A 56330-nucleotide genomic window follows, 5' to 3' on the forward strand; every position below is an offset into this window, starting at 1 on the left:
CGGGCGGGTCCGTCGTCCCGGTGTGTGGCTGACGCGTCGTGACGGCGGTGCGGGCCACGTCCCGGACCCGCGGAACCCGGCGGCCGTGGTCGCCGGCGGGCCCGCCGCGACCGGCGCTCAGGCGTCCCACGCCCCCGCCGTCGCCGCGTCCCGCACGTAGCCGCCGAAGTCACGCGGCGGGCGGCCCAGCACCTGCCGGACGCCGTCCGACAGGTGGGCGTTCCGCCCGTCGAGCAGGGACGCGAACAGGCCGACGAGGAACGCGGCCTCCTCGTCCGGCACCCCGAAGGCCGCCAGGTTCGCGCCGTACTCCGCCGGTGACACCGCCCGGTAGGTCAGCGCCCGGCCCGTCTCCTTCGCGATCTCCGCCACCGCCTCCCCGAAGGTCAGCAGCCGCGGCCCCGAGACCTCCAGCACCTGCCCGGCGTACCGGTCGCCGGAGGTCAGCGCCGCCACCACCACGTCCGCGACGTCCCGCGCGTCGACGAACGGCTCTTGGACCTCACCCGCGGGAAACACCAGCTCCCCCCGTTCGCGCAGCTCCGCCACCAGCGGACCCTCGCTGAAGTTCTGCGCGAACCACGCGGACCGCACGACCGTCCAGTCCGCGCCCGCGTCGCGCAGCGCCTCCTCCGTGGGCCGCGCCTGCTCCTCACCCCGCGCCGACAGCAGCGCCAGCCGCCGCACACCGAGCCCCGCCGCCTCCCGCGCCAGCGCACCGACCGCCTCCGCGGCGTCGGGCGCGCCGACGTCCGAGGGGTGGGCCAGAAAGGCCGCGTCCGCGCCGCGCAGGGCGTCCGCCCAGGTCGACCGGTCCTGCCAGTCGAAGCCGCTCGCCCGGGACGCCGGCCGCACCGCCGCCCCGGCCGCCCGCGCCGCGTGCGCCAGCCGCCGTCCGACACGCCCCGAGGCGCCCGTCACCACCACCGTCATGTCCCGCTCCGTGTCCGTCATGGCTCCAGTCGACTGCCGGGCCGCGTGCGGGCCCATGGCCGAGCGGCTCGCCCCCATGCGCGTGCGTCTACGCTGACGCCATGGACGCACTCGCCGGCCTCCTGGAGGGCCCCCGCGCCCGTGGCGCGTTCATGATCCGCGCCTGCTTCGACCCGCCGTGGGCCGTGCGCGTCGAGGACGAGGCACCACTGACGGTGATGCTGATGGTCCGCGGCGACGCGTGGATCGTGCCGGAGACGGGGGAGCGGGTGCGGCTGCGGGCCGGCGACCTCGCCGTCGCGCGCGGCCCGGACCCGTACACCTGCGCCGACGACCCGGGCACACCGCCGCAGGCGCTGATCCTGCCGGGCGGCGAGTGCAGCCATCCGGACGGACGTCCGCTGAACGGCTCGATGGACCTGGGCGTGCGCACCTGGGGCGACCGGACCGAAGGCGCCGCGGTGCTGCTGATCGGCACCTACCTCGTGCGGGGCGAGATCGGCGGCCGGCTGCTGGACGCGCTGCCGCCGCTGCTGTCCCTCACCTCCGACGTGTGGGACTGCCCGCTGACGCCGCTGCTCATGGCGGAGGTCACGCGGGACGAGCCGGGGCAGGAGGTCGTCCTGGACCGGCTGCTGGACCTGCTGGTCATCGCCGCGCTGCGGGCCTGGTTCGCCCGCCCGCAGGCCGAGGCACCCGCCTGGTACCGCGCGCTCGGCGACCCGGTCGTCGGCCGGGCGCTGCGGCTGATCCAGGCCGACCCCGCGCACCCCTGGACGGTGGCGTCCCTCGCCGCCAAGGCCGGGGTCTCCCGCGCCGCCCTCGCCCGCCGCTTCACCGAGCTGGTCGGCGAACCCCCGATGGCCCACCTCACCGCCTGGCGTCTCGCCCTCGCCGCCGACCGGCTGCGCGACACCGACGACACCCTCGGCGCCATCGCCCGCCAGGTCGGCTACGGCAGCGCGTTCGCCCTGTCCACCGCCTTCAAGCGGGTGTACGGCGTCAGCCCGCAGGAGCACCGGACAGGGAGGGCGTAGCGGCGTAGCCTTGCCCGCGTGTACGCGGAGCGGGCGTCCCGGCTGGCCGGAGCGGTGGTGTGGACCAGCACCCCGTCCGGGTCCGGCACGGGACGCGTACTGCCCGACGGCTGCATGGACCTGCTGTGGAAGGAGGGCCGGCTGCTGGTCGCCGGCCCGGACACCCGCGCGTACGTCACCGAGGGCGCCCCCGCCCGCTGGGCGGGCATCCGCTTCCCTCCCGGCACCGCGCCCGCCCTGCTCGGCGTGCCCGCGCGGGAGCTGCGCGACCGGCGCGTCGACCTCGCCGACCTCTGGCCCGCCGCGGAGGTCCGGCGCGTCACGGCGCGCGTGAACGCGGCCGCCGACCCGGTGAGCGGCCTGGAGGAGGTGGCCCTGTCCCGGGCGGCGGACACCGAACCCCCCGACCCGCTGCTCCGCCGGATCGTGGCCGCCCTCGACGCGGGCCGCCCGGTCGCCGCCACCGCCGACGAACTCGGCGTCACCGCACGCCAGTTGCACCGCCGCTCGCTGGCCGCGTTCGGCTACGGGCCCAAGACGCTGGCCCGGGTGCTACGACTGCAGCGCGCGCTCACGCTGGCCCGCGGCGGCCTGCCCCTCGCGGAGACGGCCGCCCGGGCCGGGTTCGCGGACCAGGCGCATCTCACCCGGGAGGTCGGGGAGTTGGCCGGGGCCACGCCCGGGGAGCTACTCAGGCCGTAGCGGAGCGAACAGGTCGACGCCGTTGCCGTCCGGGTCGTTCAGCACGGCGTACCGCTGGCCCCAGAAGGCGTCCCAGGGCTTGAGTTCGCCGTGGCACCCGGCACCGGTCAGCTCCTCGTACAGGGCGTCCACCTCCTCGGGCGAGTCGCACAGCAGGGCGAGCGAGGACCGGGTCCCTCCGGCAGGCGGCTGCCACCCGGCGTGGAACGAACGGACCGTCTCCTCGGTGTCGAGCAGCAGCCGGATCCCGCCGGGCAGCTCGGCCTCGGCGTGCGGCTGCTCCTCGGCGCCCTCGGGGAAGGCGAAACCGAGGCGGCGGTAGAAGGTCACGGAGGCGGCCATGTCGGAGACGACAAGGCCGATGGCGTTGAATCGTGCGGTCATGCGGCCACCGTAGGCAGGGCGTGCGACGGACGTCTTGAAGGAATCGGACACGCGCCTCGCGGTGGCGCTCGCTCAGCCGAACGACACCGGCCCCCGGGGCGAGTCCACCGTGCAGGACCAGCCCACCGGCCCGGCGGTCAGCGGCAGCGCGGTGCCGAGCGCGGACAGCAGCGGACGGAGGGCCGACGGGTCGGGGGCGCTCGCGGTCAGCTCCACCAGCGCGGTGACCGGCAGGTCCGCCGAGGGGTGGGGGGTGTCGCCCCAGTCGATGAGGAAGGGCACGAGCCCCGAAGGGTCGGAACCGCCGTCGGTCAGACGCCACCGGAGCAGTGTCCCGTCGGGCCGGCGGCGGCTCATCGGACGCACCGGGCCGGTGTCGTGGCCGTGGGCCCGGGCCGCCGCCACCGCCGCGTCCAGGTCGGGCGGGCGGATCGCCCAGGTCACGATCCGCGGCGCGGTCAGCTCGTCGACACCGAACGGGCGCGGCTCGTCGGGCTCGGACTGCTCCGGGTCGGGGCCGATGATCTCCAGGTAGCCGGTGCCGCCCAGCGACACCAGGTGGTTGCGGGTACCGCGGCCCACGTGCACACCGCCGGGGGCGGGGGCGACGCCGGTGCGCCGGGTGAAGTCGGCGACGGTCGCGGCGAGGTCGGGGGTCGCCAGGACGAGGTGGTCCAGCAGGGCGGGAAGGGCGTTCACCGCGCCGAGCGTATGCGGTCCGGGCCCGTACGGGACACGCCCGTGCGGCAGGATGGCCGCATGACACGTGCCGCGCGCGTCCTGCCGCTGTTGCTGCCGGCCCTGCTGCTGCTCGCCGGCTGCGGTACCGAGAAGGCGGCCTCCGACCCGGCCGCCGGTGCCTCTCCCGCCGCCGACCACGGCGAACTCGACGCCCGGGCGAGGGCGCTGGGCGTGGCGCCCGAACTCGTCCACGTCACCGAGGCCCCCGGTTTCACCCTGGCCCAGCAGTCCGTCGGCGTGCTGGGCGACGACGGATTCTCCGCCACCTACGTCTCACGGAAAACGGGCGCCCAGCTCCGCCTGTCCGTCGACCGGGGTTCGATCACCGCGGACACCTGCCCCGCCCAGCCGGTCGGCGACATGGCCGGGGAGCGCACCGCATGCGTCCGCGACGGCGACGCCTGGTACCGCACCGGCGCCGGACGTCACGAGTACGCCCTGCCGGAGGACGGGTACGTGGTGCGGGTCTCCGGGGAGACGGACGCCGTACCGCGCGACGTCCTGCGCGCCGCGGCCGGGGCCGTCCACCGGCCCGACGCCGCCGAGGCCGCCGCCCTCCTGCCCTCCGTCGCCCCCGAGCGCACCGCGCCCGTGGAGCGCGGGGACCTGCCGCCGATCGGCGACGGGGCGCCCGACAACGACGCCGGAGCGGGCGGCTGACGGCCCGGCCCGGCCGCGGAAAGCGCTTCCCGCTCCCGGTGCGTGCCGCGACCCGGCGTGAAGCGGGGGAATGCGGCCGATCCCGTCGTCCCCCGAACGGGCGACTGGGACCGTTGTGCGGCGGAATACCGCCGAGCTTCGTGTTGCTCTGTTCTTACCGGTGCACGAGCGCGCTGAAGGGCTGGTGGGCGTATGACGGCAGGCCAGGAATCCCCCGTGGTCAGCACGCCGCACGGCGCGGTACGCGGCAGATGGGAACACGGCGTCGCGGTGTTCCGGGGCATCCCCTACGCGGCACCACCGTTCGGCCCCCGACGGTTCCGCCCGCCCGTTCCGCCCACCCCCTGGGACGGGGTGCGCGACGCGGGCTCCTTCGGGCCGACGGCGCCGAAACCGCCGTACTCCGAAGCCTTCGCCCAGTACCTCGCCGACCCCGTCGTGCCCGGCGACGACTGTCTCAACCTGAACGTGTGGACCCCCGAGCCCGGGCCGGGCGCACGGTTGCCGGTGCTGGTGTGGCTGCACGGCGGTGCCCTCACCAGAGGCTCGTCCGCCGTGCCCGTGTACGACGGCCGCACCTTCGCCCGCGACGGCGTCGTCTTCGTCTCGGTCAACTACCGCCTGGGGGTCGAGGGCTACGGTCTGTTCCCGGACGCCCCCGCCAACGCCGGCCTGCGCGACCAGCTCGCCGCCCTCCAATGGGTGCGCGCCTCGATCGCGGCCTTCGGCGGCGATCCGGACCGCGTGACACTGGGCGGCCAGTCGGCCGGGGCCATCAGCACCGGCGCCCTGATCGCCGCCCCGCAGGCCCAGGGCCTGGTCCGGCGGGCGGTACTGCAGAGCGGCGCGCCCGAGGCGTCCGACCGGGACAAGGTGCGCCGGATGGTGCGCCGCATCGCGACCCGGCTGAAGATCCCCGCCACCGCCGAGGCGTTCGCCGAAGCCGACCGAGACCTGCTGCTGCGCGCCCAGGGCGAGGCCGGCCGGCTCAGCAGCCCGGTGCTCGGCGGCCCCGCCTTCGGGATCGTCGTCGACGACGACCTCGTACCCCGCGACCCGCTGGAGGCGCTCACCGAGGGTGGCGCCGCCCCTGGTGTCGAACTGCTCATGGGCTGGACCCGCGACGAGTACCGGCTGTGGCTGGTGCCGGGCGGGCTGCTGGAGCGCGTCGACCGGCTCGGCCCGGTCGCCCTGGCCGCCGCCAGGGCCCGCTGCCACTGCGGCCACGAGGTGGTCCGCGGTTACCGCGACCTGCACCCCGAGGCCGGTACCGCGGAGACCGTCGGGCAGCTGGTCACCGACCACCTGCTCCGCATCCCGCTGCACCGCCTCGCCGACGGCCGTACGGCGCCCTCGTACGTGTACGAGTTCACCTGGCCGTCACTGCTGCCCGGCCTCGGCTCCTGTCACGCGCTGGAGCTGGGCTTCGTGTTCGACACGGGGGATGTGCCGGAGTCCCGCAAGCTCGCCGGAGAGGGAGCCCCTCAGGAGCTGGCCGACACGATGCACTCGGCCTGGGTGCGGTTCGCCACCGAGGGCGACCCGGGCTGGCGGCGCTGGGACCCCTCGCACCCGATCCGCGTCTTCGACGCCGCCCCGCCGCTGACCACGTACGGCCTGCGCGACCGCGAGCTGGCCCTGTGGACGGCCGACACCGCCGTCACCGCGCCAGGCGCAGGAAGGCGGTCCAGGCTTCGGGGGTGACGGTGAGGTGGGGGGTGGCGGGGGTCTTGGAGTCGCGGACGTGGATGGTGGCGGGCTGGAATGCGACTTCGAGGCAGGCGCCGCCTTCACTGCCGCTATAGCTGGACTTGAACCATTCGAGCGCGGTGCCGGTCATGCTTCTCCCAGAAGACGGTCCAACAGGTCCCTCGTGTCCTCGGTGTTGAGGGCCTGCGTCCGCAGCATCGCATACTTCTGTGTCAGGATCCCCACCCCGTCGGGGTCGGCGATCAGTTGGCTCCCCCGGTGCGTCTCGGTGTACGCGAGTCGCTGGTGTTCGGGCGTCTCCAGCAAAATGAACGGACCGTCGAGGCCCGCGTGCGAGGTGCGGCCCAGAGGCAGGATCTGCAATGCGATCCCGGGCATCTCGGCGTACTCGCGTAGGTGCTGCACCTGTTCGGCATAGACGCCTCGTCCGCCGAGGTGGTCCCGTAGGGCCGCCTCCCAGATCACGAAGCTGGCCGTCGGAGGCACCCTCCGGTGCAGTAACTCCCGCCGTTCGATGCGGGCGGCCACCAGTTGCTCGATCTCGTCCTCGTCGTAGACCGGTACGCGACTGCGAAACACCGCTCGGGCATACGCCTCGGTCTGGAGCAGGCCCGGGACGACCAGCCCCTCGTACCACGAGATCGCGATGGCTTCCCGCTCCCGGTCCAGGTACTCCTCCGCCCACAGCGGTACCAGATCCACCTCCGGCATGTATTTCAGGGCAGCACTCAACGCGCCTTTCGTGTCGAGGAGTTCGTCGAGCTGTTCGGCGAGATCGGGCTTCAGTGGGCGTCTGCCCTGCTCGATCGAAGCGATCTGCTGCTCGCCGACGACGAACCGTTCGCCCAGCGACCTCTGTGTGTACCCGGCCGCCTCTCGGTGCAGCGCGAGCAGCGCACCCACCATCTTCATCGCCGAGGCGTTCCGTCGTGCCCGTCGTGACCGTGTCGTCGTGCCCATGCGGTCGAACTCCCCACCCGCGCGCGTACCTTCACCATCGCGGACCCGTACGAACCAGCTGTACGGGCGCACGTACTGTCTCATGATGGCCACGCAGCGTGACACTCGTCACGTGAACGACGAAACTCAACCCCCGTCCCCGCGCGAGCGGTTCTACCGGCGTGAACGCCAATCCGTGCCGGCTGCCCGCGCGTTCGCACGCCAGGCGCTCGGCGACTGGGGCATGCGGGAACGGGCGTACGACATCGTGCTCTGCGTCAGCGAACTCGTGACCAACGCCCTCGTGCACGGCGTGCCGCCCGGCCGTGGCTTCCTGCTGCGGCTGCTGCCGTACGGCGACGGCGTGCGGGTGGAGGTGCACGACAGCGGGCACGGAGTCCCCGCCGTACCGCAGGGCGAGGGCCCGGAGCCGGGTGAGGGCGGGCGCGGGCTGCTGCTCGTGTCGGAGCTGGCGGACAAATGGGGCGTGGGGGAGCGGGACCCGGGGAAGATCGTGTGGTGCGAGTTCGCTGGTCAGCCGCATTCTTGATACCGGGCGAGTCACCCGAATGGCGGGGTAAACCGGCCGGGGTCGTACCGCCGTTCTACAGTCATTCCCGGTTACGCCAGAAAGGTGACTATTGGGGGGATGGAGCGAGCATGCCTGAAACAGGGACCGTGCAGTCCACGCCGATGTCCGCCCGAACGAAAGCCCTGGCCGCCACAGCCCTGCTGATAGCCGTTGCCACCGCGACATGCGCCGGTGGCAACGGTGGCGGGGTTCCTCCGACAGACGATCCCTCCGGTTCGCCGGCAGAGTCCCCTTCTGCCGCCGAGGGCACGACCGCGCCCCTCCCTCGCACGCTGACCGGCCAACGGCTGGAGTGGAGGAAGTGCCCCGCGCCCACCCCTCTCCAGGCCGCCGACGCGGACGCCCCGGCACCACTGCCCGACGGCACCCCCTGGGAGTGCGCCACCCTCGAGGTCCCGCTCGACTACGGCCGTCCCGACGGCGAGACCATCGACCTGGCCGTGATCCGCGCGAAGGCCAAGCCGGAGGAGGGGCAGCCGCGCATCGGCTCGCTCGTGTTCAACTTCGGCGGCCCCGGCGGCTCCGGTGTCGCCTACCTCCCCCTGCTCACCTCGGTCGACCGGGACTACCAGGCCCTGCACTCCCGCTACGACCTGGTGAGCTTCGATCCGCGAGGGGTCGGCGCCAGCGCACCCGTGCGCTGCCTGGACGACAAGGCCAAGGACGAGGCGGCGGAGAGGATCGACGACAGTCCCGACGACGACGCGGAGCTGAGGGCCCTCATCGCGCACTCGGAGAAGGACACGGCGGCCTGCGAGAAGAACTCGGGCCAAGTCCTCTCCCACGTCGGTACCACCAACGCCGCCCGCGACATGGATCTGCTGCGCCAGGTCCTCGGCGACGACAAGCTGAACTACTTCGGCCTCTCCTACGGCTCGGAACTCGGCGGTGTCTACGCCCACCTGTTCCCCGAGCGCGTGGGCCGCGCCGTCTTCGACGCCGTCTCCGACCCCACCCAGGACGCGGCGCAGGAACACCTCACCCAGACCGAGGGTTTCCAGCTCGCCCTCGACCACTACCTCGAGGACTGCGCGGCGAAGCCGGACTGCCCGGCCGGCCGCACCGTCCAGGAGGGTCGCCGGACGATCACCGACCTCCTGGGCGAACTCGACGGACGCCCGCTGCCCACCGAGGACGGCCGCAAGCTGACCCAGGGACTCGCCCTGGGTGGCATCCTTCTCGCGCTCTACTCCGAGGACCTCTGGCCGCTTCTCACGGACGCCCTGACGGAGGTTCAGCGGCAGAAGACCGGAGACCTCCTGCTCGCTCTCGCCGACGAGCTCAGCGAACGTGACTCCGAGGGTCGCTACACCACTCTGTGGGACGCCCTCGGCGCCATCACCTGCGCGGACGACAAGGACCGCTACACCGTCGACGACGTGAGGGCGGCGATGCCCGCGTTCCGCGAGGCCTCGCCCGTCTTCGGGGAATCCTTCGCCTGGTCCCTGTTGTCGTGCACCGGCTGGCCCGTCGAGGGAGAGGGCAGGGATCCCCAGGTCCAGGCCGCGGGCTCCGCCCCGATCCTCCTCGTCGGCACCACCGGCGACCCCGCGACCCCGTACGCGGGCACTCTGCGGATGGCCGACGAGCTCGGCGAGGGCGTCGGCGTCGTGCTCACCCACGAGGGCGAGGGACACGGCGCGTACGGCACCGACGCCTGCGTGGCCACGGCGGCGAACCGCTACCTCCTCGACGGCGTGCTCCCCGAGGACGGCACGGTCTGCCCGTGACGGCGGGCCCCTTCCTCGTCGAAGGGGGCGACGGGCCTCATGCCCCCGTGGCCGGTCCGGACAGGGCCCGGGCGATCCCGGTGATCGCCTCCGGCCCCACCCTGCAGCACCCTCCGATGAGCCGGGCCCCCGCCTCCCGCCAGGCCCTCACCCGCTCGGTGTCGAAGGTGGAGCGGCCGGTCCAGGCGCGGGCCCCGGCGTCCCAGGACTCTCCGCTGTTGGGGTAGACGACGACCGGCTTGCCCGTCACCCGTGCCGCGACGCCGATCGCGCGGTCCGCGTCCTCGGGGGCGCAGCAGTTCACGCCGACGGCGACGATCTCGTCCGCGTCGGCGGCCAGGGCGAAAGCCTCCTCCAGCGGCTGGCCGGCCCGGGTGCGGTCGCCCGCGACGGTGTACGACAGCCAGGCCGGTACGCCGAGTCCGCGCACCGACCGCAGCAGTGCCGTGGCCTCGTCGGTGTCGGGGACCGTCTCCAGGGCGAGGGCGTCGGGCCGGGCGGCGGCGAGGACCTCCAGACGGGGGCGGTGGAAGCGTTCCAGCTCGGCGACGGTGAGCCCGTAGCGGCCCCGGTACTCGGAGCCGTCGGCGAGCATCGCGCCATAGGGGCCCGCCGACGCCGCCACCCACAGCGGGCGGGTCGTCCCGGTCCGGCGGGCGGCTTCCCGGGCCAGCTCCACGCTCGACGCCATCAGCCGGGCCGCGTCGGCGCGCCCGGTGCCGTGCCGGGCGAAGCCCTCGAAGGTGGCCTGGTAGCTCGCGGTGATCGCCACGTCCGCGCCGGCCTCGTAGTAGGCGAGGTGCGCCTCGGTGACCGCCTCGGGCCGCTCGGCGAGCAGCCGCGCGGACCACAGCTCGTCGCTCAGGTCGTGTCCGGCGGCCTCCAGCTGGTTGGACATGCCGCCGTCGAGTACGAGGGGCCCGGCCGTGAGGGCCTCGGCCAGGGAAGTGGGGGTGTGCGGGGTGTGCGTGATGTCGCCGGCCATGGCAACGACGCTAGCCGAACGGATCGGCGAGTTCCGGTCCGGTCGACGGCCCCGGGGACCTCGGCCGGTGCCGGACCCGTTGACCTCGTCCTGTCCCACCCTTACGCCGACCTGATGGACCCGGCCAACTGGGCCAAGTCGCCGACCCCGGTCTTCACGAGCAACGACACCACCCGGCAGTACGGCCCGGGGCACAACTCCTTCACCGTCGCCGAGGACGGCCGCACCGACGTCCTCGTCTACCACGCCCGCCAGTACAGGGAGATCGTCGGCGACCCGCTGAACGATCCCAACCGCCACACCCGCGTCCAGAAGCTGGGCTGGAAGGCGGACGGCACCCCGGACTTCGGCGTCCCGGTCGCCGACACGCCTCAGGGGCGGACGGCTTGAGCCTCCCGGGGCGCCCTGGGCGCCCCGGGACACCCCGCCGACGTGCGAGAACAGTTCGGCCGGGACCGAAGCGACCGGACCGTAGCGTGCGGGACATGAGCGACACGAACACCACCGCCACCGTCACGCCCGTCGAAGCCGTCACCGGCATGGTCGACCACGTCCTCGCCCTGGCCGCCACCTGGACCGCCTGGAACGGGGAGCCCGCTCACGTCGACGGCCGCGTCTACACCCCGCACAAGGCGATCCGGCGGGTGGCCGACCACATGGTCGACCACCTCGCGGAGCTGGAGGCCCGGCTGGCCGGGGAGCGGACCCAGCCCGACCACTGGCACGCCTCCGCGGTCACGACGGAGGCGGACCGCGCCCCCTTCACCCAGGAGGACCTCGACGAGGCCCGCAGCCGCCTCACCCGGCTCGCCCGGATCTGGGCCAACCGGCTAGACGCGCTCACCGACGAGCAGCTCGACCACTCGCCCGGCGAGGGCTGGAGCTTCCGCGAACTCGCCCTGCACGTCCAGGAGTCCACGTACTACGCCGACGCGGTGGGGGATCTCTCGTGACCGCCTTCGCCGACCTCCACCGGTCCGGGGAGCCGTTGCTGCTCCCCTGTGCGTGGGACCACGCCTCCGCACTCGCCCTCGCCGACCGTGGCTTCGAGGCGATCGGCACGACGAGCCTGGGGGTCGCCGCCGCCGCGGGGCTGCCCGACGGCGCTTCGGCGACCCGCGCGGAGACGCTCCGGCTGGCGCTCACCCTGGGCTCGGAGCCCTTCCTGCTCTCCGTCGACGCGGAGGACGGCTTCAGCGACGATCCGGACGAAGTGGCGGAGCTGGCGCTGCAGTTGGCGGTCGTCGGAGCCGTGGGCATCAACCTGGAGGACGGCCTCGGGCCCGTCGGCCGGCACGCCGCGAAGATCGCCGCGGTCAAGTCCGCGGCACCCGGCCTCTTCGTCAACGCCCGCACCGACACGTACTGGCTGGGCGACGGAGAGGGCACACCGGGCCGCCTCGACGCCTACCGGCAGGCGGGCGCCGACGGCCTGTTCGTCCCCGGCCTCACCGATCCCGGGACGATCAAGGCCGTCGCCGAGCGCTTCGACGTCCCCCTCAACGTCCTGTACACCCCGGGCGGTCCCTCCCTGCGGCACCTCGCCGACCTGGGCGTACGGCGGGTCAGCCTCGGTTCGCTGCTGTACCGCAGGGCGCTGGGCGCGGCCCTGGAGACGGTGGCCGACATCCGGTCCGGCAGGTCCCCGCGCGGCACGGCACCGACGTACGACGAGGTCCGGGCGCTGAGCGGCGACGGCGGGCCGGGTGACCGGCAGCCGTGGGGCGCGGATCAGCCGTCGCTCTCCCGGGGCCAGTGCTCCAGCGCCGTGTGCAGGGCGTCGACCGCCTTGTCCCAGGACGCCTGGACGTCCCGCGGCGCGCCGAAGCCGCCGGTGGCCTCCAGGGCGCAGTAGCCGTGGAAGGTGCTGCGCAGCAGGCGCACCGCGTCGGTGAGGTCGGGCTCGTCGAGGCCGTAGGCGCGGAGCATGCCGTAGGTGATCTCGGCGGTGCGCCGCAGGGCGGGGGAGTCGGCGACGAAGGACTGGTCGATACGGATCTGGGTGGCGGCGTACCGGCCCGGGTGGCGCAGCGCGTACTCCCGGTAGGCACCCGCGAAGGCCGCCAGCGCGTCCTTTCCGGCCCGCCCCGCGACCGCCTCCGCGATCTCGTCGATCATCTCCGCACCGGCGAGCAGGGCGACGCGCGTGCGCAGCTCCTGGAGGTTCTTGACGTGCGTGTACAGACTCGCGTCCTTCACGCCGAAGTGCCGGGCCACGGCGGACAGCGTCACGTTCTCGAAGCCGGCCTCGTCGGCGAGATCGGCGGCGGCCGCGACGACGCGGTCGGCGCTGAGTCCGGCACGGGGCATGGCGGGACCTCCGGGAACCTAGGGCTTCTAGGGAGCAGCCTATACGGAGTCCTTCATGCGCCCGTGTGCGTGTGAGCGGCCCGAAGGGCCGGGGCCGCCGGGCACCGGGGCGGGCCGGTGTCGGTGTGGGGGCCCGCACAGGCACCCCGCTCGCAGAACCCACGTACAGCCAAGCCTGTGAGGGACGGTGCGACCGGTCGTGTCCGGGTCGGTCGCGACTCACCCGGTGGTCGTTCAACGTTCATCTTCTGCCTCGATTCTCCTCACAGCCGCGCACGGCGGCGGTATCCAGGAGGGGCTTCATGGGACACGGGCACGGGCACACACACGGCCACCACCACCACGGACACACCCACACGCACGAGCACGAGGCCGCGCCGCCCCTGCCCGCCGCCTTCGACACCACCGTCCCCGACGAGGCCCTCACCCCCGAACAGCAGTCGCGCCGCGGCCTGCTGCGCCGGGCCGGCCTCCTCGGCGCGGGACTCGCCGCCGGGACCGTCCTCGCGCAGACCGCCGCCGCGCCCGCGCAGGCCGCTGCCGACAGCCGCCGCAAGAAGGGCTTCCTCTGGCTCGCCGGCGACCACCACATCCACACCCAGTACAGCAGCGACGGCAAGTACCGGGTCATCGACCAGGTCCGCCAGGGCGCCCGGCACGGCATGGACTGGCTGGTCATCACCGACCACGGCAGCGGCACGCACGCCAGGATCGGCGTGGAGAAGGTCAACCCGGACATCCAGCAGGCCCGTTCCGCCCACAAGGACACCCTCGTCTTCCAGGGCCTGGAGTGGAACATCCCGGCCGCCGAGCACGGCACCGTCTTCGTCCACCCCGGCAAGAACGAGGTCTCCGTACTCAAGCAGTTCGAGACCGGCTACGACGGTGCCGTCAAGGCCGCCACCGGCTCCTCGCCCGCCAACGAGGCGCTCGCCATCGCGGGCCTCGCCTTCCTGTCCGAGCAGGTCGAGCGGCGCAAGGTCAAGGACGCCCTGATGCTCGCCAACCACCCGGCGCGCAAGGGCATCGACTCCCCGCACGAGATCCGCGCATGGCGCGACGCGACATCCGCCGGCCACCGCATCGCCGTCGGCATGGAGGGCGCCCCCGGTCACCAGGCCGGCGGCCTGCCCAAGCCGCTCGGTCCCGGCGGCGCCCGCGGCATCTACAACAACAGCCCCGGCAGCGACTCCTTCGCCGGCTACCCGCTGGAGAGCTACCGCACCTGGGGCGGCTTCGACTGGATGACCGCCACCGTCGGCGGCCTGTGGGACAGCCTCCTCGCCGAGGGCAAGCCCTGGTGGATCACCGCCAACTCCGACTCCCACCAGGTCTACGGCGACACCGCCGCCCGCGGCGGCGGCGACTTCAACACCAACGGCCGTTACGACGACCCGGTCTACGGCGGTTCGATCGACATCACCGAGAACGACTACTGGCCCGGCTACTACAGCCGGACCCACGTCGGCGCCGAGGACTTCTCCTACGCCGCCGTCATGGACGGCATCCGCGCCGGCCGAGTCTGGGTCGACCACGGCCAGCTCATCAGCGGCCTCGACGTCCGCGTCTCGGGCGGCAGCCGCTGGGCCACCCTCGGCGGAGCCCTCCAGGTCAAGAAGGGCACCCGCGTCACCCTCACCGTGGACGTGGCGCTCGCGGGCGGCCCCAACTGGGCCGGCTTCCAGCCCACCCTGGCCCGCGTCGACGTCATCCAGGGCGACGTCACCGGCGAGGTGAAGGACAAGGACACCTTCACCGCCCCGAGCGCCAGGGTCGTCAAGTCCTACGAGGTGAACAAGAACGCCGGCACGGTCACCCTCACCTACGACCTCGGCCGCGTCGACCGCCCGGTCTACCTCCGCCTGCGCGGCACCGACGGCAACCGGACCGCCGTGGGCGCGATGGGCGCGTCGGTCGACCCGGCGGGCCCGGCCATCGACGTCGTCGGTGACGCCGACCCGTGGCGCGACCTGTGGTTCTACTCCAACCCGGTCTGGGTCCTGCCGTCGTGACCCCACCGCCGTACGTCATCGGCATCGACACCACCGTGACGAAGCTGCGCGAGGCCGACCACCTGCTCCAGGACCTCGCGGCCGGACTCGCGCTCCCCGAGGACGCGTTCGGCTGCACCCACCTGGTGCGGGACGGCGGCCGGCCGCGCGTGGCGCTGTCCCTCGGCGCGGGCTCGGCGGCGGTGCTGGCCACCGCGCGGAGCGCGCTCGCGGCCCAGGGACACGCGGTGACGGACGGCGTGTGGGACCAGCACGGACGGGCGGTGCTCTACCCGGGCGTCACCGAACTCACCGGCACCCTCACGGTCGCGGAGCTGCTGGACCGCTCCGCGATCGCGCGGGTCCGCGTCCTCGGCACGCCCGGTGAGCCCGACCCCGCGACCCGGCTCGTCACCCGGGAGTTCGTCCGCCCCCGGTGGGAGGACGGCGAACTGGTCCTCGCCGCCATGCCCGCCGCCGGCGGCACGCTCGTCCCGTTCGAGGACCCGGCCCCGACGCCCTGCTGCGCGGACCACTGACCGCGCGGAAAACACGTACCGCTCCCTCCCCGCGTCGCCCTAGTCTTGCCCGGCACCGGGCACGCGGCGAGGGGGCACAACCGGATGACGCACGAGGCACACCGCCCGAGGACCGAGCGGGACGCCGGCCCGGGCCCGCGCCCCCTGTGGCGGCAACGGGACTTCGGCGTCTTCTGGACCGCGCAGACCCTCTCCGTCCTCGGCGACTCCTTCGCCCTGATCGCGCTGCCCCTGCTGGTCCTGGAGGCCACCGGCTCGATCGCCCGCATGGGGCTGCTGACGGCGGTGGGCGGCGCGGCCGCGGTCCTGGCGGCGGTGTTCGCCGGTGCCGTGGTGGACCGTGTCGACCGCCGCAGGCTGCTCATCGGCTGCGACCTCGTACGGATGGTGCTCTACGGGGTGATCCCCGTGGTGTGGCTGCTGGGCCCGCAGATCTGGCTGCTGTACGCCGTCCTGCCGCTGTGCGAGGCCGTCGGCATGCTCTTCGCCGTCGGCTACGTCACCGTCGTACGCGGACTGGTCGGCACCGAGCAGCTCACCGAGGCCAACGGACGGCTCAACGCGACCGCCGCCGCGGCCGGGATCCTCGGGCCGCTGTGCGCCGGCCTGGTGGCCGCCTGGTCGGGCCCGGCCACCGCCGTCGGCGTGGACGCGGCCAGCTTCGGCGTCTCCGCCGCCTGCATGGTCTTCGTACGCTTCCGGCCCCGTGCCGCGGACGACACGCCGGGCGGGCGGCCCGGACTGTGGCAGGACCTGCGGGCCGGGGTGTCCTTCCTGTACGGGCACCCGGTGCTGCGCACGCTCACCGTCCTGCTCTGCGGGTTCAGCTTCCTCACCCTCGGCCTGAACGACCTGGTCATCTACCACCTCAAGCACGACCTCGGCCACGACGACGGCACGGTCGGCACCGTCATGGCGGTCGGCGCGCTGGGCACGATCACCGGCGCGCTGTTCGTGGCCCGCGTGCGGCGCCGGCTCGGCTTCGGCCGGACCTGGACCGGCTCGGTCGCGGTGTGCGGACTGGCGTTCGCCGGCCTGGGCTGGGCCCGGGACGTCCCCGTGGTCGCCGCCCTGAGCGCCGCGTTCCTGGCCTGCGCCGGCATGGCCGGCACCTGTTCGATGTCCCTGCGGCAGGAGGTGACCCCGGAACCTCTGCTGGGCCGGGTCACCTCCGCCTACTGGACGCTCCAGTACTCGGCGGCCCCCATCGGCGCGGCCGTCCTCACCTGGGCGGCGGAGCGGCACGGCACCACACCGGTCGCCCTGGTGGCCGGCGCCGCCTGCGTCCTGATCGCGGTCGTCGCGCTGTTCACCCCCGTCCGCCGGTCCGGCCACACCTGAACCGGACGGCTCACCCGCACCCGCAGCCGTCCCGCACGACGGCCAGCGCCGACCAGGCCGCCCCGTCCTCCGCTCGCTCGAACACGCGCGGCGCGCCGCTCCCGCCGGGCGCGTGCACGACGTACGACTGCGCGAGGTACGACAGCTCCTCCCACTCCTCGTACGTGTGCGCCCGGGCCAGCACGAGCCCGCAGCCGGCACAGGCGATCCACGGGACGAGCCGCAGCTCCCGCGACACGGGATCCGGCAGCACCGACCACGCCGGCACCGGCGGCTCGGCGCCGTCCTCGTACACCCGCAGCCGCGCGGGTCGGGCGGGGTCCGGCCGGCAGGCCACGATCCCCGTCCCCAGCCGGTCCCACACCCCCCACTGCCCGGCCATCACCGCCAGCTCGGCCCGGGCCGCGTCGTCGACCGCCAACTCCTGCTCCAGAAGCCGCCCGACCAGCACCTCCAGCCCGGCCTCCTGCTCCCCGATGTCCCAGCACCCCTGCACCTCGTCGGCGTCGTCGGCCCCCGGCAGCAGTCCGGCGAGCCGGGCCCACACGGCACCCTCGGCGGCGTACGCCTGCGCGCGCCGGTCGTTCACCCGCCCAGCACCTCCCGCACGAACGCGTTGGCGAAGGTGCCCCGCGGATCCAGTTCCTCCACCAGCGCCCGGAAATCGGCCAGACGCGGATAGCGCTCGCCCAGCACCGCCGCAGGCGTCGTGAACACCTTCCCCCAGTGCGGGCGCGCCCCGAAGCCGTCCAGCACCTCCTCCACCCGCCGCACCACCGGCAGCACCGCCGACGTGTCCTCGACCCAGGTGAAGTGCACCGCCACGGTGTCCCGCCCGTACGCCGGGCTCAGCCACTGCTCGTCGGCGGCGACCGTGCGCACCTCACAGGTCTGCAGCACCGGCGCGACCGCCTCCCGGACCGCGTCGAGCGCGTGGAGCGCGTCGAGGCCGTGCTCGCGCGGCATCAGGTACTCCGACTGGAGCTCGGCCCCACTGCTGGGCACGAACTCGGCACGGAAGTGCGGCAGCCGCTCGTGCCAGGGCCCCGGCACTCCGAACTGCTCCGTGCAGTTGACCGCGGGCATGCCCGGCACCGGATGCATCTTCTCGGTGGCCGGCGCGGCCCAGGGGAAGTCGGGCAGCGGCCGGTCGGTGCGCCGCTTGAGCCACACCTGCCTGAAGCCCGGCGCCCGCCAGTCGGTGAACAGGCTCACGCTGTACGCCGCCGCCATCACCGTCCCGAACGTCGCGGCGTCCAGTCCGGCCCACGGCAGCTCGGTGAAGACATGCTGCTCGACCTCGTAGCCCGGCTCCAGGTCGAGGGTGAGCGCGGTCACCACGCCGAGCGCGCCGAGGGAGGTCACGGCACCGCCGAACCGCTCGTCGCCGCGCGCCACGGTCACCGTCGAGCCGTCCGCCGTGATCAGCTCCACCTCGCGCACCACCGACGCCAGCGACCCGTTGCCCACCCCGGAGCCGTGCGTGCCGGTCGCCACCGACCCGGCCACCGAGATGTGCGGCAACGACGCCATGTTGGGCAGCGCGAGCCCCCGCGCGTGCACCAGCCGGGCCAGCTCCGCGTACCGGACGCCGCCGCCCACCCGCACCGTACGGGCCGCGGTGTCGACGTCGATCTCGGGCGGCAGCGCGGCCAGCGACAGCAGCACGCCCTCGGCACCCGGCTCGGCGATCTCGTTGAAGGAGTGCCCGCTGCCCAGTACCCGCACCCGCGCGCTGTCCGCCACCAGCGCCCGCAACGCGTCCAGTGAGTGCGGCCTGAGCAGTTCCTTGGCCGAGTAGGTGATGTTGCCGGCCCAATTGGTCACGGTGATGTCGGTCATACCGCAGCCCCTCCCTGAGATCCGGGAGGACCAGGAGTCCTCCGCCGGAAACCTACCTGGCGCGCCGGGAGGGGCCCCGGCAGCCGGGACGCACGGGCGGGGGCATACCGTGAGAAGTCGAACGCCTGAGCCGGGAGGAGACACGGGATGGGCAGCCGTACCGCGCTGGTCGAGGATCTGATGGAGCGCTTTCCGCATGTACCGCGGGAAGCCGTCTTCAAGGAAGACCTGCTCCGCGGCGGGGTGGCCTTCGACCCGTCGGCCCTCAGCGACAACGAGGGAGGCGAGGTCAAGCCGAAGTCGTACTTCATCTTCTCCTTCGACCACGGCACCCTGCCCGAGCTCGGCGAGGCCGCGCTGCGCCGACCGCCCGAGGAGATCATCCTCACCGGCGGCCCGTACGACCTGCGCCGCACCGTCGTCTCGGTCCGCGTGAACCCCGCCTCGCCCTACCGGGTCGCCGCCGACGAGCACGGCCAGCTCGGCCTCTACCTGGACGGCAAGCGGATCTCGGACGTCGGCGTGCCGCCCATGCCCGAGTACTACCGGCACACCCTCTCCAACGGAAAGTCGGTCATGGAGGTGGCCCCCACCATCCAGTGGGGCTACCTCATCTACCTGACCGTCTTCCGGGTCTGCCAGTACTTCGGCGCCAAGGAGGAGTGCCAGTACTGCGACATCAACCACAACTGGCGCCAGCACAAGGCCGCCGGCCGGCCGTACACGGGCGTCAAGGACGTCGAGGAGGTGCTGGAGGCCCTGGAGATCATCGACCGGTACGACACGGCGAAGGCATCCACCGCCTACACCCTCACCGGCGGCGCCATCACCAAGACGGTCTCCGGCCGCGACGAGGCCGACTTCTACGGCCACTACGCCAAGGCCATCGAGGAGCGCTTCCCCGGCCGCTGGATCGGCAAGGTCGTCGCCCAGGCGCTGCCCAAGCCGGACGTCCAGCGCTTCAAGGACTACGGCGTGCAGATCTACCACCCCAACTTCGAGGTGTGGGACGAGTACCTGTTCAAGATGTACTGCCCCGGCAAGGAGCGGTACGTCGGCCGTGACGAGTGGCACAGGCGGATCCTGGACTCGGCGGACGTCTTCGGCGCGCGCAACGTCATCCCGAACTTCGTCGCGGGCGTGGAGATGGCCGAGCCCTTCGGCTTCAAGACCGTCGACGAGGCCATCGCCTCCACCACCGAGGGCCTGCGCTTCTTCATGTCCCACGGCATCACGCCCCGGTTCACCACCTGGTGCCCCGAGCCCACCACCCCGCTCGGCAAGGCCAACCCGCAGGGCGCTCCGCTGGAGTACCACATCCGGCTGCTCCAGGCGTACCGGCAGACCATGGAGGACTTCGGCCTCTCCTCGCCCCCCGGCTACGGCCCGCCCGGCGCCGGCAACGCGGTCTTCTCCGTCAGCTCCTTCATGGACAGCCTGCCGGCGGACGAGCCCGTCGAGGTGTGAACGGAACCGGCCCGGCCCCCGTATGTCCTGTCCGGGGGCCGGGCCGTTCCGGGTCCGGCCGACGCCCGCACACGCGTCCGCCGGCCGTCGAACACGGCGCTTGTCAGCCGTGCCGAAGACGTGAAAGGCTCGGCGCCTGCCGCGAGGCCCTCCCCCAACTGCGCGATCAGTGACCTGAGTTGACCTCGCCCGTGGATGCAGGAGACCGATGCCCGACCTGCCGAGCCCCCAGGACGCCGCCGGGGCCGCGCTGCTGGCCGAGTGCTGGGACGCGGTGCTCTGCTACGCCGACCTGTGCACGGCCGGGCCGTCCGCCGCCACCCGGCTGGCCACCGAGGCGTTCGGTCACGGCATGCGCGAGGCCCGCGCCGGGGCCGCGCCCACGGCCCGGCGAGCCGGAGGCCGACCCGCCCGGCTGCCCCGCATCCCCCTGCTGCTGACCGCCGTACGCGCCACGGCGGCGGCCTGGGAGCAGGGCGGACAGGGGCACGAACTCGACCCCGGGCTGCGGCTGTGGCTCACGTCGAACGCAGCGGCCCGCCACACCGGACCGCCGGCGCGCCGCCCCCTCGCCCTGCGCGGCCTGCGGGACATGCGGGCACCGGACGCGGAACTGCTGTGGCTGGCCGACGTGGAGGCACTGCCGCTGCCCGTCGTCGCCCGCAGGATCGGCCTCGACCCGGCCGGCGCGCCCCACGAACTCGCCCGTGTCCGCGATCAGTTCCGGGACCGCTGCCGGCAGGGCCACCTCGACGCATCGCAGGAGGCGCGGTGCCGCGCCTACGCCCGTCTGCTGGACGCGGTCACACGGACGCCCGCCGCCGACGTCCCCGACGACCTCTCGCACCACCTCGCCGGCTGCGCCGACTGCGCGGAGGCCGCCGCCTGCCTGCGCACACACGGCGGAGCACTGCCCGCGGCCCTCGCGGACGCCGTCCTCGGCTGGGGCGGCCCCGCCTACCTCGAACGCCGCAGCCGGGCCGCCGATGCGCGACGCGGCGCCGGACGCCCGGCACCGGCCGACGACGACGGCGGCGAGACGCGCGCGACGCAGGAGGGCACGCGTCGGGCCCGCCTCGCAGGCGGTGGCCTCCTCCTCACGGCCGCCCTGGTGTCCGCGGTGGCGCTCACCGCCTCCCTGATGCCCTTCGGCGGCACCCCCGAGGACACCACGCCGGCCGGCCGGACCGCCGCGGGCCGGCCGGTGGCCGACCCCGGTCCGTCGCAGCCCTCCCCGGCCGCGGGCCCCGCCTCCGGCACCCGGGAGCCGTCCGCCGGCACCCCGAAGGCCGTAACGCCGGGGGCGGCAACGGAAGGACGCCCCGCGAAGACGACGAGCCCACGGCCGGCGCACCCGCGGACGGCGAACCCCGACCCGGAACCCCAGGGCAGCCCCTCGTCGTCCACCACCGGCGCCGGAAACCCGCCGGACCCGGGCACGACCGCGCCCGCGACCTGCCGCGTGCGCTACGACGTCGTCAACCAGTGGCCCGACGGCTTCCAGGCCACCGTCACCGTCACCCCCGGCCGCCCCCTCGACTCCTGGCGCGTCGCCTGGACCTTCCCCGACGGACAGCGGGTCCGCCAGATGTGGGACGCGACCGCCTCCCAGAACGGCGCCCACGTCACCGCCACCGCCGCCGACCACAATGCCGCCGTCCCCGCCGACGGCCACCTCGCCTTCGGTTTCCTCGCCTCCTGGCGCGGCGAGAACTCCCCGCCGTCCGACTTCACCCTGAACGGGCGGGAGTGCGCCAGGGCCTGACGGCCTCTTTCCCGGCTCGCCGGAAAAACCGATGGCGCCCGGGGCGCGCAGCGCTCTAAGGTGAGCTCGCAGAGCGCGGCGGCCGTTGGCTGCCGCCGCAGGAACGAGTGAGGACGAGGAGGTGTCGACCGATGGCTGTCATGGCGATGGGCCCTGCCCGCATCCAGTTCACCGAGTCCACCTCCGTGGCCGCCGGCTGACCCCAACCTTCCTGCCGGGGCCACCCCTTGAAGGGGCACCCTTGACTTCCACCTCCGTTTTCTCCGCGCTGGCTCCCTACGGCTGGGACGACGCCTGGGCCGACGCGTTCACCCCGTACGACGCCGAAGGGCTGCTGCCCGGACGCGTGGTCCGGGTCGACCGCGGTCAGTGCGACGTGGTCACCGCCGACGGGATCCTGCGGGCCGACACCGCGTTCGTCACCCCGCACGACCCCCTGCGCGTGGTGTGCACCGGCGACTGGGTCGCCGTCGAACCCGGCGGCAACCCCCGCTACGTACGGACGTATCTGCCGCGCCGTACCGCCTTCGTGCGCTCCACCTCCTCCAAGCGGTCCGAGGGGCAGATCCTCGCGGCCAACGTCGACCACGCCATCGTCGCCGTGTCGCTCGCCGTCGAACTGGACCTGGCCAGGATCGAACGGTTCCTCGCGCTCGCCTGGGAGTCCGGGGCGCAGCCCGTGGTCGTGCTCACCAAGGCCGACCTCGTCACCGACCCGGCGACGCTGTCGTACCTCGTCCAGGACGTCGAGACGGCCGCGCCGGGCGTGCCGGTGCTGCCCGTCAGCGCCGCGTACGGGGACGGGCTGGACGTCCTGGCCGCCGTCGTCTCCGGCGGTACGGCGGTGCTGCTCGGGCAGTCCGGCGCGGGCAAGTCGACCCTGGCCAACGCCCTGGTCGGCGAGGACGTCATGGACGTCCAGGCGGCCCGGGACGTCGACGGCAAGGGGCGTCACACCACGACCACCCGCAATCTGCTCGCGCTGCCCGGCGGGGGAGTGCTCATCGACACGCCAGGGCTGCGCGGCGTCGGGCTCTGGGACGCGGGCAGCGGGGTCGGACAGGTGTTCTCCGAGATCGAGGAACTGGCGGAGGACTGCCGCTTCCACGACTGCGCCCACGAGTCCGAGCCCGGCTGCGCGGTGCGCGCCGCCATCGACTCGGGCGACCTGCCGGAGCGGCGGCTGGAGAGCTACCGCAAGCTGATGCGGGAGAACCAGCGCATCGTCGCCAAGACCGACGCGCGTCTGCGCTCCGAGATCCGCCGGGAGTGGAAGCGCAGGGGCGCGGAGGGCAAGGCGGCGATGGAGGCGAAGCGGGGACGCCTGCGCTAGTCGCCCGCCGCGAGGAACCTGGCCAACGTCCAGATGGCGAGGAGGTCGAGCGTCATCACACTGATCGACCAGAGCGGGTAGTGGGGGAGGAACATGAACTGGGTGATCAGGCTGACCGCGCCCAGTGCCATACCGGCCCCCCGGCCCCAGCTCTGGCCGATCAGCACTCCCAAGCCGGCGGCGACGAGCCCGATGCCGAGGACGATGTGGATCCAGCCCCAGGCCGTCAGACTGAACTCGTAGGTGTAGTCGGGTGAGCTGAAGATGGTCTCGCGGGTGACACCGACGACGCCGAGGAGAATGCTGAGCGTACCGCTCAACTCCAGCGCCCAGCCGGCGAAAAGGGCAGGGCCCCCGCCCAGTGGCTGCGCGCTGCTGTGGGGGCGTTGCCGGACTCCGCCTGGTGTCTGCGCCACGTCATGGCCCTTCCGCAGGGTGTGGTCATCGCCGAACACCGCCTTGTCGGGGCGGTCGCGTTGCATCGACGCTCCCAGCGTCGCTCCGACGTCCGCCCCCGGCCACCGCAGCGGTCTGTCCGGGTGAATGGGCGCCGCGCAACGTGTGTCACCCGGTCGGCAGCACGGCCATGGCCGTGTCGACGATGGTGCCCGGGGGCGGGTGCGGCGTCCAACTCGGCTCCTGGCTCGTCACTTTGGAGCGGTTCAGGGTGGCGAGCTGCGAGTCGAGGAGCGTGTGCGGCATGAAGTGGCCGCGGCGTCGGCCGAGCCGGCCGGCCAGGACGTCGCGGTCGGCGCACTCACCTCTGCCACTGTTCCAGAGCCCCACCCGACTCGCGACCCGACCGACTCGCACGACGCGTCCGGTCACACCCGGCCGCGGACGACGGCGACGGAACTGTGCGCATGGTGCAGCAGCGCCTGGCTCACCGACCCCAGCAGCAGCCCGGTGAACCCCCCGCGGCCCCGGGCTCCGACGACCACGAGTTGTGCGTTCCTGCTCCTGTCGATCAGCACCTCCCGGACGTCGCCACTCAGGACCTCGCGCCTGACCGTGACGTCCGGGTGCGTCTCCGCGTGCCCGGCGAGCGCCTGGGCCAGCAGCCGCTCCGCGCTCTCGACGCCGGTACCGGCCGGGGCGTGATCCGGCAGCCATGCGTGCACGGCGGCGATCTCGGCCCCGCGCAGCGCCGCCTCGGCGAAGGCGAACCCGACCGCTGCCTCACCCGCGGGCGAGCCGTCGACGCACAGCACGACCGGACCGGATTCCGCCGACTCCTCGCGGGCCACCAGCACCGGGCACCGACTGTGGGCCGTCAGGGACGCCGCCGTCGATCCCAGCAGCATGCCGAGGACGCCTCCCGCCCCGCGTGCCCCCAGGACCAGCAGGTCCGCCGCCCCCGACTCCGCCTCCAGCACCGCCACCGTGTCGCCGGGCACCATGGCCTCGGCGACCGTCACCTCCGGGGCCACGCTCCGCGCACGGTCCGCGGCCTCGCTGAGCCGGTGAGTGAGCGGTGTGGTGTCCAGCGGCGTGTACATGGGTCTGACCGGCCAGTTGAGGGCGTACACCACACGCAGGTCCGCGCGCCGCCGCCGGGCCTCCCTGGCGGCCGTCTCCACCGCGGCGAGACTCGACGGCGAGCCGTCCGTTCCCACGACCACCAGGTTGCCCATCACTCCTCCATGGCTCGGATCCACCCGTGACGTCAGTACCGCTGTGCCTTGGCGAGACGGGGAGTGAGCTGTGCGTCCGCAGGCTGTCGGCTGAACGCGATGGGTTGTTCCTTCTCGCCCGGCTCGAGGTCCTCGGCGCCGACGAACCTCGTCTCGACGACCTTTCCGGACGAGTCCTCGAAATCGACCTGCACGGCGTACGAGGCCGATTCGTCGGTCTTGTTGGTGATCGTGACCAGCACGGCGAGCAACCCGCTGGTCTCGTTCCTCGGCAGGCCCGTCATGCCGACGTCGGACACCGCGTTGCCGCGTCCCTCGACGTCCTTGAGCACCTTCTCCGCGGCGGCACCGGCGCGGGCGGCCTCGGCCTCGACGGACGCCTCGAACTCGGAGGCGCGGGCGGATGCCGAGGAGGCCGCCGCCGAGGCTGAAGCCCGGGCGGAGGCGATCGCCGAAGCCGCCTGTGAGGCAAGCAGCGAGGGCGGCTGTCCGGAGAACGATGCCTCATCGGGGCTGGTGGGTGTCGGTGTCGGCGTGGGGCCGGCGCCGTCGTCGCCGCACCCGGTGAGCACGACGGCGGCCAGGGCACAGGCGAGTGCCGCCACGACGGCCCGTCGGCCGCGACCGGATTGCTCTCGCAGCATGGCTGTCACCCTTCGTACCCGGCCGGAACGATCCCGTTCATCGTCGGCGCCGCGCGGGTGGTGCGCGATTCGGCGTGGGCCGTTCGGCGACACGGCCGACGCGGCCCGGCGCCCGCAGCGCTGCGAGGGGCGCGGGCCGGGCCTGTCCATGGGCCACCGGCCACCGGCTGTGCCGGTCACGGTCCCGACCACCGGTCACCGTCCGTCGGGCCGACCGGGAGGCCGGGTCACCGGCGTCCGGTTCGGTCACCGTCCGATGGCCGGCGGTCCGGCCGGGGGCTGCGGGGCACTGACGTCCGGTCTCGGTCACCGGCCGTCGGCCAGGCCGGGGTTTCCCGGCCACCGGCCTCCGGGTTCCGGTCGGAGGGCGGGGTGCCGGTGGCGGCCGCCGGGGCCGGCTGGTGGGCGGTCGGTGGTCCGGCGTGGCCGACGTCATGTCCGAATTCCGCCAGCCCGGGTGGCCGGTGCGGCGCAGACTGGGCGGTGTGATGGACGAGGACAGCAGGTACGAGGCCGTACGGAGCCGGGACGCGCGGTTCGACGGGGCGTTCTTCTTCGCCGTCGCGACGACCGGCATCTACTGCCGGCCCAGTTGCCCGGCGGTCACACCGAAACGCCGCAACGTGCGCTTCTTCACGACGGCCGCCGCCGCGCAGGGCTCGGGCTTCCGGGCCTGCCGGCGGTGCCGTCCGGACGCCGTGCCCGGATCCGCGGACTGGAACGTCCGCGCGGACGTCGTCGGCCGGGCCATGCGGCTGATCGGCGACGGCGTCGTCGACCGCGAGGGCGTCGCCGGGCTCGCCACCCGGCTCGGCTACAGCGCCAGGCAGGTGCAGCGCCAGCTGACCGCCGAGCTGGGTGCCGGACCGGTGGCCCTGGCCCGGGCCCAGCGGGCGCACACCGCACGCGTCCTGCTGCAGACCACCGGCCTGCCGGTCACCGAGATCGCGTTCGCGTCGGGGTTCGCCAGCGTGCGCCAGTTCAACGACACGATCCGGGCCGTGTACGCGGCCACCCCCAGCGCGCTGCGTGCCGCGGCCCCCGCGGGCGGCCGGCCCTCCCGGCGGACGCCGACCCCGTCCGCCGGGATCCCGCTCAGGCTCGCCCACCGGGGCCCCTACCAGGCCGGGCCCGTCTTCGACCTGCTGGAACAGGAGGCCGTGACAGGCGTCGAGGAGGTCGGCGGTCCTCCGGGCCGCCGCACCTACCGGCGCACCCTCCGCCTCCCCTACGGCACCGGGATCGTCGCCGTCGACGAGCGGCCCGGCGCACCGAGGGCGGGCACCGCAGGGGGCTGGCTCGACGCCCGGCTGCACCTCACCGACCTGCGCGACCTGACCACCTCCGTGCAGCGGCTGCGACGCCTGTTCGACCTGGACGCCGACCCGTACGCCGTCGACGACCGGCTCGGCGCCGACCCCCGGCTCGCCCCCCTGGTCGCCGCCCGCCCCGGACTGCGCTCGCCCGGCACCGCCGACCCCGAGGAACTGGCCGTGCGGGCGCTGGTGGGACGTGAGGAGGCCGAGCGGCTGGTCCAGCGGTACGGCAAGGCACTGGACGCGCCCTGCGGCAGCCTCACTCACCTCTTCCCCGAACCGGCCGTCCTCGCCGAGGCCGAGCCCGACGGCCCCCTGGGCGCGCTCACCGCCGCACTCGCCGACGGCGCCGTACGCCTGGACCCCGGGGCCGACCGCGACGAGGCGCAGCGGGCGCTGCTCGCCCTGCCCGGCCTGGACGCCCGTACCGCCGCCGTCGTGCGCACCCGCGCCCTCGGCGACCCGGACGTGGCCCCGCCCGGCGCGGACCTGCCCGACACCTGGCGCCCCTGGCGCTCCTACGCACTGCAGCACCTGCGCACCGCAGGGGAGTTGGAGAACCGATGACCACCACGACCTACTGGACCGAGATCGACAGCCCCGTCGGCCGGCTCCTCCTCACCGCCGACCCGTCCGGGACGCTGACCTCCCTCTCCGTCCCCGGGCAGAAGGGCGGCCGGACCGTCCAGGACGGCTGGCGGGCCGACACCGGCCCGTTCCGCGAGGCCGCGGGGCAGCTCGCCGCCTACTTCGCCGGGGAGTTGAAGGAGTTCCGGCTGCCGATGCGCGCCGAGGGCACCGCGTTCCGGGAGCGGGTGTGGGACGCGCTGGACTCCGTGCCCTACGGGGCGACCACGACGTACGGGGAGATCGCCGCCCGCGTCGGAGCCTCCCGGGCCGCGGTACGGGCCGTCGGCGGCGCGATCGGCGCCAACCCGCTGCTGATCGTCCGCCCGTGCCACCGGGTCATCGGCGCGAGCGGCTCCCTCACCGGGTACGCGGGCGGCCTGGCGCGCAAGACCGCGCTGCTGGCGCTGGAGGGCGTGGTGAGCGGCGCCTAGTCGTCCGGTCCAGCAGCGGAACGGGCCGCCCTCCACAGGAGAGCGGCCCGTCACGGTGCCTTCAGCGAAGGCGGTGGGTCCCGATCAGAACAGGATGCTGTAGGTGTTCCAGCCGCCGCTGCCGATCTTCACCCGGGACTTGAACGGAGCCGTGGCGCTGCCGGTGCCGTAGTACACGTACAGGGCGCCGGTCTTGTCGCGCGCGACCAGGTCCGTGATCCCGTCGATGTCGATGTCACCCACGGACACGAGGTTGTTGTAGGTGTTCCAGCCGCCACCGATGCGGGAGCGGGACGTGAACGGGGCCTTGTAGTTGCCGGTGCCCTTGTAGAGCCACAGCACGCCCGAGCTGTCCTTGGCGACGATGTCGTCCTTGCCGTCGCCGGTCAGGTCGCCCTTGCCGGCGAGGTGGGTGTAGACGTTCCACCCGCTGCCGACCTTGTAGCGCTGGGTCAGCTTGCCGTTGCCGTAGCCGAGGTACAGCCACAGCACGCCGGAACCGTCCCGGGCGATCAGGTCGTCGGCGCCGGCGCCGCCCAGGTTGCCGGCCGAGAGCAGGCGGTTGTAGATGTTCCAGCCCTTGCCGACGGTCACCTGGTAGTCGGTGCCCCACGAGGTGTAGGACAGCGTGCTGCCGGTGACGTCCCAGATGCCGTCCGAGCTGCCGTCGGAGTCGTTGTCCGCCTGCGTGATGAAGCGGGTGTCCTGCCAGCCGGAGCCGGACCAGATGCGCGGGTCCAGGCCGCCGTAGCCGCTGGGCACGTAGCCCCACAGCTCGCCGTTGGCGTCCTTGCCGTACAGCGCGTTGACCGGGGCGTCGCCGGGCTCGGCGTAGGTGTCGAACTTCGAGGCGCCCGACGGCTTCGCGTCGACAGGGACCTGCGATGCGGATCGTCCGGGCTCGTCGGCGGCGACGGCGGCGGACGTGCCGGTCGCCACCAGGGCGGCGGTGAGCGCCGCAGCCGTGACACGCGCCAGCGTGCGACGCGTGTTCAGGCCGGAGCTTTTGGCCACGTGGGTCCTCCAGTTGGTCATGGGATCGGATCGCAGGCCGCGTCACGGGCCGGCAAGATCCAGGGATACTCCGTGATCCTTACACGTGTCTTTTACATGTCAACCAGATTTCTTTACGGCATACGAAGCGGTACCGAAGTGGAACGCAAGTGCAACGCGGGGCGTACAACCATTTCCGTGGTGCGCGTGACGGTGGGTCAGCAACGGCCGCTAGCCCGCGAACACCGCGCCCAGCCACGCGCCGGTGATGAGCAGGCACGTGAACAGTTCCGTCAGCACGCCGGAGCCCCCCGAACGCATCGCGGTCCTCAGGGCCGTCATCGCCTCGCCGTGCCGGCCGAGCCGCAGCCGCTCGGCCAGGTAGATGCCGCCCATGAAACCGGGGACCGCCCCGACCACCGGGACCAGGACGAAACCGAGGACGGCTCCGACGCCCGCATAGGCCGCGAGACGGCGGCCGGCCTCGTCCCAGCGGACGCGCCGGACGGGCAGCGCCCAGCGCACCGCCTGGGAGAGGAGCAGTACGGCCGTGGCCCCGACGAATACGCCCCACGCGAGCGGCTGCGGATCCTTCAGCGCCCACCACAGCACCCCGGCCCACACCAGCCACGACCCGGGCACGCCGGGCAGCAGCACGCCGCACAGGCCGAGCAGGATGACCAGGCCGACCAGCAGGAGGTCCCACGCTCCCATCCGTCCAGGGTGCCCGAGAGGCAGACAGGGCGCAGAGCGGAAGGTGCATCACCGGCCGGCCCGCCGGGCGGCCTGAACGCCTCGGACGGCCCTACTGCCGGCGGGCCACCCAGCCCCGCTCGTACGCGTGCCAGCCCAGCTGCAGCCGGGTCGTCACCCCGGTCAGCTCCATCAGGCGCTTCACCCGGCGCTGCACGGTCCTCAGGCCCAGGTCGAGCTGCTTGGCGACGCTCGCGTCGGTCAGGCCCGCCAGGAGCAGGGAGATTATCTCCAGGTCGGTGACGTCGGGGCCGTCGGGCTCCTGTTCGGCCACCCCGGAGGTGCCGAGCCGCAGCGGCAGCGCGTCCCGCCACACCGACTCGAACAGGCCCGACAGCAGCTCCAGCAGGCCACTGGCGTGCACGACCAGCGCGGCGGGCTCCGCGGAGTGCGCGGTCAGCGGCACCAGGGCGAGCGAGCGGTCCGCGACCACCAGCTTGGTGGGCACCTGGTCCACCACCCGTACCTGCTCGTCCCGGCCGAGCGCGGCGGTCAGTTCGGTGATGCCGGTCGGCAGGTCCAGCACCGACCGCTCGACCACCACCCGGTAGCGGACCCCGCGCCCGGTCGCCTGCTCCTCCGCGTCGTTCTCCATGCCCGTGACGGCGACCGGATTGCCGGTGACCAGCGCGCACACCTCCTCGCTCGCCCCCAGCTGGAGCTGGAAGAACCGCTGGGCCACCGCCGCCGCGCCGATCACCACCTCGACCAGGTCGTGCACGGCGGGCTCGGCCACCGCCGCCCGGTACTCCTCGGCGAGCAGCGCCGTGGCCAGTTCGGCCTTCTCCAGCTCGTGCCGCTGCCGGGTGAGCAGCGCGCCCAGGGCCACCCCCGGCGGCGCGGCCACCCAGCGGCCGGGCCGGGCCGAGGACTGGGCCGCGAGTCCGTTCTGCTCCAGCCGGCGCAGGGCCCGCTCGGTGTCCTGCTCGCCGAGCGCCAGCCGCCGTGCGAGATCGGGCACGTCGGCGGCGCCCACGGACACCAACGCCCGGTAAGCCGACTCGTGCGTCTCCTCCAGCCCCAGCACTCCCAGCATCAGGTGCCGCCCCTCCCTAGACCGACCTGTGGACCAGACCTCGGATCCAGGCCGTGGCGGAAAACGGCCACGGCGCAAACCCGCCTCGGCACATCATCGCCGTACCGCCGGTCACTCTGCCAAGGTGGCGTCACCGTCGCCGGGCGGTCCTCCCGTGGGGGGTGGGGCCGCCCGGCGGCCTCCATCGCACCGTCGTTCGACTTCTCACCCGGCAGGCCGTCCGGGTGCGCAGCGGTCCGCCGGATTTTCCGGTTGCCCCGTTTTCCCGCGGCCCGTGCGGTGGACAATTAGGGGCATGAGCCAGCAGGGGGGAAGGCCCACCGGTCATGAGGACGACTGGTGGGGGCAGCTGTACGACGATTCCACCGACGACACGGGCCCCACGACCGCGCCGGATTCCCTTGACGACCGGTTCGCCTCGGCGGCGGGGGCGGTGGAAGGCCCGCCGGATGCGGCGGCCGGGCCCCTGGACGAACGCCCACCTGCCGACCCGTCACCCTGGTGGACGCCGACGGAGGCGGGAACCTCAGGGCCACGGGCCGGGGGCACGGCGGTCGCGCCGGGGGCGGGCGGCGGTGGTGCGGGGGTCGCGCCGGGTGTCCCCGGGGCGGGCGGCGGTGGTGCGGCGGCCGGGCCGGGAGCGCCGGGGGCGGGTAGCGGTGGTGCGGAGGTCGCGCCGGGGGCGGGCGGCGGTGGTGCGGCGGCGGACTCCGGGGTGCATGCGGCGCGTACCGGTGGTGCGCCGGTGGAGCCCGGCGTTCCCGGTCCCCGCGACGCCGGCCGCACAGGGTCCTCTCCGCCCCGCGGCGGCGGCACGGGCACCCCCGCGATCCACGCCGGCCCGCCGTTGCCACGGGCGCCCTGGGAGCCACCGCCCGGAACACCGACCGGCCCGGTGACCTTCCCGCCCGGCCCGAGGCACCCGGGAGCGGCCGAGCCGCCGCGCGACAGCGGGGCCCGGGGCACCGGCCCCCGGACACCCGCGGAACGCCGGATACCGGACGAGACGCCCCCGTCCCCGCCCCCCTGGCCACCCCCGCCTCCGCTGCCCCCGCAGCCCCCGGCGTCATCGGCCCGGAAGGCCACCGGCGGACCCCCGAGCGCGGCCGACATGCCGCTTCCGCCGGGCTTCGGAGACACCCCGGTCACCCCCATGGCCCCCGCGGCGGGGCCGGACACCTCCGGCAGCCCGGCGCCGCCCGTCGGGGCCCCGCTGGACGCCGGTTCCGCCCCGGCGCCCACGTCGACGCCGCGGATCAGCGACGTCCCCCCGGACCCTCCGGCCACCGAGACCCCGCGCGACTACGTCGGCTCCGGGCCGCCCACCTACGACTCCGAGCCCACCGCGCTGCCGGCCGCCGATCCCGACGGGCTGGACGATCTGGTGGCGGACACCGTCCTGGACGGCGCCCGGTACGGGTCCTGCACACTGCGGGCCGTCTCCGTGCGCGGGGACTCCGCGCGCTACCGCGGGGACCCGCGCCGCGACGCCCTGCTCACCGCCCGCTTCGGCGCGGGGGAGCAGGCGCTGATCCTGGTGGCGATGGCGACCGGCGCCCGGGGAACGCCCGGGGCGCACCGGGCCGCCGCGGAGGTCTGCGAGTGGATCGGGCGGGCCGTGGGCCGCAGCCAGGCCCGGCTCGTGGAGGACCTGCGGGCCGCCCGGCGCGGCGACCTGAAGTCCGGCCTGCACCGCCTGACCGACCGCAGCCTCGGCAGGCTCCGGGCCGACGCCGTCGAGCAGGGCCTCGACCCGGACGAGCACACGGCGACCCTGCGCTGTCTGCTGCTGCCCGCCGACCCCCGGTGCCGTACGCGCGTGTTCTTCGGCGTCGGCGCGGGCGGGCTGTTACGGCTCCGCGACGGCGCCTGGCAGGACATCGAACCGCGGGCCGGCGACGTCGCGGGCGAGCCCGTCGTCGGCTTCGGCTCGGCGCCCTCCGAGACGCCCGAGGGCGACCGGCTCACCATGGACCTGGGGATCACCACACCGCCGAGCCCCTACGAGGAACCGGCCGCCGGTCCGCCCCGCCGGCCCTTCCGCTTCCGCGCCTCCGTCGCCCGCCCGGGTGATGTGCTGCTGATGTGCACCGCGGGCCTGGCCGAGCCGCTGGCCGGCGAGCCCGAACTCGGTGAACTCCTCGCCCGGAGGTGGTCCGGTCCCACACCGCCGGGCCTCGCCGCGTTCCTCGCCGACAGCCGGGTCCGGGTCAAGGGCTATGCCGACGACCGCACGGCCGCCGCCGTTTGGGAGGCGTGACGCCGCTCGCTGTGCCTCCATGGAGTGCAGGGAATGCCAGGGAGTACGGGAGACCGAAGGGGCACGCGAGAACCATGGCCAAACAGAACGTCGCGGAACTGTTCGTCGACATCCTCGTCCGCGCCGGAGTCGAACGTCTCTACGGCGTCGTCGGCGACAGCCTCAACCCGGTCGTGGACGCGGTGCGCCGCCACAAGGGCATCGACTGGGTGCACGTCAGGCACGAGGAGACCGCCGCCTTCGCGGCCGGCGCGGAGGCCCAGATCACCGGGAAGCTGGCCGCCTGCGCCGGCTCCTGCGGCCCCGGCAACCTCCACCTCATCAACGGGCTGTACGACGCCCACCGCTCGATGGCTCCCGTCCTCGCCCTCGCCTCGCAGATCCCGTCCAGCGAGATCGGCCTCGGCTACTTCCAGGAGACGCACCCCGACCAGCTGTTCCGCGAGTGCAGCCACTACAGCGAGCTGATCTCCAGCCCGCAGCAGATGCCCCGGCTGCTCGACACCGCCATCCAGAACGCGATCGGCCGCTCCGGTGTCAGCGTCGTCTCCCTGCCCGGCGACATCGCCGCCGAGCCCGCTCCGGAGAAGGCCGCCGAGACCGCCCTCGTCACCTCACGGCCGACCGTCCGCCCCGGCGACGACGAGATCGACCGGCTGGCGAAGCTGATCGACGACGTCGACAAGGTCACCCTGTTCTGCGGCAGCGGCACGGCGGGCGCGCACGCCGAGGTCATGGAGTTCGCGCAGAAGGTCAAGTCCCCGGTGGGGCACGCCCTGCGCGGCAAGGAGTGGATCCAGTACGACAACCCGTTCGACGTCGGCATGAGCGGCCTGCTCGGATACGGCGCCGCCTACGAGGCCACCCACGAGTGCGACCTGCTCATCCTGCTCGGCACGGACTTCCCGTACAACGCCTTCCTGCCCGACGACGTGAAGATCGCCCAGATCGACGTCCGGCCCGAGAACCTGGGCCGGCGCTCGAAGCTGGACCTGGCCGTGTGGGGCGACGCGCGCGAGACCCTGCGCTGTCTGATCCCGCGGGTGAAGGAGAAGAAGAACCGCAAGTTCCTCGACCGGATGCTGAAGAAGCACGCCGACGCGCTGGAGGGCGTGGTCAAGGCGTACACCCGCAAGGTCGACAAGCATGTGCCGATCCACCCCGAGTACGTCGCCGCCGTGCTGGACGAGGTCGCGGACGACGACGCGGTCTTCACGGTCGACACCGGGATGTGCAACGTCTGGGCCGCCCGCTACATCTCGCCCAACGGGCGTCGCCGCATCATCGGTTCCTTCTCGCACGGGTCGATGGCGAACGCGCTGCCGATGGCGATCGGCGCGCAGTTCACCGACCGCCGCAGGCAGGTCGTCTCCATGTCCGGCGACGGCGGATTCACCATGCTGATGGGCGACTTCCTCACCCTCGTCCAGCACGACCTGCCGGTGAAGGTGGTCCTGTTCAACAACTCCTCCCTCAGCATGGTCGAGTTGGAGATGCTGGTCGCCGGCCTGCCGTCGCACGGCACGGCCAACACCAACCCCGACTTCGCCGCCGTCGCCCAGGCGTGCGGCGTCTTCGGGGTGCGGGTGGAGAAGCCCAAGGAGCTCGCCGGTGCGCTGAAGGCCGCCTTCAAGCACAAGGGCCCGGCCCTGGTCGACGTCGTCACCGACCCCAACGCGCTCTCCATCCCGCCGAAGATCAGCGCCGAGATGGTGACCGGCTTCGCCCTGTCCGCCTCGAAGATCGTCCTGGACGGCGGGGTCGGCCGCATGCTCCAGATGGCCCGTTCCAACCTGCGCAACGTCCCGCGTCCGTGACGCCGGAGGCCCTACTCCCGGCGGGAACCGGCCAGATCGCGCCCGCGCATGGCCGAACACCCGGTCGTCGAGGATTCGACATGACTGCCCCGGGCCCGTCCGGGCAAGGATCCCCGTGAACGTGTTCGAGAGGAAGGGGACCGACATCGGCACGCGGACGGGGGACATGGAGAGGCGGGCGGCGCCACGGCTGAGGCGCAGACTCGGGCGGTCGGACCTGCGCGCCGTACCCGAGGCACGCCGGGCGCTGCGCGAGCTGCTCCGGCAGTGGGGCAGGCCCGGGAGGTCGGAGATCGCGGAGCTGCTCACCAGCGAACTCGTGACCAACGCGCTCGTGCACACCGACGACGACGCGGTCCTGACGGCCACCGTCGGTCCGCGCGCGCTGCGGGTGGAGGTACGGGACTTCGTCGGCCGGATGCCCCGGCCGCGGGCCCCCGAGCCCGGCGAGAGCACGGACGGCCGGGGCCTGGTGCTGGTGGAGTCCCTCGCGGACGCCTGGGGCGTGCAGGCGCACGGGGTGGGCAAGTCGGTCTGGTTCGAGCTGGACGCCGAGGCGGCGTGACGACGAAGGGGGCGTGACCCGTGGTCACGCCCCCTGTCCGCACGGCTCGGGCCGGCTGTCGCCCACGGCGGGCCGTCCCCTAGCCGAACTGCTGCTCCAGGTCCTTGAGCTTGCGCTCCAGGGAGTCCAGGCGCGGAAGGGCCTGTGTGTCGTCCTCCGCGGTCAGGTCGACGGTGATCGGGTCAGACCCGCTCCGGACGGGCTGCAGGGAGGGACGCTGGCGTGCGGGCAGCTGTTCCGGGGTGGATATGGCAGGCTCCGCGGCTGCGCGCTCGGAGCCCCGCTCCACGGCCTGCACCTCGACCTCCACCTGCCGTCCGCCGCGGCCGGCGAAGCCCCGGTGACCGCGGCTGATCGCCTTCAGCTGCGCCCGCTCCAGGCGCTCCTGCTCGCGCCGCCGCTGCCGGGTCTCGTCCTTCTGGCGCTTGTCCTCGCGCACTTCCTCGACCGCCTCGTCGAGGCTGCGCACGCCCTCCAGGAGCATCAGGGACCAGGCGCGGTACGTCTCGCGCGGGGCCCGCAGCCAGCGGACGATGCGGATCTGCGGCAGGGGCCGCGGCACCAGGCCCTGCTCGCGCAGGGCGGCGCGGCGGGTCTGCTTGAGCGCCCGGTCGAAGAGCACCGCGGCCGACAGGGACATGCCCGCGAAGAAGTGGGGGGCACCCGCGTGCCCGATGCCACGGGGCGCGTGCACCCAGTTGAACCACGCAGCCGCGAACGCGAAGGTCCACACGAGTATCCGGGAGCCGAGCGCGGCGTCACCGTGGCTGGCCTCGCGCACCGCGAGGACGGAGCAGAACATGGCCGCCCCGTCCAGGCCGAACGGGACCAGGTACTGCCAGCCGCCGCTCAGGCCGAGGTTCTGCTCGCCGAAGCCGACCAGACCGTGGAAGGAGAGCGCCGCGGCGACCGCGGCACAGCAGAAGAGGAGAACGTAGGAGACGGTGCCGTAGACGGCCTCCTTGCGCCGGCGGCGCTCCTCGGCACGCTCCCACGAGTCGTCCGCGCCCGCGTCCTTCCCCGAGGATCGCTTGCCGCGCGCGAGCACCGCCACCGCCGCCAGCATGCCCAGGAGCAGTACGGCGCCCGGAAGCAGCCAGTTCAGCGATATGTCGGTCAATCTCATCTGGGGTCCCTTGCATTGGGATAGGGCGTAACGCCCGCCATGGTGGCCCAAACCCACCGGCCCTCAGGGGGTTTCGGGGCAAGAGGCCGCCAAGGGAGTGCGAGGGGGGTGCCCAGGGCGGCGTTCTGCTCGAACTGCCGCTTGAGGGGCGGGAGTTGAGTTCGAATAAGAGTACCCGTACGGGTGGTTCCACGGAAAGTTTCCGCGGCGCGTGAGGAAGTTGTGAAACGACTGTCGCCTTGCCTCACCGTGAGAGGGGCAGGGGAAAGCCGTGGGTGCCGTACGGGCGTCCCGTTCGCGGACGATCTTAAGGGACCGCTGCCGGTGATCCGGTCCGACGGTCGGTCAAACAGTGGCGGCGAGCAGCTTGTTGACGCGGTCCGCGTCGCAGGTGCGCGGGCAGGTGGCGCAGGTGTCCTCGGGGCGCAGGGTGTAGAACATGCAGCAGCTCGCCCGGTCCCGGGTGTGCAGCGGCCGGCCGTCCGGTCCCTTCAGCTCCCGGAACGCGGCCGTGCCGACGTACGGGCGGGTCGCGCCGGGCAGCAGCAGTTCCAGCTCCTGCCGCGCCCGCTCCTGCTCGCCGAGCAGATGGGCGACGTACCACAGGCCCTCGACGACCTCGTCGGTCGCCATGCCCCACAGGGCGCGTCCGCGCCGCCGCATGCGCGGTCCGAAGCCTGCCAGCACCGGCTCGAGGTGCTCGGCGACCGAGGTGCGCACCTCCGCCCGCAGCGCCTCCTCGTCGGCGACCACGCGGGCGCCGGGCAGGGCGGCGGCCGGATCGCCGGGCAGGCAGGCGAAGCCCTCGGGCCGCGCGGCCATGCGGCCGAGGGGAAGGCCGGGGGCGGTGCGGTCGTAGGCGACGTGCGTCACGGGGTAGCGGGGCACCCGGCGGTGCAGGAACCACGGCACGGTCACCAGCAGGCAGGCCGGCCAGGCGTAGCGGTGCAGTCCGAAGCTCGCGACCACGTCCGGCCGGGCCCGCTGCCCGTAGTCCCGCACCACCTGCGCGTCGTCCCAGGCCAGGAACGACTCCAGGCCGGCGCCGCCCTCCGCGAGCGAGGCGGCGGCCGTCCAGCCGCCGCCGCCCGGGACCTCGTCCCCGGCGCCCAGTTCCGTGATCCCCAGTCCCGGCAGGACCTCCGAGAGGCGCGCGTAGGAGTCCGCGACGGCCGAGCGGGAGACAGGCATGCGGGACCACCGATCCACGTCAGGACGACGAGCTGCTTGAAGGTAAGCCTTACCTTACCCAAGATCCTCGGGATTTGAACTGACGGCTTGGGCGCTTATGGTGCTTGACGGGCGAGTAACAACCCGCCGTAATGACCTCAAGTACCGACACGTCCCCGGGAGGACCCCGTGAAGCAGGGCACGCAGGGCTCCGCCGGGGCGGGGATCGGAAGGATCCGCGCGTCCGGACAGGTCCGGGTGCCGGTCCAGCCCGGTGCCGCGGACGTGGACCGGAACGGGGGCACCGCCGCGGACGCGCCGCAGGCGGCGCGCGGAGAGCACACGCACTCCGAACCGCCGCCGCCACGCCCCGGGACCCCCGTCCAGCGGTCCTCCGTGCGCGGTCAGATCGTCGACGCCCTGCGCACCGCCCTGATGGCGGGAGAGCTGCGGCCCGGAGAGGTCTACTCGGCGCCCGCGCTCGGCGAGCGGTTCGGGGTCTCGGCAACCCCCGTGCGGGAGGCCATGCAGCAGCTCGCCCTGGAGGGTGCCGTCGAGGTCGTCCCGAACCGCGGGTTCCGCGTGGTCGAGCGGGGCGCCCGGGAGCTGGCCGAGCTCGCCGAGGTCCGGGCGCTGATCGAGGTCCCGGTGATGCTGCGGCTGGCCCGCACGGTGCCCACCGAGCGCTGGGCGCAGTTGCGGCCCCTCGCCGAGGCCACCGTCCGGGCCGCGTCCGCAGGCTGCCGGGTGACGTACGCCGAGTCCGACCGCGCCTTCCACCGCGCCGTGCTCGCGCTCGCCGGCAACGACCAGCTCGTGCGGATCGCGGACGACCTGCACCGCCGCGCGCAGTGGCCGCAGGCCGGCTCCCCCGCGGCACGGGGGCGGGCCGACCTGGTCGCCGACGCGCACGAGCACACGGCACTGCTGGACGCGCTGATCGCCGGCGAGACGGACCTGGTGCGGACCCTGGTGGGGGAGCACTTCACCGGGGCCCGCTGACACCACCTCCTCCTCCTGCACCGTGGAGACGGCCGCGGCCCCCCTACGGCGCCTCCTGCCGTTGCGGGCGGCGCACGTCCGGCGACGGCGAGGCCGCGGACGGGGGCGCCTTGCGGTCCGCACGGCGTCCGGGCCTCCGTCCGGGACTCCGACGGTCCAGCTCGATGACGAGGGGCGCGGCGGTGAAGACGGAGGAATAGGTTCCGACCGCCACACCGATCAGCAGGGCGAGGGCGAAATCGGTGAGCGAGTCCTGGGCGAGCACGGCCAGGGCGGCGAGGATGAGCACCGCGCCCATGCCCGTGTTGACCGTGCGCGGCAGCGTCTGCAGGATCGCCCGGTTCGTCAGCCGGGCCAGCGCAGTCCTGCGGTCCCGCCCGAGCAGTTCCCTCACCCGGTCGAAGAGGACGACCGAGTCGTTGACCGAATAGCCGATGACGGTCAGCAGCGCCGCGAGGAACACCCCGTCGACGGGCTTGCCGAGCCAGGCGAACACCCCGACGAGGATGACCACGTCGTGGGCGAGCGCACCGACCGCGGCGGTGCCGAACAGCCAGCGGAAACGCGCGGCGAGATACAGCAGCTGGGCGCCGAGGGCGAGACCGAGCGCGATGAGGGCGTCCCGGCGCAGTTCCTCGCCCAGGCTGGGTCCGATCAGCTCGTCGCGGACCTTCTCCGTCTCACCGCCCAGACCGCTGACGGTCTTCTCGACCGTGACCGCCTCGGCGTTCGTCAGCTCCTCGGTGCGCACCGTGAGACCGGTGTCCCCGGAGGACTGCACCACGGCGCGCGGGAAGCCCGCTTCGGCGAGGGCCGTGCGGGCCCGGTCGGGGTCGACGGGGCTGGTCGTCGCGTACTCGATGAGCCGTCCGCCGGTGAACTCGATGCCGAAGTCCAGGCCGCGCACCACGATGCCCGAGGCGGCCAGCGCGAGAACGGCGAGGGAAGCGGCCAGCCAACGGCGCGGGTGCCGCATCAGGAAGGGGTCGCGGCGCAGCAGGTGGTCGCGGACGGGGCCGGTGGTGGCGATGCCGGTGATGTGCGGGCGGCGGAAGACCGCGGGGCGGCTCGCGGCGAAGTCGGCCAGCACCCGGGTGATCACCAGGGCGCTGATCATGGAGGCGAGCACGCCGATGCCCAGGGTGACGCCGAAGCCGCGCACCGGGCCGGAGGCGAGGAAGAACAGCAGGGCCGCGGCGATCAGCGTGGTGACGTTGGAGTCGGCGATCGCGCTGAACGCGCTGCGGAACCCCGCCGTGAGCGCCGAGCGCGGACTGGGGCGGCTGCGCCCGGCGTGCTCCTCCCGGGCGCGTTCGAACACCAGGACGTTGGCGTCCACGGCCATGCCGATGGCCAGTACGAAACCGGCCAGCCCGGGCAGGGTCAGCGTCGCGCCGAGCGCGGCCAGGGCGGCGTAGGAGATGAGGCCGTAGCAGGCCAGGGCGACGGTCGCCAGGGCGCCCATGAGCCGGTACATCACGATGATGAACAGCGAGGTCAGCGCGGTGCCGATGACGGCCGCCCAGGCGCCGGCCGAGACGGCCCGCTCGCCCAGCGTGGCGCCGACGGTGCGCTGCTCGACGGTCTCGACCGGCACGGGCAGGGCGCCGCCCTTGACGAGCAGCGCCAGCTCCCGGGCCTCGGCGTCGTCGAAGGAGCCGGTGATCTGCGTGGAGCCACCGGCGATGCCCGCCTTGCAGGAGACCGACGGGTCGACCTGCGGCGAGGAGATGACCTTGTCGTCGAGCACGATGGCGACCCGGCGCCGCGGGTCCCCGGCCGGGTGGCAGGCGGCGTCGCCCGTCACCCGGGCCCACCGGTCGCGGCCCCCGTCCTTGAAGTCGACGGTGACGTGCCACCCGGCGCCGCTCTGCTGGTCGAACCGGGCGTCGGCGCCCTTGACGTCCTGGCCGGTCAGCTCGGCGGCCTTCAGCCGCAGGGGCTGACCGGACTCGTCCGGCAGGACCCGTTCCCCGGCGGGGCCGGTCCCGGGCTCCGCGGTGCCGGCCGTCCCGAGCACCGGGTGCACGGTGAGCTGGGCGGTGCGGCCCAGCACGTCGGCCGCCTTCCTCGGGTCCTGTACGCCCGGCAGTTCGACGACGACGCGGTTGCTGCCCGAGCGGACGATGGTCGGCTCCGCGACGCCGAGCGCGTCGATACGGCCGCGCAGCACCTCCACGGTGCGGTCGGTGGCCGCGCGGTCGGCGTCGGTGGTGGGGGTGGAGCGGGTCTCCAGCACGATCTGGGTGCCGCCGCGCAGATCGAGCCCGAGGCGGACCGGCGTGGTGACGGCGATGTACAGCGACACGGCGATCACGGCCAGGGCGAGGAACGCACGGGTGCGCGGGGAACGGTTCGGCTTCGGTTTCGGCTTGGGTTTCAACAGGGGCCTCCGGCGGGCACGCCGCGGCGGCGGCCCGCCGGCCGCGACGTGAAGAAGGAAGGGATTCGGGGATTCAGGTGCCGGAGGGTGCGGGAGGTGCCCGCCCGCGGTCGTGGCTCGCGCGGCCGGGGGACACCGCCGCGTGACCGGACGCCGCCGGGGTGCGCCCCCGGGCGGCCGGGGCGGCGTCCGTGCCGTGCGAAGTGGCGGCGAGGTGGTCCGGCGGCGCCGGGCGCTCGCCCAGGTGGTCGTGCCGTGCCCTGGCCTGTGCGGCGCAGACGGTGGCACAGGTGTCGTCGGCGTGGTGGCCGGACTCCGGGTGCGGGACGGTCGTGGCCGCCCGGACCGGTGCCGGCCCGGCGTCGGCCGCGGGCGACGCCGGTACGAGGGTGAGCAGGACGGCCAGCAGCGCCGTGAGCGTCGCCGCGAGCCGGTGAACGCGGGCGGGGGCGGTGCGAGGTGCGGGGCGCATGCACCGTCCCCTTTCGTGGCGGATGCTCGGCTTGGGTGGGCGGGGGAGCGCGGTGTGGGCCCGGGGCTCCGGCCGGGGAGCGGCGGCCGGAACCCCGGGCGGTCCCGGGGGGGGGGGGTCAGGGTTCGATGAGCCCGGCCCGGATGGCGTAGCGGGTCAGTTCGAGACGGTCGCGCAGGCCGAGCTTGTGCAGCAGGTTGGCCCGGTGCCGCTGGACCGTCTTGATGCTGATGAAGAGGATCTCCGCGATCTCCTTGGAGGAGTGTCCTTCCGCCACGAGCTTGAGGACCTCCTCCTCACGGGGCGTGAGAATGTGGTCGGCGGTCTCCTCACCGTGCCGGACCCGGTCGAGGTAGTTGCGGATGAGGGCGGTGACCGCGCCCGGGTACAGGAACGGCTCGTCGCGCATCGCGGCGCGGCAGGCGGCGACCAGGTCCCGGTCGGCGACGGATTTCAGGACGTAACCGCAGGCGCCCGCCTTCAGCGCCTGGAACAGGTACTGCTCGTTGTCGTGCATCGTCAGCATCAGGATCCGCAGGCCCGGTGCGAGCGCGGCCAGCTCGCGGGTGGCCTGCAGACCGGTGAGACGGGGCATCGCGATGTCCAGCACGGCCAGGTCGACGGCGTGGGTGCGGGCCATGTCGATGGCCTCCGCACCGTCCCCGGCCTCGGCGACCACCTCGAGGTCGGGTTCCCGGTCGAGGATGAGGCGCACCCCGCGGCGTACCAGCGCGTGGTCGTCGGCGAGCAGGATGCGGATCCTGCCGGGGGCGGCATGCGCCGGCGCGGCGTGCGAGGGCCCGGGCGAGGCGGGCGGGAGGGGCACGGACGGGGCGGCGACGGTCGGTTCGGGAGCGGACCGGCCGGGCGCGGCGGGCTCGGACGTGGGCGGTCCGCTTACGGATGCGCGGTGCCGGGTGGGGGCGGGCACGGTCGGGGCGGGCGTGGGCGGCTCGGGAGCGGAGGGCTGGTTCATGGACGGGGTGGGTTCGGGCAGCGGTGTCTCGGCGGGCTGTGCCTCGGACCGCTCGTTCACGGGCTGCTGTGCCTCGCAGGGCTCGGACGTGGACGTCCGGCGGCGGGGCGGCGCGGGCTGGGTCGGGTCGGGCATGGTCAGGGCTGCTTCCTGGGGACGGGTGTGGTGAGCCGGATCCGGGTGCCGGCGCCGGGCGCCGAGGTGATGTCGAGGGCGGCCCCGATCAGCAGGGCCCGTTCCCGCATGCCGCGGATGCCGGCGCCTTCGCGGGCCGCCTCGATGCCGCGGCCGTCGTCCTCGATGGCGAGCACCACCGCCCCGTCGGTGCGACTCAGGCTCACGTCGACCCGCTCGGCGTCGGCGTGCCGGGCCGCGTTGGTCAGGCTCTCCTGCGCCACGCGGTAGAGGACCAGCTCCGTCTCGGGCTCCAGGGCGGGCAGGTCGGTGGCGAAGCGGCGCCGGACATGCAGCCCGGTGTGGGTGGCGAAGTCGTGGGTGAGCGAGGTCAGCGCGCTGATCAGACCGAGGTCGTCCAGGACCCCCGGCCGCAGCCGGCGCACCAGGCGCCGCACCTCGTCCAGGCTCTCCCGGGTGATCTCCTGCGCCTGGTGCAGCTCGCCGCGCAGCGGCTCGTCGGCGTCGTCCGCGGCACGCCCCAGCACCAGCAGTATCGCGGTCATGCTCTGCCCGACCTCGTCGTGGAGCTCCTGGGCGATACGGCGCCGCTCCGCCTCCTGGGCGAGCAGCACACGGGCGCTGCTGGTGGCCCGCTCGTGCTCCAGCCGGTCCAGCATGGCGTTGAACGTGCGGATCAACTCGGCGACCTCGCCGCCGCCGGGCACCGGCAGCCGTTGCCCGGGGCGCAGCAGGTCGACGGTGGTCATCAGCTTCGTGAGCCGGTCCAGCGGAGACAGGCCCCAGCGCAGCAGGGCGGCGTTGGCGACCAGCATGACGGCCAGGCCGCCCACCAGGATGACGGCCTCGGTCAGCAGGACCGGCACCGAGACGGTCACCGGGGCCCACAGCAGCAGCGCCGTGGCCGTGCCCAGCACCACCGCGTTGAGCCCGAAGATCCGCCAGAACAGGGACACCGGGGGTACGCCTCCTTCTGCGACGCCGTTGGTCTCTACTGTCGGTCATCGCGCACCCCGGACGGGCCGCGGCCCCATGTCGCGACCGAGCCTGCCGATCAGCCTGCCCCGTTGCGCCCTGCCGCGTCGATGGGGTCCGACCCCCATTTCCGGAGCGCGGCACACCCATGCCGACGCCCGGGGCCGCACCGGTGTGGATACTCCGCCCCCGGGCAAATGGGGCCTGCGCCCGATGGGTTTCCGCCGAAGGGCCGACCAAGGTGGTGGATGAAAGAGAAGTCCGGTGCGACGGCGCCCGGTCCCGCGACCGCGCGCCGCCACCGGACGTCCGTGTGCGCACCGCGCCCCAGAGAAAGGCACTCGTCGTGTCGCTCGACGCCTCCCGGACCGAACCCCGCCCCGAGCGGCTGACCGCTCACGAGGCCCGTCAGCGCCTCGAACACGCGCGCAACACCCGTATGACCCAGTTGCAGGCCCTCGACGAGACCGGCCAGAGCGCGGACGATCAGCTGATGTCCGCGCAGAAGGCCGCCATCGAACGGGTGCTCAAGGAGATCGACGAGGCCTTCGCGCGCATCGACGGCGGCACCTACGGCACCTGCCTCGGGTGCGCCAAGCCGGTCCCCGCGGAGCGCCTGGAGATCCTGCCCTACACCCGGTACTGCGTCGCCTGCCAGCGCCGCGCCGCCGCCTGAGCACCCGTCCGTCCCAGCCTTCGTCTCCCGCCCTGCCCAAGGGGTGAAGTGGTGAACAACCAGACCATCGGCGACCCCGGCACACGTTCCGGGACGGTTCTGTCGCCCGAGGACCTCGCCGTCCTCCAGGAGAACCTGCACGAGCAGCGGCTGTTCCGCGAGGAGCAACTGCGGCAGATCGCCGCCGCGGCCACCTCCGGCTCCGACGCCACGAACCGGCGGTCCGCCGCGCAGTCCGAGGTCCGCGTCACACTCGCGGCCTCCGCGCGCATGGTCCTCGCCGACGTCGAAGCGGCCTTGAGGCGCATGGCGGAGGGCAGCTACGGATCCTGCCGCCTGTGCCGGCGTCCCATCGCCCGCGAGCGACTGATGATCGTGCCGCAGGCCCGCTACTGCGCCCGCTGCCAGCAGGTAAGGGAGGCCGGCCGATGACCGTCGTCCGCCGCCCCCGGCACGTCCCCGGCCGGCACCGCACGTGGCCCCTGTGCCGGCAGTGCAGCGGCGTCGCCCTCGACATGGGCAGCGCCCGCACCCGGGCCTGGATCGCCGGCCGGGGCCTGATCCTCGACGTCCCGACGGTCACCTTCCCGGGCGCCGGCGCGGTGTACCCGATCCAGCGCGGCACCATCGTCGACGCCCAGGGAACGGCCCGGATGCTGGACCGGCTGCTCGGCCATCGCCTGCCCCGCTTCTCCCGGCCCCTGGTGGTGGTGACGGCGCCGGTGCTGGACGGGTTCGCCTACCGGACCCAGGCCCGGACGGCCGTGGAGGTGCTGCGTCCGCGCAGCGTGCTGACCGTTCCCAGCGCCCGGGCGGTCGCCCTGGCCGCGGGCGCGGACCTGTCCCGGCCGCTGCTCGTACTGGACATCGGTGCCCATCTCACCGAGGTGGTGCTCCTCGTGGACGGTGCCGTCTTCGACGCGCGCCGCACCGCGCTGGGCACCGGCGACCTCGGGGACTCGACGACCCCGGACCGGATCGGCGAGGCGGTGGTGGACATGGTGACGTCGATGCTGCGCCAGGACCGCACGTCCCTCACGGTCGACGCCCTGGGCCGCGGGCCGCTGCTGGCCGGCGGAGGTGCCCTGCGCCCCGACATCACCCGCCACCTCACCGGCCGCCTGCACACGCCGCTGAAAGCCGTGCCGGCGCCGCACACCGCCGCGGTCCGCGGTGCCGCCAAGCTCCTGGAAGCCGCCCACTCCCACCCGTCGACGACGGGCGCGGACGACTCACCACCTGGTCCCCGCCCCTACTGACCCGCGCCCCCGTCCCCACCGGGGGGCGGGCAACGGCGGCGGCCACGGCATCCCGTCCGTCACGCCGCCGCCGGACCGGCACCCGGCCGGCCTCCCGCGGCCGGGTGCCGGCACCTGCCGCCCGTACGTCCCGACAACCCGCCCCGGCACCGCCCTTCAGGACACGGTGCACGACGAACTCCGACCGCGCACCGTCCACGCCCGCAGCTGCCGCTCGGACGCCGGCCATCCGTCCCGTGGCCGCCGCCCGACCGGTGCCGGCCGGCCGCCTGGTGGCCGGCGCCGGGTGGCTGTCGGCCACCGTCCTGTGGCCGCCACCGACGCCGGCCGGTCACTCGGTCCGCAGCCGATGCCCGGCCGGCGTCGGTCACCCGCTCGGTGGCCGGTGCCAGGCGGCGGCTCTCGGTCACCGGCTCGTGGCCGCCGTACCGACCGGCGTCGGGCCACGAGCCCCCCGGCGCCGGCCGACCCGAGTCGACCCGCTCCGGCTGCCCGCACCTCGGAAGGAGGAACACCGTGGCCGGCGACATACCCCGGGCACAGCCGCCCCCCGCCCCCGGACGACACCCGCACCTCCTGCTGTGGCGGTGGCGGCGCAACCCCCTGCGCCGCCGGACCGACCTGCTCCAGGCGTGGATCGGCCTCGGGCTGCTGCTCGTCGTGCTGGTGGCGGCACCCGCGGCCATGTTCTCGGTCGGCGACTGGGCCTACCGCCACTACCGCGACACCGCCGAGCAGCAGGCCCGGACGAGGCAGCACGTCCCAGCGGTCCTCGTCCACGACGCCCCGCGCCACCCCGAACCCGGATCCGACGAGGCGAAGGAGACCCGCTACCCGGTCGAGGTCCGCTTCACGGGGCCGGACGGGACACCCCGGACCGGGAAGGCCGACGTCGGGCCCGGGCTGCCCGCGGACAGCACCGTCCTCGTCTGGGTCGACGCGCAGGGAGCGATCACCGAGCCGCCGCTGACCGCCGGGGAGATCCGCAGCCGCACCATGGGCTGGGCGATCCTCGCCTTCCTGGCCGTCGCCCTCGCCGGTGCCGTGGCCCACGGGATCACCGGGCTGGCACTGCACCGCCGCAACCTCGCCGAGTGGGACGCGGCCTGGGCCAGGACGGCCCCACGCTGGAGCAGATCCCCCTGAATCACCGCCGGTCCACCGCCACGCCCGCGGCAGGCCGGATGGCTGCGGCTCCGGGTGTGCGGGTGTGTGTCCGCGCCGGGGTGTGTTGCCGTGGCGGCGGTCAGGCGGGCGTCGTGCCTGTGGTTGGGGTGGCTGTGGTGTCGGCGTTGTCTGCGGGGTGTGCGGGTGTGTGTCCGCGCCGGGGTGTGTTGCCGTGGCGGCGGTCAGGCGGGCGTCGTGTCTGTGGCCGGGGCGGTCGTGGTGTGGGCGTCGGCGGTGTCGTGCCGGGTCGTGTTCGCGTCGGTGTGGTGGCGGTCAGGCGGGCGTCGTGTCCGTGGTTGGGGTGGTTGTGGTGTCGGCGGTGTCTGCGGGGTGTGCGGGTGTGTGTCCGCGTCGGGGTGCGTTGTCGTGGCGGCGGACAGGTGAGCGTCGTGTCTGGGGCGGAGGTCGTGGTGCCGGCCGGGTCGTGTCCGCGTCGGCGGTCAGGCCGTAGCCGCGCCCGCGGCCGGTGGGGACAGGTGTCGCGCCAGCCACGTCGGGACCCCGCCGAGCAGCCGGTACAGCCGCCGTGCCTCCTCCCGCAGCCGGGACGCCTCCGGCTCCGACTCCGCGTCGGCGAGCGACGCCAGCGCGGGGGCCGTACCGACGAGGTAGCCCAGTTCCTCACGGATCCGCAGCGACTCGGCGAAGCCGTGCCGTGCCTCGGCCAGCTCACCGTCCCGCAGCGCGAGCCCCGCCAGATGCCGCCAGGTGAACGACAGCAGCAGCGGGTCGGCGTGCGCGGTCGCCCCGGCATGGGCCCGCCGGTACGCCGCGCGGGCGGCCTGCGGCGACCGCGTGAGGTTCTCCGCGAGCAGCCCTCGCCGGAAGTCCAGCAGCGCCCGCCCCCGCGCCCCCGGCGCGATCAGCGCCGCCGCCCGGCCGAGCGCGGCCCGCGCCTCGTCGGCCCGGTCGCGCACGCCGTGCAGGGTGGCCGCGTAGGCGAGCTGCCCGCGTTCACAAGCGGCGGCCCCGCGCTCGTCGTCGCCGTGGGCCAGCGCCTCGGCGGTGCGCAGCGCGTCCTCGGCCTCCTCCCAGCCCTGCTCGGTGTACAGACACCGCTCGACCAGCAGCGCGGCCCGCTGGAGCGCGGTGGCCGCGGTGACCGGCTGCAACAGGGCCGCGGCGTCGGCCCAGCAGGCGCGCGAACGCAGCCGCCATACCGCGGTCTGGAGCGGATCGTCACCCTCGGTCGTTCCCCAACCAGAACCAGCCATGGCGGAATACGCCACGTCGCCCTCCCCAAGCACGCCATCGAGCCGTCGAGTGGTGGCGGCATCTCAGCACGAATCCCGCCGCCCGGCCAAGAGGATGGGTGAAAAATTTCACAAGGTTCTGCCGCGGGCGCCCCGCCGCCCAAGCCCGGGCGGCGGAACCGGGCATGGGAACGTTTGCCCTGTTGATCGCTTGTAGTGATGATCGTCAGGTGAACCGAGGCCGTGCGTACGGCAGTCGCACCACGGTCCGACGTCAGCTCATGCGCAAGGCCAGGAAGAAGTCCAGCTTGTCCTCCAGGCGCGACAGGTCACGGCCCGTCAGCTGCTCGATCCTCCCCACCCGGTAGCGCAGCGTGTTGACGTGCAGGTGGAGCCGGGTCGCGCAGCGCGTCCAGGAGCCGTCGCAGTCGAGGAACGCCTCCAGGGTCGGGATCAGCTCGGCGCGGTGGCGGCGGTCGTAGTCCCGCAGGGGGTCCAGCAGGCGGGCGGTGAACGCACGGCGCACGTCGTCGGGGACGAAGGGCAGCAGCAGCACGTGCGAGGCCAGCTCCTGGTGGCCCGCCGCGCAGACCCGGCCCGGACGGGCGGCGGCCACGCGCCGGGCGTGCCGGGCCTCTTCCAGCGCGCCGCGCAGCCCCTCCGCCGAGTGCACGGCCGCGCTGACGCCGAGCGTGAGGCGGCCGTCGCCGTCCAGGCCGGCCGTCAGCGGGTCCCGTACGGCTTCCAGCAGCGCGTCGGCGAGGATCCCGGTCTCCGAGCCGTCGTGCTCGCTGGAGACCGCCGGGAGCGGTACCAGCGCGATGGCCTCGTCCCCGGCGTGCGCGACGGCGATGCGGTCGGAGTGCTCGGGCCCGGTGGACAGCGGGTCGACCAGGATCTCCTCCAGCAGCGCCTGGGCGACCGGGCCGGCCTCGGTCTCGCCGTCCGCCCACTCGACGCGGGCCACGACGACCTGCCAGTGCGGGGCGGCGCCGAGGCCCGGCAGCAGCACCGGCGCCGCGACCCGCAGCCGGGCCGCGATCTCGGCGGGCGCCGCGCCCGTCTGCACCAGCTCCAGCACCTCCTGCGCGAGCCGGCGGCGCACCGTGCGCGCCGCGTCCCGCCGGTCCCGCTCGACCGCGATCAGCTGGGTGACGCCGTACAGCAGGTCCAGCCGCTCCTCGGCCCAGTCCCCGGCGTCCGCCTCCACGGCCAGCAGCCAGTCGGACAGCACCGTCTCGCGCACGTCCCGCGCGGCCTGCGCGGTACGGCCCCCCGCAGCCGCCGCTGGGCGGTGCCCCCAGCTGCGCACGGGGAAGAGGCTGTACGTCGTCCCGCCCAGCGCCACCCGGTGCGGGGCCCGCCGGCCCGCGCGGGTGGCGGCGAGGTGCTCCCCGGCCAGCTTCGCGCACACGTCGGCGGGCAGCGCCGGACCCGCGGCCTTCGGGCCCGCTATCGGGCGCCCGGTCGGCGACAGCACCCAGGCCCGCAGGTCCAGATCGGAGCCGAGCAGGTCCAGGACCACGTCGGGGCCGCCGCCCGCCGGTCCGGAGGTCATCATCCGGCGGTGCCGGTCCACTACGGCCGCGAGGTCTCCGGCGCGCTCGCCGGAGACCTGCCGCACGACGTGCTCGGTGATGCTCGCGAACGCCACCGACTCGTTCACCGCGAACAGCGGCAGCCGGTGCCGCGCGCACGCCACCACCAGGTCCTCCGGCACGTCCCCCAGCTCCGCCTCGCCGGCGGCCAGGGCCGCCACGCCGGCCTGCACCAGGATGCGTACGAACGGCTCGGAGTCGTCGGCGTCCCGGCGCCAGGCCAGGCCCGTCAGCACCAGTTCCCCGCCCGCCAGGTACCGGCTGGGGTCCCGGAGGTCGGTGGTCATGACGCCCCGTACGGCGCGGTCCAGCTCGTCCTCGCCGCCGAGCAGCTTGAGGCCCAGCGCGTCGGTGTCCAGCAGTGCGCGCAGCCGCATTCTCGTCGCCGCCGTTCTTTGTCTCGAAATGTTCTCTTGGTCGTGATGGGCCCTGGGAAGGGGCCCGTTTCGGCGGGCCGGCGAGCGCTGCCCGCCTGCTTCCGAGCTGTGTTCCAGGTCACGCCGTCGTGTCGCGCGTTTCCAGAGGAAGACAAGGAGGTTACTGATGACCTCCGTTCATACGAATCTACAAGATGCCCGGCCTGGCCAGCCAACTCCTTCATGGTTTCTGCGACTGACCCCGGTGGAGCACAGGACGGTGTACTGAGCCCACTCCACGTGAACAGCACATGAACGAGCCGGGCCCGCCGCACACGGATTGGCTCAATCTGTACGACCCCATCAGACGAAGAAGAGAGCCGGTCATGGACTTCCTTCGCCCCGCCAGCTGGGAGGAGGCGCTCGCCGCCAAGGCCGAGCACCCCACCGCTGTGCCGATCGCGGGTGGCACCGACGTGATGGTCGAGATCAACTTCGACCACCGCCGGCCCGAGTACCTCATGGACCTCAACCGCATCGGCGACCTCACCGAGTGGGAGGTCGGCGAGGACACCGTACGGCTCGGTGCCTCCGTGCCCTACACGAGGATCATGGAGAACCTGGACACCGAGCTGCCGGGTCTCGCCCTCGCCTCGCACACGGTCGCCTCCCCGCAGATCCGTAACCGCGGCGGCGTGGGCGGGAACCTCGGCACCGCCTCCCCGGCCGGCGACGCCCACCCGGCGCTGCTCGCCGCCGGTGCCGAGGTCGAGGTCGAGTCGGTGCGCGGGGCGCGCCGCATCCCGATCGACGAGTTCTACACCGGTGTGAAGCGCAACGCGCTGGCACCCGACGAGCTGATCCGCGCCGTCCACGTCAAGAAGGCCGACGGCCCCCAGCAGTTCTCCAAGGTCGGCACCCGCAACGCCATGGTCATCGCCGTGTGCGCGTTCGGCCTGGCCCTGCACCCCGAGACCCGCACGGTCCGCACCGGCATCGGCTCGGCGGCACCCACGCCCGTCCGCGCGAAGGCCGCCGAGGAGTTCCTGAACGCGGCGCTCGAAGAGGGCGGCTTCTGGGACAACGGAAAGATCATCACCCCGTCGGTCGCCAAGCAGTTCGCGGACCTGTGCTCCGCCGCCTGCAACCCGATCGACGACGTCCGGGGCACCGCGAGCTACCGCCGGCACGCGGTCGGCGTCATGGCCCGCCGGACGCTGACCTGGACCTGGGAGTCGTACCGCGGCACCCGCCGCGCCGCAAAGGGAGCTGCGTAATGCGCGTCAACTTCACTGTCAACGGACGTCCGCAGGAGGCCGACGACGTGTGGGAGGGCGAGTCCCTCCTCTACGTCCTGCGCGAGCGCCTGGGCCTGCCCGGCTCCAAGAACGCCTGTGAACAGGGGGAGTGCGGCTCCTGCACGGTCCGCCTGGACGGTGTGCCGGTGTGTTCCTGCCTGGTCGCGGCCGGACAGGCGCAGGGCCGCGAGGTCGTCACCGTGGAGGGCCTGGCGGACTTCGCCAAGCAGCGCGCCTGCGGGACCGGATCCTGCGGCGGCACCTCGCTGGACGAGGCCAAGCGGTGGGAGGCCGACGGCACCGACTCGCAGACCGGCGAGGGCACCGAACTCGCCCCCATCCAGCAGGCGTTCATCGACGCCGGCGCCGTCCAGTGCGGCTTCTGCACGCCGGGCCTGCTGGTCGCCGCCGACGAGATGCTGGAGCGCAACCCGAACCCGACCGACGCGGACATCCGCGAGGCCCTGTCGGGCAACCTGTGCCGGTGCACGGGCTACGAGAAGATCATGGACGCGGTCCGCCTCGCGGCCGCCCGGCAGTCCGAGGGGGTCTGAGCATGGCTGCCAACGGTGCTCCCACCAAAATCACGCAGGGTTCCCAGACCAAGGGCGGCATCGGCGAGTCCACGCTCCGCCCGGACGGCACCCTCAAGGTCACCGGCGAGTTCGCGTACTCGTCGGACATGTGGCACGAGGACATGCTCTGGGGCCAGATCCTGCGCTCCACGGTCGCGCACGCCGAGATCGTGTCGATCGACACCGGCGAGGCCCTCGCGATGCCGGGCGTGTACGCCGTCATGACGTACGACGACCTGCCGACCGACGTGAGGAACTACGGCCTGGAGATCCAGGACACCCCGGTCCTCGCCCACGGCAAGGTCCGCCACCACGGCGAGCCGGTCGCCATCGTCGCCGCCGACCACCCGGAGACCGCGCGCCGCGCCGCCGCCAAGATCAAGGTGGAGTACAGGGAGCTGCCCGTCATCACCGACGAGGCCTCGGCCACCGCCCCCGACGCGATCCTCGTCCACGAGAACCGCGACGACCACCACATCGGTCACGTCCCGCACCCCAACATCGTGCACCGCCAGCCGATCGTCCGCGGCAACGCCGACGAGGCGGCGAAGCGCGCCGACGTGATCGTCAAGGGCGAGTACTACTTCGGCATGCAGGACCAGGCCTTCCTGGGCCCCGAGTCCGGCCTCGCGGTGCCGGCCGAGGACGGCGGCGTCGACCTGTACATCGCCACCCAGTGGCTGCACAGCGACCTGCGCCAGATCGCGCCCGTGCTCGGCCTGCCCGAGGACAAGGTGCGCATGACGCTCTCCGGCGTCGGCGGCGCCTTCGGCGGGCGCGAGGACCTGTCGATGCAGATCCACGCCTGCCTGCTGGCGCTGCGCACCGGCAAGCCGGTCAAGATCGTCTACAACCGCTTCGAGTCCTTCTTCGGCCACGTCCACCGCCACCCGGCGAAGCTCCACTACGAGCACGGCGCCACCAAGGACGGCAAGCTCACGCACATGAAGTGCCGGATCGTCCTGGACGGCGGCGCCTACGCCTCCGCCTCCCCGGCGGTCGTCGGCAACGCCTCCTCCCTGTCCGTCGGCCCGTACGTGATCGACGACGTGGACATCGAGGCCATCGCCCTCTACAGCAACAACCCGCCCTGCGGCGCCATGCGCGGCTTCGGCGCGGTCCAGGCGTGCTTCGCCTACGAGGCGCAGATGGACAAGCTGGCGAAGAAGCTCGGCATGGACCCGGTGGAATTCCGGCAGCTGAACGCGATGGAGCAGGGGACCATCATGCCGACCGGGCAGCCGGTCGACTCCCCGGCCCCGGTCGCCGAACTGCTGCGCCGCGTCAAGGCGATGCCGATGCCGCCGGAGCGCCAGTGGGAGTCCAGCGAGGGCGCCGACGTACGGCAGCTGCCCGGCGGCCTGTCCAACACCACGCACGGCGAGGGCGTCGTCCGCGGGGTCGGCTACGCGGTCGGCATCAAGAACGTCGGCTTCTCCGAGGGCTTCGACGACTACTCCACCGCCAAGGTGCGCATGGAGGTCATCAACGGGGAGCCCGTCGCGACCGTGCACACCGCGATGGCGGAGGTCGGCCAGGGCGGCGTCACCGTCCACGCGCAGATCGCCCGCACCGAGCTGGGCGTCACGCAGGTGACGATCCACCCGGCCGACACGCAGGTCGGCTCGGCCGGTTCGACCTCGGCCTCCCGGCAGACGTACGTCACCGGCGGCGCCGTGAAGAACGCCTGCGAGCTGGTCCGCGAGAAGGTCCTGGAGATCGGGCGCCGCAAGTTCGGCTCCTACCACCCCGCCTGGGCCACCGCCGAACTCCTGCTGGAGGGCGGCAAGGTCGTCACCGACGGCGGCGAGGTCCTCTCCGACCTGGTGGACGTCCTCGGCGACGAGGCCGTCGAGGTCGAGGAGGAGTGGCGGCACCGGCCGACCGAGGCCTTCGACCTGCGCACCGGCCAGGGCAACGGCCACGTGCAGTACTCCTTCGCCGCGCACCGCGCCGTCGTCGAGGTCGACACCGAGCTCGGCCTGGTCAAGGTCATCGAGCTGGCCTGCGCCCAGGACGTCGGCAAGGCCCTCAACCCGCTCTCCGTCATCGGGCAGATCCAGGGCGGCACGATCCAGGGCATGGGCATCGCGGTGATGGAGGAGATCGTCGTCGATCCCAGGACCGCGAAGGTCAGGAACCCGTCCTTCACCGACTACCTGCTCCCGACCATCCTCGACACGCCGACCATCCCGGTCGACGTGCTCGAACTCGCGGACGAGCACGCCCCGTACGGGCTGCGCGGCATCGGTGAGGCACCCACCCTGTCGTCGACGCCGGCGGTCCTCGCGGCCATCCGGAACGCGACCGGACTCGCGCTGGACCGGACGCCGGTACGCCCGGAGCACCTGACCGGAACGGCGTGACAGACCTCCGGGCGGCGCACGGAACGTCACACACTCCGCGCCGCCCGGAGCACACCCCCACGGGTCCGCTCCGCTCGCGGCCCTGGAAGCACCACCACTCATACGTTCGTCTCGGGCCGTCCCCCGGGTCGTGCACATCCCAAATCCCGCAGCCGCAAGGACGGCCGAGCGGGTGCCCCTTTGAACCTTGGGAGACGGCACCATGACCCAGCAGTCAGTGGAGCCCACGACCGCCGCCGAGGACGCGGGTGCGGGTTCCCGCATCCCGGCCGGCCGGTCGTGGCTCGACCGCTACTTTCACATATCCCACCGGGGATCCACAGTCGCGCGTGAGGTGCGCGGCGGCGTCACGACCTTCATGGCGATGGCGTACATCCTGCTGCTCAACCCCGTCATTCTGTCCGGCGAGGACGTGGCCGGGGACACCCTGGGCCAGAAGGCCCTGATCACGGCGACCGCGTTCGGCGCGGCCTTCACCACCCTGCTCATGGGCTTCGTCGGCAAGGTGCCGCTCGCCCTCGCCGCCGGCCTGTCCGTGTCCGGCGTGCTCGCCGCCCAGGTCGTGCCCAGCATGACGTGGCCCCAGGCCATGGGCATGTGTGTGGCCTACGGTGTCGTGATCATGCTGCTGGTCGTCACCGGCCTACGCGAAATGATCATGAACGCGATCCCGTTGCCGCTCAAGCACGGCATCACCATGGGCATCGGCCTGTTCATCGCCTTCATCGGCCTGGTCAAGGCCGGTTTCGTCGGCCGCAACCCGGCGCCCGGCGGCGGTCCCGTCATCCTCGGTCCCGGCGGCGAGCTCGCCGGCTGGCCGGTGCTCCTCTTCGCCGCCACGCTGCTGCTGATCTTCGCTCTCCAGGCCCGCAACATCCCCGGCGCCATCCTCATCGGCATCATCGGCGGCACCGTCGTCGCGGCAGTCCTGAACGCGGCCGGCGTCATCGACGCCAAGCAGTGGGTGAACGGCGCCCCCGAGCTGCACGGCAGCCCCGTGTCGATGCCCGACTTCTCCCTCTTCGGCGAGGTGTCCTTCAGCGGCTGGGGCGACGTCGGCGTCATGACCGTCTCGGTGATCGTCTTCACCCTGGTCCTGGCCGGTTTCTTCGACGCGATGGCCACCATCATCGGCGTCGGCACCGAGGCCAACCTCGCCGACGACAAGGGCCGTATGCCGGGCCTGTCCAAGGCCCTGTTCATCGACGGTGCCGGCGGTGTGGTCGGCGGTGTCTCGGGCGGCTCCGGCCAGACCGTCTTCGTCGAGTCCGCGACCGGCGTCGGGGAGGGTGCCCGAACGGGCTTCTCCTCCGTCGTCACCGGACTGTTCTTCGCCGCCTGCCTCTTCTTCACCCCGATCACCGCGATCGTCCCGCAGGAGGTCGCCTCCGCGGCCCTCGTCGTCATCGGCGCCATGATGATGATGAACGCCCGGCACGTCGACTGGGCCGACCGCGCCACCGCGATCCCGGTGTTCCTGACCGTGGTGATCATGCCGTTCACGTACTCCATCACTCCCGGAGTCGCGGCCGGCGTCATCTCCTACGTGGCCATCAAGGTCGCCCAGGGCAAGGCCCGGGAGATCGGCGCCTTCATGTGGGCCCTCACGGCGATCTTCCTCGTCTACTTCGCCCTCAACCCGATCGAGAGCTGGCTGGGCGTGCACTAGCCGCTCCCACGGGAACCCTTCTCACAACCACCCGTCAAAGGAGACCGACAGATGCTGGACATCGCCGAAGAGCTGCACCGGTGGGTCGAGCAGGGACGTGACTTCGCCGTGGCCACCGTGGTGGCGGTCGGCGGCAGCGCGCCCCGCCAGCCCGGCGCCGCCCTCGCGGTGGACGCCGACGGCACGGTGATCGGCTCGGTCTCCGGGGGCTGTGTGGAGGGCGCCGTGTACGAGCTGTGCCGGCAGGCGCTCGAGGACGGCGAGACCGTCCTGGAGCGCTTCGGTTACAGCGACGAGGACGCCTTCGCCGTCGGCCTGACCTGCGGCGGTGTCATCGACATCCTCGTCACGCCGGTACGGGCGGCCGATCCCGTCCGGACGGTGGCCGCCGCCGCGCTCGCCGCCGCCGCGCGGGGGGAGGCGGCGGCGGTGGCGCGAATCGTGAGCGGTCCGACGCAGTTGAAGGGCCGTGCGCTCCTGGTCCGCCCGGACGGCAGTCACGAGGGCGGCTTCGGCGCCCACCCGGAACTGGACCGCACGGTGGCCGCCGAGGCGGGCGCCTTCCTGGACGCCGGCCGCACCGGCACGCTGGAGATCGGTGAGCAGGGGTCGCGCTGCGGAGCACCGCTCACGCTGCTGATCGAGTCCTCGGTCCCCGCCCCCCGCATGATCGTCTTCGGCGCCATCGACTTCGCCTCGGCGCTGGTCCGGGTCGGCAAGTTCCTCGGTTACCACGTCACGGTGTGCGACGCCCGCCCCGTCTTCGCGACGCGGGCCCGCTTCCCGGAGGCGGACGAGATCGTCGTGGAGTGGCCGCACGAGTACCTGGAGCGCACCGAAGTCGACGGCCGTAC

At 73.7% G+C, this 56330-nt stretch carries 52 protein-coding genes and 2 pseudogenes (1 of these 54 running past the window's edge); 30 read left to right on the forward strand and 24 right to left on the reverse strand.

What is annotated here, in order from left to right; all coding sequences use genetic code 11:
- Nucleotides 1-117 precede the first annotated feature (117 nt).
- Entirely contained in the window at nt 118-954 is an 837-nt protein-coding gene (locus IE260_RS03725) for an NmrA family NAD(P)-binding protein (protein ID WP_189868989.1), read from the reverse strand.
- Between the two features lie 80 nt (nt 955-1034).
- Between IE260_RS03725 and IE260_RS03730 the strand changes: the two genes are divergently transcribed.
- Both IE260_RS03730 and IE260_RS03735 read left to right on the forward strand, forming a co-directional pair.
- Nucleotides 1035-1970, forward strand: coding sequence for an AraC family transcriptional regulator (locus IE260_RS03730; protein WP_189868990.1), 936 nt, complete (start codon nt 1035-1037; stop codon nt 1968-1970).
- Between the two features lie 18 nt (nt 1971-1988).
- Nucleotides 1989-2672 (forward strand): helix-turn-helix transcriptional regulator, encoded by a 684-nt coding sequence (locus IE260_RS03735; protein WP_189868991.1) that lies wholly within the window; start codon nt 1989-1991, stop codon nt 2670-2672.
- Here the strand turns inward: IE260_RS03735 and IE260_RS03740 are convergent.
- Nucleotides 2658-3056 (reverse strand): VOC family protein, encoded by a 399-nt coding sequence (locus tag IE260_RS03740; RefSeq protein WP_189868992.1) that lies wholly within the window; start codon nt 3054-3056, stop codon nt 2658-2660. The genes IE260_RS03735 and IE260_RS03740 overlap by 15 nt on opposite strands.
- A gap of 72 nt (nt 3057-3128) precedes the next feature.
- On the reverse strand, nt 3129-3755 hold the full coding sequence (locus tag IE260_RS03745) for a VOC family protein (protein WP_189868993.1): 627 nt from the start codon (nt 3753-3755) through the stop codon (nt 3129-3131).
- Between the two features lie 60 nt (nt 3756-3815).
- On the opposite strand from IE260_RS03745, the gene IE260_RS03750 reads away from it, so the two are divergent.
- Both IE260_RS03750 and IE260_RS03755 read left to right on the forward strand, forming a co-directional pair.
- Nucleotides 3816-4457 carry a hypothetical protein gene (locus IE260_RS03750; protein WP_189868994.1) on the forward strand — a complete coding sequence of 214 codons (642 nt, stop codon included), beginning with the start codon at nt 3816-3818 and terminating at the stop codon, nt 4455-4457.
- A 192-nt stretch (nt 4458-4649) separates the two neighbouring features.
- Nucleotides 4650-6161 (forward strand): carboxylesterase/lipase family protein, encoded by a 1512-nt coding sequence (locus tag IE260_RS03755; RefSeq protein ID WP_189868995.1) that lies wholly within the window; start codon nt 4650-4652, stop codon nt 6159-6161.
- Here IE260_RS03755 and IE260_RS03760 read toward each other — a convergent pair.
- Together IE260_RS03760 and IE260_RS03765 are read right to left on the reverse strand one after the other, a co-directional pair.
- Nucleotides 6118-6297, reverse strand: a complete 180-nt coding sequence (locus IE260_RS03760) for a DUF397 domain-containing protein (protein WP_189868996.1) — start codon at nt 6295-6297, stop codon at nt 6118-6120. The two genes, IE260_RS03755 and IE260_RS03760, sit on opposite strands and share 44 nt — an antisense overlap.
- Nucleotides 6294-7127 (reverse strand): helix-turn-helix domain-containing protein, encoded by an 834-nt coding sequence (locus IE260_RS03765; RefSeq protein WP_189869059.1) that lies wholly within the window; start codon nt 7125-7127, stop codon nt 6294-6296. The genes IE260_RS03760 and IE260_RS03765 overlap by 4 nt, the downstream gene beginning before the upstream one ends.
- A gap of 112 nt (nt 7128-7239) precedes the next feature.
- Here IE260_RS03765 and IE260_RS03770 point away from each other — a divergent pair, with 112 nt between their 5' ends.
- Together IE260_RS03770 and IE260_RS03775 are read left to right on the forward strand one after the other, a co-directional pair.
- The gene (locus tag IE260_RS03770) at nt 7240-7656 is read left to right on the forward strand and encodes an ATP-binding protein (protein ID WP_229880392.1); all 417 of its coding nucleotides are present in this window, start codon (nt 7240-7242) and stop codon (nt 7654-7656) included.
- A 110-nt stretch (nt 7657-7766) separates the two neighbouring features.
- Nucleotides 7767-9428: an alpha/beta hydrolase gene (locus tag IE260_RS03775; RefSeq protein WP_189868998.1), complete on the forward strand. Its 1662-nt coding sequence runs from the start codon at nt 7767-7769 to the stop codon at nt 9426-9428.
- A 37-nt stretch (nt 9429-9465) separates the two neighbouring features.
- Here IE260_RS03775 and mmuM read toward each other — a convergent pair whose 3' ends face one another.
- Nucleotides 9466-10413, reverse strand: a complete 948-nt coding sequence (mmuM, locus tag IE260_RS03780) for a homocysteine S-methyltransferase (protein WP_189868999.1) — start codon at nt 10411-10413, stop codon at nt 9466-9468.
- Nucleotides 10414-10518: 105 nt separating this feature from the next.
- Between mmuM and IE260_RS03785 the strand changes: the two are divergent.
- The 3 genes and pseudogenes from IE260_RS03785 to IE260_RS03795 all read left to right on the forward strand — a co-directional run.
- Nucleotides 10519-10803 (forward strand): annotated as a pseudogene (locus IE260_RS03785) (family 43 glycosylhydrolase); the annotation flags it as partial.
- A gap of 95 nt (nt 10804-10898) precedes the next feature.
- Complete coding sequence (locus IE260_RS03790) at nt 10899-11366, forward strand: hypothetical protein (protein ID WP_189869000.1); 468 nt, start codon at nt 10899-10901, stop codon at nt 11364-11366.
- Nucleotides 11363-12100 (forward strand): annotated as a pseudogene (locus tag IE260_RS03795) (isocitrate lyase/PEP mutase family protein); the annotation flags it as partial. The gene IE260_RS03790 and the pseudogene IE260_RS03795, both read left to right, overlap by 4 nt.
- A gap of 44 nt (nt 12101-12144) precedes the next feature.
- On the opposite strand, the gene IE260_RS41460 reads toward IE260_RS03795, so the two are convergent.
- Entirely contained in the window at nt 12145-12723 is a 579-nt protein-coding gene (locus tag IE260_RS41460; RefSeq protein WP_229880394.1) for a TetR-like C-terminal domain-containing protein, read from the reverse strand.
- 302 nt (nt 12724-13025) lie between these two features.
- Between IE260_RS41460 and IE260_RS03800 the strand changes: the two genes are divergently transcribed.
- The 3 genes from IE260_RS03800 (at nt 13026) to IE260_RS03810 (ending at nt 16594) form a co-directional block, all read left to right on the forward strand.
- Nucleotides 13026-14735, forward strand: coding sequence for a PHP domain-containing protein (locus tag IE260_RS03800; protein WP_189869002.1), 1710 nt, complete (start codon nt 13026-13028; stop codon nt 14733-14735).
- A complete protein-coding gene (locus tag IE260_RS03805; RefSeq protein WP_189869003.1) occupies nt 14732-15253 on the forward strand; it encodes a hypothetical protein in 522 nt (173 codons plus the stop codon). The genes IE260_RS03800 and IE260_RS03805 overlap by 4 nt, the downstream gene beginning before the upstream one ends.
- A gap of 84 nt (nt 15254-15337) precedes the next feature.
- Nucleotides 15338-16594 carry an MFS transporter gene (locus IE260_RS03810; RefSeq protein WP_189869004.1) on the forward strand — a complete coding sequence of 419 codons (1257 nt, stop codon included), beginning with the start codon at nt 15338-15340 and terminating at the stop codon, nt 16592-16594.
- A 10-nt stretch (nt 16595-16604) separates the two neighbouring features.
- Here the strand turns inward: IE260_RS03810 and IE260_RS03815 are convergent, their stop codons facing one another.
- Together IE260_RS03815 and IE260_RS03820 are read right to left on the reverse strand one after the other, a co-directional pair.
- Nucleotides 16605-17183 carry a hypothetical protein gene (locus IE260_RS03815; RefSeq protein WP_189869005.1) on the reverse strand — a complete coding sequence of 193 codons (579 nt, stop codon included), beginning with the start codon at nt 17181-17183 and terminating at the stop codon, nt 16605-16607.
- On the reverse strand, nt 17180-18436 hold the full coding sequence (locus IE260_RS03820) for a D-arabinono-1,4-lactone oxidase (protein ID WP_189869006.1): 1257 nt from the start codon (nt 18434-18436) through the stop codon (nt 17180-17182). Before IE260_RS03820 ends, IE260_RS03815 begins: the two co-directional genes overlap by 4 nt.
- A gap of 147 nt (nt 18437-18583) precedes the next feature.
- Here IE260_RS03820 and IE260_RS03825 point away from each other — a divergent pair, with 147 nt between their 5' ends.
- From IE260_RS03825 to rsgA, 3 genes are all read left to right on the forward strand, one after another.
- Nucleotides 18584-19903, forward strand: coding sequence for a radical SAM protein (locus IE260_RS03825; protein ID WP_189869007.1), 1320 nt, complete (start codon nt 18584-18586; stop codon nt 19901-19903).
- Nucleotides 19904-20111: 208 nt separating this feature from the next.
- Complete coding sequence (locus tag IE260_RS03830) at nt 20112-21668, forward strand: cellulose binding domain-containing protein (RefSeq protein ID WP_189869008.1); 1557 nt, start codon at nt 20112-20114, stop codon at nt 21666-21668.
- A 241-nt stretch (nt 21669-21909) separates the two neighbouring features.
- Complete coding sequence (gene rsgA / locus IE260_RS03835; RefSeq protein ID WP_189869009.1) at nt 21910-23001, forward strand: ribosome small subunit-dependent GTPase A; 1092 nt, start codon at nt 21910-21912, stop codon at nt 22999-23001.
- Here the strand turns inward: rsgA and IE260_RS03840 are convergent.
- From IE260_RS03840 to IE260_RS03855, 4 genes are all read right to left on the reverse strand, one after another.
- Entirely contained in the window at nt 22998-23483 is a 486-nt protein-coding gene (locus tag IE260_RS03840; RefSeq protein WP_229880396.1) for a DUF7144 family membrane protein, read from the reverse strand. The two genes, rsgA and IE260_RS03840, sit on opposite strands and share 4 nt — an antisense overlap.
- An 82-nt stretch (nt 23484-23565) precedes the next feature.
- On the reverse strand, nt 23566-23787 hold the full coding sequence (locus tag IE260_RS41465; protein WP_229880397.1) for a hypothetical protein: 222 nt from the start codon (nt 23785-23787) through the stop codon (nt 23566-23568).
- A gap of 38 nt (nt 23788-23825) precedes the next feature.
- Nucleotides 23826-24635 (reverse strand): universal stress protein, encoded by an 810-nt coding sequence (locus IE260_RS03850; RefSeq protein ID WP_189869010.1) that lies wholly within the window; start codon nt 24633-24635, stop codon nt 23826-23828.
- 32 nt (nt 24636-24667) lie between these two features.
- Nucleotides 24668-25279 (reverse strand): hypothetical protein, encoded by a 612-nt coding sequence (locus IE260_RS03855; protein WP_189869011.1) that lies wholly within the window; start codon nt 25277-25279, stop codon nt 24668-24670.
- 434 nt (nt 25280-25713) lie between these two features.
- Between IE260_RS03855 and IE260_RS03860 the strand changes: the two genes are divergently transcribed.
- Nucleotides 25714-27162 (forward strand): DNA-3-methyladenine glycosylase 2 family protein, encoded by a 1449-nt coding sequence (locus IE260_RS03860; RefSeq protein ID WP_373303306.1) that lies wholly within the window; start codon nt 25714-25716, stop codon nt 27160-27162.
- Nucleotides 27159-27656, forward strand: a complete 498-nt coding sequence (locus IE260_RS03865; RefSeq protein WP_189869012.1) for a methylated-DNA--[protein]-cysteine S-methyltransferase — start codon at nt 27159-27161, stop codon at nt 27654-27656. The genes IE260_RS03860 and IE260_RS03865 overlap by 4 nt, the downstream gene beginning before the upstream one ends.
- An 84-nt stretch (nt 27657-27740) precedes the next feature.
- Here the strand turns inward: IE260_RS03865 and IE260_RS03870 are convergent, their stop codons facing one another.
- From IE260_RS03870 to IE260_RS03880, 3 genes are all read right to left on the reverse strand, one after another.
- A complete protein-coding gene (locus IE260_RS03870) occupies nt 27741-28691 on the reverse strand; it encodes an FG-GAP repeat domain-containing protein (RefSeq protein ID WP_189869013.1) in 951 nt (316 codons plus the stop codon).
- Between the two features lie 189 nt (nt 28692-28880).
- Nucleotides 28881-29363 (reverse strand): DUF456 domain-containing protein, encoded by a 483-nt coding sequence (locus IE260_RS03875; RefSeq protein ID WP_189869014.1) that lies wholly within the window; start codon nt 29361-29363, stop codon nt 28881-28883.
- 91 nt (nt 29364-29454) lie between these two features.
- Nucleotides 29455-30438 (reverse strand): helix-turn-helix transcriptional regulator, encoded by a 984-nt coding sequence (locus IE260_RS03880; RefSeq protein WP_189869015.1) that lies wholly within the window; start codon nt 30436-30438, stop codon nt 29455-29457.
- Between the two features lie 295 nt (nt 30439-30733).
- Here IE260_RS03880 and IE260_RS03885 point away from each other — a divergent pair, with 295 nt between their 5' ends.
- The 3 genes from IE260_RS03885 (at nt 30734) to IE260_RS03895 (ending at nt 35080) form a co-directional block, all read left to right on the forward strand.
- Nucleotides 30734-32698, forward strand: a complete 1965-nt coding sequence (locus tag IE260_RS03885; RefSeq protein ID WP_189869016.1) for a protein phosphatase 2C domain-containing protein — start codon at nt 30734-30736, stop codon at nt 32696-32698.
- A gap of 74 nt (nt 32699-32772) precedes the next feature.
- Nucleotides 32773-34515: a pyruvate dehydrogenase gene (locus tag IE260_RS03890; protein WP_189869017.1), complete on the forward strand. Its 1743-nt coding sequence runs from the start codon at nt 32773-32775 to the stop codon at nt 34513-34515.
- Nucleotides 34516-34681: 166 nt separating this feature from the next.
- Nucleotides 34682-35080, forward strand: a complete 399-nt coding sequence (locus IE260_RS03895) for an ATP-binding protein (RefSeq protein WP_189869062.1) — start codon at nt 34682-34684, stop codon at nt 35078-35080.
- A 79-nt stretch (nt 35081-35159) separates the two neighbouring features.
- On the opposite strand, the gene IE260_RS03900 is transcribed toward IE260_RS03895, so the two are convergent.
- A complete protein-coding gene (locus tag IE260_RS03900; RefSeq protein WP_189869018.1) occupies nt 35160-36206 on the reverse strand; it encodes a DUF2637 domain-containing protein in 1047 nt (348 codons plus the stop codon).
- Nucleotides 36207-36551: 345 nt separating this feature from the next.
- A complete protein-coding gene (locus IE260_RS03905) occupies nt 36552-37397 on the reverse strand; it encodes a (2Fe-2S)-binding protein (protein WP_189869019.1) in 846 nt (281 codons plus the stop codon).
- Nucleotides 37398-37565: 168 nt separating this feature from the next.
- On the opposite strand from IE260_RS03905, the gene IE260_RS03910 reads away from it, so the two are divergent.
- A complete protein-coding gene (locus IE260_RS03910; RefSeq protein ID WP_189869020.1) occupies nt 37566-38378 on the forward strand; it encodes a GntR family transcriptional regulator in 813 nt (270 codons plus the stop codon).
- Between the two features lie 43 nt (nt 38379-38421).
- Here IE260_RS03910 and secD read toward each other — a convergent pair whose 3' ends face one another.
- From secD to IE260_RS03930, 4 genes are all read right to left on the reverse strand, one after another.
- Nucleotides 38422-40761 carry a protein translocase subunit SecD gene (gene secD, locus IE260_RS03915; RefSeq protein WP_373303307.1) on the reverse strand — a complete coding sequence of 780 codons (2340 nt, stop codon included), beginning with the start codon at nt 40759-40761 and terminating at the stop codon, nt 38422-38424.
- A 73-nt stretch (nt 40762-40834) separates the two neighbouring features.
- The gene (locus tag IE260_RS03920; RefSeq protein WP_189869074.1) at nt 40835-41233 is read right to left on the reverse strand and encodes a hypothetical protein; all 399 of its coding nucleotides are present in this window, start codon (nt 41231-41233) and stop codon (nt 40835-40837) included.
- 118 nt (nt 41234-41351) lie between these two features.
- Nucleotides 41352-42059, reverse strand: coding sequence for a response regulator (locus tag IE260_RS03925; RefSeq protein ID WP_373303309.1), 708 nt, complete (start codon nt 42057-42059; stop codon nt 41352-41354).
- Between the two features lie 287 nt (nt 42060-42346).
- The gene (locus tag IE260_RS03930; protein WP_189869021.1) at nt 42347-43300 is read right to left on the reverse strand and encodes a HAMP domain-containing sensor histidine kinase; all 954 of its coding nucleotides are present in this window, start codon (nt 43298-43300) and stop codon (nt 42347-42349) included.
- A gap of 365 nt (nt 43301-43665) precedes the next feature.
- Between IE260_RS03930 and IE260_RS03935 the strand changes: the two genes are divergently transcribed.
- The 4 genes from IE260_RS03935 to IE260_RS03950 all read left to right on the forward strand — a co-directional run bounded on the left by IE260_RS03935 (nt 43666) and on the right by IE260_RS03950 (nt 46400).
- Nucleotides 43666-43995 (forward strand): TraR/DksA family transcriptional regulator, encoded by a 330-nt coding sequence (locus IE260_RS03935; protein ID WP_189869022.1) that lies wholly within the window; start codon nt 43666-43668, stop codon nt 43993-43995.
- Between the two features lie 48 nt (nt 43996-44043).
- The gene (locus IE260_RS03940) at nt 44044-44427 is read left to right on the forward strand and encodes a TraR/DksA family transcriptional regulator (protein ID WP_189869023.1); all 384 of its coding nucleotides are present in this window, start codon (nt 44044-44046) and stop codon (nt 44425-44427) included.
- Nucleotides 44424-45254 (forward strand): rod shape-determining protein, encoded by an 831-nt coding sequence (locus IE260_RS03945; RefSeq protein WP_189869024.1) that lies wholly within the window; start codon nt 44424-44426, stop codon nt 45252-45254. The genes IE260_RS03940 and IE260_RS03945 overlap by 4 nt, the downstream gene beginning before the upstream one ends.
- A 516-nt stretch (nt 45255-45770) precedes the next feature.
- Nucleotides 45771-46400 carry an Rv1733c family protein gene (locus IE260_RS03950; protein WP_189869025.1) on the forward strand — a complete coding sequence of 210 codons (630 nt, stop codon included), beginning with the start codon at nt 45771-45773 and terminating at the stop codon, nt 46398-46400.
- A gap of 461 nt (nt 46401-46861) precedes the next feature.
- Here the strand turns inward: IE260_RS03950 and IE260_RS03955 are convergent, their stop codons facing one another.
- Entirely contained in the window at nt 46862-47650 is a 789-nt protein-coding gene (locus IE260_RS03955) for a hypothetical protein (RefSeq protein ID WP_189869026.1), read from the reverse strand.
- Nucleotides 47651-47888: 238 nt separating this feature from the next.
- The gene (locus IE260_RS03960) at nt 47889-49589 is read right to left on the reverse strand and encodes a PucR family transcriptional regulator (RefSeq protein ID WP_189869027.1); all 1701 of its coding nucleotides are present in this window, start codon (nt 49587-49589) and stop codon (nt 47889-47891) included.
- Between the two features lie 365 nt (nt 49590-49954).
- On the opposite strand from IE260_RS03960, the gene IE260_RS03965 reads away from it, so the two are divergent.
- The 5 genes from IE260_RS03965 to IE260_RS03985 all read left to right on the forward strand — a co-directional run.
- Complete coding sequence (locus IE260_RS03965; RefSeq protein WP_189869028.1) at nt 49955-50845, forward strand: FAD binding domain-containing protein; 891 nt, start codon at nt 49955-49957, stop codon at nt 50843-50845.
- Nucleotides 50845-51420: a (2Fe-2S)-binding protein gene (locus tag IE260_RS03970; protein WP_189869029.1), complete on the forward strand. Its 576-nt coding sequence runs from the start codon at nt 50845-50847 to the stop codon at nt 51418-51420. Before IE260_RS03965 ends, IE260_RS03970 begins: the two co-directional genes overlap by 1 nt.
- A gap of 2 nt (nt 51421-51422) precedes the next feature.
- A complete protein-coding gene (locus tag IE260_RS03975; protein WP_189869030.1) occupies nt 51423-53807 on the forward strand; it encodes a xanthine dehydrogenase family protein molybdopterin-binding subunit in 2385 nt (794 codons plus the stop codon).
- A gap of 202 nt (nt 53808-54009) precedes the next feature.
- Nucleotides 54010-55476, forward strand: coding sequence for an NCS2 family permease (locus IE260_RS03980; protein ID WP_189869031.1), 1467 nt, complete (start codon nt 54010-54012; stop codon nt 55474-55476).
- A 51-nt stretch (nt 55477-55527) separates the two neighbouring features.
- Nucleotides 55528-56330 carry the 5' portion of an XdhC family protein gene (locus tag IE260_RS03985; RefSeq protein WP_189869032.1) on the forward strand. 358 nt of this gene lie beyond the right edge of the window, so only the first 803 of its 1161 coding nucleotides appear in the window; the start codon lies at nt 55528-55530; its stop codon lies off the right edge, out of view.

This window comes from Streptomyces viridiviolaceus (genome assembly GCF_014650995.1).
Classification (GTDB): Bacteria; Actinomycetota; Actinomycetes; order Streptomycetales; family Streptomycetaceae; genus Streptomyces; species Streptomyces viridiviolaceus.

Excerpts from the sequence above, each read along its gene's own strand:
- IE260_RS03725 (WP_189868989.1), bottom strand. The coding sequence starts at position 954 with ATGACGGACACGGAGCGGGACATGACGGTGGTGGTGACGGGCGCCTCG.
- IE260_RS03730 (WP_189868990.1), top strand. The coding sequence starts at position 1,035 with ATGGACGCACTCGCCGGCCTCCTGGAGGGCCCCCGCGCCCGTGGCGCG.
- IE260_RS03740 (WP_189868992.1), bottom strand. The coding sequence starts at position 3,056 with ATGACCGCACGATTCAACGCCATCGGCCTTGTCGTCTCCGACATGGCC.
- IE260_RS03750 (WP_189868994.1), top strand. The coding sequence starts at position 3,816 with ATGACACGTGCCGCGCGCGTCCTGCCGCTGTTGCTGCCGGCCCTGCTG.
- IE260_RS03755 (WP_189868995.1), top strand. The coding sequence starts at position 4,650 with ATGACGGCAGGCCAGGAATCCCCCGTGGTCAGCACGCCGCACGGCGCG.
- IE260_RS03760 (WP_189868996.1), bottom strand. The coding sequence starts at position 6,297 with ATGACCGGCACCGCGCTCGAATGGTTCAAGTCCAGCTATAGCGGCAGT.
- IE260_RS03765 (WP_189869059.1), bottom strand. The coding sequence starts at position 7,127 with ATGGGCACGACGACACGGTCACGACGGGCACGACGGAACGCCTCGGCG.
- IE260_RS03775 (WP_189868998.1), top strand. The coding sequence starts at position 7,767 with ATGCCTGAAACAGGGACCGTGCAGTCCACGCCGATGTCCGCCCGAACG.
- mmuM (WP_189868999.1), bottom strand. The coding sequence starts at position 10,413 with ATGGCCGGCGACATCACGCACACCCCGCACACCCCCACTTCCCTGGCC.
- IE260_RS03790 (WP_189869000.1), top strand. The coding sequence starts at position 10,899 with ATGAGCGACACGAACACCACCGCCACCGTCACGCCCGTCGAAGCCGTC.
- IE260_RS41460 (WP_229880394.1), bottom strand. The coding sequence starts at position 12,723 with ATGCCCCGTGCCGGACTCAGCGCCGACCGCGTCGTCGCGGCCGCCGCC.
- IE260_RS03800 (WP_189869002.1), top strand. The coding sequence starts at position 13,026 with ATGGGACACGGGCACGGGCACACACACGGCCACCACCACCACGGACAC.
- IE260_RS03810 (WP_189869004.1), top strand. The coding sequence starts at position 15,338 with ATGACGCACGAGGCACACCGCCCGAGGACCGAGCGGGACGCCGGCCCG.
- IE260_RS03820 (WP_189869006.1), bottom strand. The coding sequence starts at position 18,436 with ATGACCGACATCACCGTGACCAATTGGGCCGGCAACATCACCTACTCG.
- IE260_RS03825 (WP_189869007.1), top strand. The coding sequence starts at position 18,584 with ATGGGCAGCCGTACCGCGCTGGTCGAGGATCTGATGGAGCGCTTTCCG.
- IE260_RS03830 (WP_189869008.1), top strand. The coding sequence starts at position 20,112 with ATGCCCGACCTGCCGAGCCCCCAGGACGCCGCCGGGGCCGCGCTGCTG.
- IE260_RS03840 (WP_229880396.1), bottom strand. The coding sequence starts at position 23,483 with ATGCAACGCGACCGCCCCGACAAGGCGGTGTTCGGCGATGACCACACC.
- IE260_RS03850 (WP_189869010.1), bottom strand. The coding sequence starts at position 24,635 with ATGGGCAACCTGGTGGTCGTGGGAACGGACGGCTCGCCGTCGAGTCTC.
- IE260_RS03855 (WP_189869011.1), bottom strand. The coding sequence starts at position 25,279 with ATGCTGCGAGAGCAATCCGGTCGCGGCCGACGGGCCGTCGTGGCGGCA.
- IE260_RS03860 (WP_373303306.1), top strand. The coding sequence starts at position 25,714 with ATGTCCGAATTCCGCCAGCCCGGGTGGCCGGTGCGGCGCAGACTGGGC.
- IE260_RS03865 (WP_189869012.1), top strand. The coding sequence starts at position 27,159 with ATGACCACCACGACCTACTGGACCGAGATCGACAGCCCCGTCGGCCGG.
- IE260_RS03870 (WP_189869013.1), bottom strand. The coding sequence starts at position 28,691 with ATGACCAACTGGAGGACCCACGTGGCCAAAAGCTCCGGCCTGAACACG.
- IE260_RS03875 (WP_189869014.1), bottom strand. The coding sequence starts at position 29,363 with ATGGGAGCGTGGGACCTCCTGCTGGTCGGCCTGGTCATCCTGCTCGGC.
- IE260_RS03880 (WP_189869015.1), bottom strand. The coding sequence starts at position 30,438 with ATGCTGGGAGTGCTGGGGCTGGAGGAGACGCACGAGTCGGCTTACCGG.
- IE260_RS03885 (WP_189869016.1), top strand. The coding sequence starts at position 30,734 with ATGAGCCAGCAGGGGGGAAGGCCCACCGGTCATGAGGACGACTGGTGG.
- IE260_RS03890 (WP_189869017.1), top strand. The coding sequence starts at position 32,773 with ATGGCCAAACAGAACGTCGCGGAACTGTTCGTCGACATCCTCGTCCGC.
- IE260_RS03895 (WP_189869062.1), top strand. The coding sequence starts at position 34,682 with ATGGAGAGGCGGGCGGCGCCACGGCTGAGGCGCAGACTCGGGCGGTCG.
- IE260_RS03900 (WP_189869018.1), bottom strand. The coding sequence starts at position 36,206 with ATGAGATTGACCGACATATCGCTGAACTGGCTGCTTCCGGGCGCCGTA.
- IE260_RS03905 (WP_189869019.1), bottom strand. The coding sequence starts at position 37,397 with ATGCCTGTCTCCCGCTCGGCCGTCGCGGACTCCTACGCGCGCCTCTCG.
- IE260_RS03920 (WP_189869074.1), bottom strand. The coding sequence starts at position 41,233 with ATGCGCCCCGCACCTCGCACCGCCCCCGCCCGCGTTCACCGGCTCGCG.
- IE260_RS03945 (WP_189869024.1), top strand. The coding sequence starts at position 44,424 with ATGACCGTCGTCCGCCGCCCCCGGCACGTCCCCGGCCGGCACCGCACG.
- IE260_RS03960 (WP_189869027.1), bottom strand. The coding sequence starts at position 49,589 with ATGCGGCTGCGCGCACTGCTGGACACCGACGCGCTGGGCCTCAAGCTG.
- IE260_RS03965 (WP_189869028.1), top strand. The coding sequence starts at position 49,955 with ATGGACTTCCTTCGCCCCGCCAGCTGGGAGGAGGCGCTCGCCGCCAAG.
- IE260_RS03970 (WP_189869029.1), top strand. The coding sequence starts at position 50,845 with ATGCGCGTCAACTTCACTGTCAACGGACGTCCGCAGGAGGCCGACGAC.
- IE260_RS03975 (WP_189869030.1), top strand. The coding sequence starts at position 51,423 with ATGGCTGCCAACGGTGCTCCCACCAAAATCACGCAGGGTTCCCAGACC.
- IE260_RS03980 (WP_189869031.1), top strand. The coding sequence starts at position 54,010 with ATGACCCAGCAGTCAGTGGAGCCCACGACCGCCGCCGAGGACGCGGGT.